The sequence below is a fragment of the Spirosoma litoris genome (assembly GCF_054776755.1).
In genome coordinates this window covers 471,329-528,999 of record NZ_BAAHBI010000020.1, presented here as the reverse complement: position 1 = coordinate 528,999, position 57,671 = coordinate 471,329, and the positions used below count along the sequence as shown (strand labels likewise).

44 protein-coding genes (1 of these 44 cut by a window edge) are annotated in these 57,671 nt (G+C 47.5%); 26 read left to right on the top strand and 18 right to left on the bottom strand.

The features are described from left to right. The 5 genes from porD to ACYVGR_RS14205 form a co-directional block, all read left to right on the top strand. Positions 1-845, top strand: the 3' portion of a protein-coding gene (gene porD / locus ACYVGR_RS14225; protein WP_460957698.1) for a type IX secretion system protein PorD. Its footprint begins 61 nt before the window's first position; the window shows 845 of its 906 coding nt (coding positions 62-906); the start codon falls outside the window, past its left edge; its stop codon occupies positions 843-845. A gap of 121 nt (positions 846-966) precedes the next feature. Further along, entirely contained in the window at positions 967-2,634 is a 1,668-nt protein-coding gene (gene recN / locus ACYVGR_RS14220; protein ID WP_460957696.1) for a DNA repair protein RecN, read from the top strand. A 92-nt stretch (positions 2,635-2,726) separates the two neighbouring features. After that, a complete protein-coding gene (locus tag ACYVGR_RS14215) occupies positions 2,727-3,185 on the top strand; it encodes a viral A-type inclusion protein (RefSeq protein ID WP_460957694.1) in 459 nt (152 codons plus the stop codon). Beyond that, positions 3,151-3,822, top strand: a complete 672-nt coding sequence (locus tag ACYVGR_RS14210) for an SCO family protein (protein WP_460957692.1) — start codon at positions 3,151-3,153, stop codon at positions 3,820-3,822. Before ACYVGR_RS14215 ends, ACYVGR_RS14210 begins: the two co-directional genes overlap by 35 nt. Continuing rightward, positions 3,819-4,235, top strand: a complete 417-nt coding sequence (locus ACYVGR_RS14205) for a c-type cytochrome (protein ID WP_460957690.1) — start codon at positions 3,819-3,821, stop codon at positions 4,233-4,235. The genes ACYVGR_RS14210 and ACYVGR_RS14205 overlap by 4 nt, the downstream gene beginning before the upstream one ends. Before the next feature lie 142 nt (positions 4,236-4,377). Here the strand turns inward: ACYVGR_RS14205 and lptC are convergent, their stop codons facing one another. Genes lptC through ACYVGR_RS14190 form a run of 3 tightly spaced genes read right to left on the bottom strand, consistent with a single transcriptional unit; the run spans position 4,378 to position 7,063 of the window. Continuing rightward, complete coding sequence (gene lptC, locus ACYVGR_RS14200) at positions 4,378-4,992, bottom strand: LPS export ABC transporter periplasmic protein LptC (protein ID WP_460957688.1); 615 nt, start codon at positions 4,990-4,992, stop codon at positions 4,378-4,380. Between the two features lie 12 nt (positions 4,993-5,004). Beyond that, positions 5,005-6,309: an OmpP1/FadL family transporter gene (locus tag ACYVGR_RS14195; protein ID WP_460957686.1), complete on the bottom strand. Its 1,305-nt coding sequence runs from the start codon at positions 6,307-6,309 to the stop codon at positions 5,005-5,007. After that, on the bottom strand, positions 6,266-7,063 hold the full coding sequence (locus ACYVGR_RS14190) for a type III pantothenate kinase (RefSeq protein ID WP_460957684.1): 798 nt from the start codon (positions 7,061-7,063) through the stop codon (positions 6,266-6,268). The genes ACYVGR_RS14195 and ACYVGR_RS14190 overlap by 44 nt, the downstream gene beginning before the upstream one ends. A gap of 660 nt (positions 7,064-7,723) precedes the next feature. Between ACYVGR_RS14190 and rho the strand changes: the two genes are divergently transcribed. The 8 genes from rho (at position 7,724) to ACYVGR_RS14150 (ending at position 22,046) form a co-directional block, all read left to right on the top strand. Next, entirely contained in the window at positions 7,724-9,943 is a 2,220-nt protein-coding gene (rho, locus tag ACYVGR_RS14185) for a transcription termination factor Rho (RefSeq protein ID WP_460957681.1), read from the top strand. Between the two features lie 136 nt (positions 9,944-10,079). Next, positions 10,080-10,961 carry a sterol desaturase family protein gene (locus ACYVGR_RS14180; RefSeq protein ID WP_460957679.1) on the top strand — a complete coding sequence of 294 codons (882 nt, stop codon included), beginning with the start codon at positions 10,080-10,082 and terminating at the stop codon, positions 10,959-10,961. 692 nt (positions 10,962-11,653) lie between these two features. Then, complete coding sequence (locus tag ACYVGR_RS14175) at positions 11,654-14,719, top strand: SusC/RagA family TonB-linked outer membrane protein (protein ID WP_460957677.1); 3,066 nt, start codon at positions 11,654-11,656, stop codon at positions 14,717-14,719. Between the two features lie 25 nt (positions 14,720-14,744). Further along, the gene (locus ACYVGR_RS14170) at positions 14,745-16,169 is read left to right on the top strand and encodes a RagB/SusD family nutrient uptake outer membrane protein (protein WP_460957674.1); all 1,425 of its coding nucleotides are present in this window, start codon (positions 14,745-14,747) and stop codon (positions 16,167-16,169) included. Between the two features lie 18 nt (positions 16,170-16,187). Continuing rightward, the gene (locus ACYVGR_RS14165; protein ID WP_460957672.1) at positions 16,188-17,612 is read left to right on the top strand and encodes an arylsulfatase B; all 1,425 of its coding nucleotides are present in this window, start codon (positions 16,188-16,190) and stop codon (positions 17,610-17,612) included. 34 nt (positions 17,613-17,646) lie between these two features. After that, the gene (locus ACYVGR_RS14160) at positions 17,647-19,020 is read left to right on the top strand and encodes a sulfatase-like hydrolase/transferase (protein WP_460957670.1); all 1,374 of its coding nucleotides are present in this window, start codon (positions 17,647-17,649) and stop codon (positions 19,018-19,020) included. Positions 19,021-19,104: 84 nt separating this feature from the next. Continuing rightward, the gene (locus tag ACYVGR_RS14155) at positions 19,105-20,571 is read left to right on the top strand and encodes a sulfatase (protein ID WP_460957668.1); all 1,467 of its coding nucleotides are present in this window, start codon (positions 19,105-19,107) and stop codon (positions 20,569-20,571) included. Between the two features lie 50 nt (positions 20,572-20,621). Beyond that, complete coding sequence (locus tag ACYVGR_RS14150) at positions 20,622-22,046, top strand: sulfatase family protein (RefSeq protein ID WP_460957666.1); 1,425 nt, start codon at positions 20,622-20,624, stop codon at positions 22,044-22,046. Positions 22,047-22,080: 34 nt separating this feature from the next. Here ACYVGR_RS14150 and ACYVGR_RS14145 read toward each other — a convergent pair whose 3' ends face one another. The 5 genes from ACYVGR_RS14145 to ACYVGR_RS14125 form a co-directional block, all read right to left on the bottom strand. Then, positions 22,081-25,386: a glycosyl hydrolase gene (locus ACYVGR_RS14145; protein WP_460957664.1), complete on the bottom strand. Its 3,306-nt coding sequence runs from the start codon at positions 25,384-25,386 to the stop codon at positions 22,081-22,083. Positions 25,387-25,698: 312 nt separating this feature from the next. Then, positions 25,699-26,457: a LytR/AlgR family response regulator transcription factor gene (locus ACYVGR_RS14140; RefSeq protein ID WP_460957662.1), complete on the bottom strand. Its 759-nt coding sequence runs from the start codon at positions 26,455-26,457 to the stop codon at positions 25,699-25,701. Beyond that, positions 26,454-27,563: a sensor histidine kinase gene (locus tag ACYVGR_RS14135; protein ID WP_460957660.1), complete on the bottom strand. Its 1,110-nt coding sequence runs from the start codon at positions 27,561-27,563 to the stop codon at positions 26,454-26,456. The genes ACYVGR_RS14140 and ACYVGR_RS14135 overlap by 4 nt, the downstream gene beginning before the upstream one ends. Before the next feature lie 332 nt (positions 27,564-27,895). Continuing rightward, on the bottom strand, positions 27,896-28,252 hold the full coding sequence (locus ACYVGR_RS14130) for a T9SS type A sorting domain-containing protein (protein ID WP_460957658.1): 357 nt from the start codon (positions 28,250-28,252) through the stop codon (positions 27,896-27,898). 159 nt (positions 28,253-28,411) lie between these two features. Next, a complete protein-coding gene (locus ACYVGR_RS14125; protein ID WP_460957656.1) occupies positions 28,412-29,410 on the bottom strand; it encodes a glycoside hydrolase family 43 protein in 999 nt (332 codons plus the stop codon). Positions 29,411-29,653: 243 nt separating this feature from the next. Between ACYVGR_RS14125 and ACYVGR_RS14120 the strand changes: the two genes are divergently transcribed. Then, on the top strand, positions 29,654-29,941 hold the full coding sequence (locus ACYVGR_RS14120) for a hypothetical protein (protein WP_460957654.1): 288 nt from the start codon (positions 29,654-29,656) through the stop codon (positions 29,939-29,941). Between the two features lie 186 nt (positions 29,942-30,127). On the opposite strand, the gene ACYVGR_RS14115 is transcribed toward ACYVGR_RS14120, so the two are convergent. From ACYVGR_RS14115 to ACYVGR_RS14105, 3 genes are all read right to left on the bottom strand, one after another. Further along, positions 30,128-33,274 carry an efflux RND transporter permease subunit gene (locus ACYVGR_RS14115; protein ID WP_460957652.1) on the bottom strand — a complete coding sequence of 1,049 codons (3,147 nt, stop codon included), beginning with the start codon at positions 33,272-33,274 and terminating at the stop codon, positions 30,128-30,130. A gap of 98 nt (positions 33,275-33,372) precedes the next feature. After that, positions 33,373-34,476 (bottom strand): efflux RND transporter periplasmic adaptor subunit, encoded by a 1,104-nt coding sequence (locus tag ACYVGR_RS14110; RefSeq protein WP_460957650.1) that lies wholly within the window; start codon positions 34,474-34,476, stop codon positions 33,373-33,375. A gap of 3 nt (positions 34,477-34,479) precedes the next feature. Beyond that, positions 34,480-35,820 (bottom strand): TolC family protein, encoded by a 1,341-nt coding sequence (locus tag ACYVGR_RS14105; protein WP_460957648.1) that lies wholly within the window; start codon positions 35,818-35,820, stop codon positions 34,480-34,482. A 234-nt stretch (positions 35,821-36,054) separates the two neighbouring features. Here ACYVGR_RS14105 and ACYVGR_RS14100 point away from each other — a divergent pair, with 234 nt between their 5' ends. The 4 genes from ACYVGR_RS14100 (at position 36,055) to ACYVGR_RS14085 (ending at position 39,883) form a co-directional block, all read left to right on the top strand. Further along, positions 36,055-36,735 (top strand): response regulator transcription factor, encoded by a 681-nt coding sequence (locus ACYVGR_RS14100; protein ID WP_460957646.1) that lies wholly within the window; start codon positions 36,055-36,057, stop codon positions 36,733-36,735. A gap of 110 nt (positions 36,736-36,845) precedes the next feature. Next, complete coding sequence (locus ACYVGR_RS14095; protein ID WP_460957644.1) at positions 36,846-38,252, top strand: carbohydrate porin; 1,407 nt, start codon at positions 36,846-36,848, stop codon at positions 38,250-38,252. Positions 38,253-38,438: 186 nt separating this feature from the next. Next, a complete protein-coding gene (locus tag ACYVGR_RS14090; protein WP_460957642.1) occupies positions 38,439-39,140 on the top strand; it encodes a hypothetical protein in 702 nt (233 codons plus the stop codon). Beyond that, the gene (locus tag ACYVGR_RS14085; protein ID WP_460957640.1) at positions 39,137-39,883 is read left to right on the top strand and encodes an ion transporter; all 747 of its coding nucleotides are present in this window, start codon (positions 39,137-39,139) and stop codon (positions 39,881-39,883) included. The genes ACYVGR_RS14090 and ACYVGR_RS14085 overlap by 4 nt, the downstream gene beginning before the upstream one ends. A gap of 84 nt (positions 39,884-39,967) precedes the next feature. On the opposite strand, the gene ACYVGR_RS14080 is transcribed toward ACYVGR_RS14085, so the two are convergent. Further along, positions 39,968-40,924 (bottom strand): polysaccharide deacetylase family protein, encoded by a 957-nt coding sequence (locus tag ACYVGR_RS14080; RefSeq protein ID WP_460957638.1) that lies wholly within the window; start codon positions 40,922-40,924, stop codon positions 39,968-39,970. Between the two features lie 8 nt (positions 40,925-40,932). Next, positions 40,933-41,232, bottom strand: a complete 300-nt coding sequence (locus ACYVGR_RS14075; protein ID WP_460957636.1) for a GNAT family N-acetyltransferase — start codon at positions 41,230-41,232, stop codon at positions 40,933-40,935. 237 nt (positions 41,233-41,469) lie between these two features. On the opposite strand from ACYVGR_RS14075, the gene ACYVGR_RS14070 reads away from it, so the two are divergent. Then, entirely contained in the window at positions 41,470-42,429 is a 960-nt protein-coding gene (locus ACYVGR_RS14070) for a helix-turn-helix transcriptional regulator (protein WP_460957634.1), read from the top strand. 70 nt (positions 42,430-42,499) lie between these two features. Then, entirely contained in the window at positions 42,500-42,931 is a 432-nt protein-coding gene (locus ACYVGR_RS14065) for an SRPBCC family protein (RefSeq protein ID WP_460957632.1), read from the top strand. 121 nt (positions 42,932-43,052) lie between these two features. Here ACYVGR_RS14065 and ACYVGR_RS14060 read toward each other — a convergent pair whose 3' ends face one another. Beyond that, the gene (locus tag ACYVGR_RS14060; RefSeq protein WP_460957630.1) at positions 43,053-44,261 is read right to left on the bottom strand and encodes an acyl-CoA dehydrogenase family protein; all 1,209 of its coding nucleotides are present in this window, start codon (positions 44,259-44,261) and stop codon (positions 43,053-43,055) included. 124 nt (positions 44,262-44,385) lie between these two features. Here ACYVGR_RS14060 and ACYVGR_RS14055 point away from each other — a divergent pair, with 124 nt between their 5' ends. Beyond that, complete coding sequence (locus tag ACYVGR_RS14055; RefSeq protein ID WP_460957628.1) at positions 44,386-44,931, top strand: P-loop NTPase family protein; 546 nt, start codon at positions 44,386-44,388, stop codon at positions 44,929-44,931. A 203-nt stretch (positions 44,932-45,134) separates the two neighbouring features. On the opposite strand, the gene ACYVGR_RS14050 is transcribed toward ACYVGR_RS14055, so the two are convergent. Beyond that, a complete protein-coding gene (locus ACYVGR_RS14050) occupies positions 45,135-47,087 on the bottom strand; it encodes a DUF4350 domain-containing protein (protein WP_460957626.1) in 1,953 nt (650 codons plus the stop codon). A 292-nt stretch (positions 47,088-47,379) separates the two neighbouring features. On the opposite strand from ACYVGR_RS14050, the gene ACYVGR_RS14045 reads away from it, so the two are divergent. The 3 genes from ACYVGR_RS14045 (at position 47,380) to ACYVGR_RS14035 (ending at position 50,834) form a co-directional block, all read left to right on the top strand. Beyond that, positions 47,380-48,969, top strand: coding sequence for an NAD(P)/FAD-dependent oxidoreductase (locus ACYVGR_RS14045; RefSeq protein ID WP_460957624.1), 1,590 nt, complete (start codon positions 47,380-47,382; stop codon positions 48,967-48,969). 1 nt (position 48,970) lies between these two features. Beyond that, positions 48,971-50,137, top strand: coding sequence for a hypothetical protein (locus ACYVGR_RS14040; RefSeq protein ID WP_460957622.1), 1,167 nt, complete (start codon positions 48,971-48,973; stop codon positions 50,135-50,137). A gap of 67 nt (positions 50,138-50,204) precedes the next feature. Further along, complete coding sequence (locus ACYVGR_RS14035; RefSeq protein WP_460957620.1) at positions 50,205-50,834, top strand: NUDIX hydrolase; 630 nt, start codon at positions 50,205-50,207, stop codon at positions 50,832-50,834. Here the strand turns inward: ACYVGR_RS14035 and ACYVGR_RS14030 are convergent. After that, a complete protein-coding gene (locus ACYVGR_RS14030) occupies positions 50,823-51,476 on the bottom strand; it encodes a PDDEXK family nuclease (protein ID WP_460957617.1) in 654 nt (217 codons plus the stop codon). The two genes, ACYVGR_RS14035 and ACYVGR_RS14030, sit on opposite strands and share 12 nt — an antisense overlap. 566 nt (positions 51,477-52,042) lie before the next feature. Here ACYVGR_RS14030 and ACYVGR_RS14025 point away from each other — a divergent pair. Further along, positions 52,043-53,188 carry an efflux RND transporter periplasmic adaptor subunit gene (locus ACYVGR_RS14025; RefSeq protein WP_460957615.1) on the top strand — a complete coding sequence of 382 codons (1,146 nt, stop codon included), beginning with the start codon at positions 52,043-52,045 and terminating at the stop codon, positions 53,186-53,188. 33 nt (positions 53,189-53,221) lie between these two features. Then, positions 53,222-56,332, top strand: coding sequence for an efflux RND transporter permease subunit (locus ACYVGR_RS14020; RefSeq protein ID WP_460957613.1), 3,111 nt, complete (start codon positions 53,222-53,224; stop codon positions 56,330-56,332). 85 nt (positions 56,333-56,417) lie between these two features. Here ACYVGR_RS14020 and ACYVGR_RS14015 read toward each other — a convergent pair whose 3' ends face one another. After that, entirely contained in the window at positions 56,418-57,098 is a 681-nt protein-coding gene (locus ACYVGR_RS14015) for an IS630 family transposase (protein ID WP_460957803.1), read from the bottom strand. A 1-nt stretch (position 57,099) separates the two neighbouring features. Further along, on the bottom strand, positions 57,100-57,579 hold the full coding sequence (locus ACYVGR_RS14010; RefSeq protein WP_460957611.1) for a helix-turn-helix domain-containing protein: 480 nt from the start codon (positions 57,577-57,579) through the stop codon (positions 57,100-57,102). Positions 57,580-57,671: the final 92 nt, after the last annotated feature.

Genomic DNA, 57,671 nt, shown 5'->3' with positions numbered 1-57,671 from the left:
AGTTGAATTGTCAGGTGACGATTAACTCTGATCAGTTGTTTGCCCAGCAGAAAACAGATTTTGCCTACGTAAGCCAGTTGAAGGGCATCATCACGGAGTTTATGAACAACCGGCGCTGGAGTAACGAACAGTTTGCCGTTAACGAGCGTATTAACTGCTCCATGAACATTAACCTGGTGAAATCATTATCACAGGGAGTATTCGAAGCCACGGCCCAAATTGTTGTCACCCGTCCGGTTTATGGTACCAACTACGAAACGACCATTTTCAGCTACGTAGACCGAGCCTTCAACTTTGTTTACCTGCCAACAACGCCGGTCTATTTTCGGGAAAATCAATTCTCAGACGACCTGACTTCGTTACTGGCTTACTATGCCAATGTCATTTTGGCCGTTGATTACGACACATTTAGCAAAGAAGGCGGGAGTCAGTTTATACAAAAAGCTTATAGCATTACGAATCTGGCCCAGCAGGGATCATCCAATGGGGCCTGGCAAGCTGGGGGTGACCGACGTAACCGGTATTGGCTCATCGAGAATCTTCAGAATCAGCAATTAATTCCTTTTCGCGATGGCATGTATACCTACCACCGCTTAGGATTAGATATGTTTGCAGGCAACCCCGTACAGGTACGAAAACAGATCCTCGATTTACTGGCAACGATTCGTACCATTGGCCTTCAAATGCCCAATTCGGTATTAATCAATTCGTTTTTTGATGCTAAGTCGCAGGAACTCTATAATATTCTATTCGAAGGAACACCTACCGAGCGTCAGAAAGCCTTCGATTTACTTTCGTATCTGGACCCGGCCAAGACAGAAAATTACCGAAAATTAATTCAGTGAGCGAACAACAACGACCACTATTCCTGTTACTTATGTATGGCTGCTTAGCCAATTTTGTAGCTTAATTCCAGTGCTTGCTCACTCAATAAGGATACCTGCTCACTGTTAACTGTTTCTGATTTTGTTATCGCATTTACTAATAAAAAACTATGCCCTGATTGACGAACTCGAACTCATGCCCGACCGTGAGCTGAATATAATCACGGGCGAAACAGGAGCCGGAAAATCAATCATGCTAGGCGCCATTGGGTTGCTGTTAGGTAACCGAGCCGACACCCGCGTTTTATATAATCCTGAACGGAAATGTGTTATTGAAGGTACATTTGGCGTAACTGGTTACGCCATTGAACGTATTTTTGATGAGGAAGAATTAGATTATTCCACTACCTGCATTGTTCGTCGGGAAATTAGTGTGAGTGGCAAATCAAGAGCATTCGTCAACGATACACCTGTCAACCTGGAAACCCTCCGTCGGGTAACAAGCCAGATGATGGACATTCACTCACAACACGATTCTGTTCTACTTGGGTCGAATGAGTATCAACTGGAAATTGTGGATACGTACGCCCAGAACGACAATTTATTACGCACCTATCGCACTGAATATCAAACTTATCGCACGAAGAAGGCTGCTTACGATCAGTTGCAATCGGAGGCCGCGTCTATGCGAAAAGAGTTTGATTACAATAATTTTCTGTACGAAGAATTAGCCAAAGCCCAACTACAACCCGATGAGCAGGAGTCGCTCGAACAAGAGTTGACGATCCTGGAGAATGCGGAGGAAATAAAGGAGCGACTACAACTCGCCTACGAATACCTCGATAATACCGAACAATCTGTCATTGATTTTTTAAAGGGTGCGGTTAGTAATCTGGCCTACATCAGTAAGCTATCGGATCAGTATGAACAATTGCAGCAACGGGCGCAAAGCAGTCTGATTGAGCTACGTGATTTAGCCGATGAAATTAGCACAGAGCAAGATCAGGTAGAAGTGGATGATGTTCGTGCGGAGACTATTCGTGAACGTCTGAATTTGTTGTATCAACTCCAGACCAAGCATCAGGTTAAAGATGTACAAGCCTTGATTGCTTTACGAAACGAATTAGCCCAGAAAGTGAGCAAAGTGCTGAACCTGGACGATGCCCTTGGCGAAGCCAAAGCACAAGCCTCAGCCGCATACGCTCAATTGCAAATCTCTGCCGAAGCCTTGTCGGCCTCCCGGCAAGCTGTCCTTGCTCCTATCGAGCAGGAAATTGGCACATTATTACAAGACTTGGGCATGCCAAACGCATCGTTAAAGATTCAGGCTGAAACAAGTAAACCAACCCTTACGGGTGTCGATACCATATCGTTCCTGTTCAGTGCCAACAAAGGCATGAAACCCCAGCAACTGAAAAACGTGGCTTCTGGTGGTGAATTTTCGCGATTGATGATGGCGATTAAATATATTCTGGCCAGTAAACGATCACTACCGACAATTATTTTCGATGAGATTGATACGGGTGTATCGGGCGAGATTGCCATTAAAATGGGCAATATGATGCACGATATGTCGCACAGTCACCAGATTATTGCCATTACTCATCTCCATCAGATAGCCGGCCAAGGCACTGCGCATTATTTCGTTTACAAAGACCACTCGTCCGATAAAACGGTTAGTCGAATTAAAAAACTAACGTTAGACGAACGCATCAACGAAATCGCCCAAATGATTGGTGGTAAAAACCCGTCGGCGAGTGTCCTCAAAAATGCTCGTGAAATCTTGAAAAAACGCGCAACAGTAAAGTAATGATGTATGGTATAGGATGTATGAGATAGATTCCCAAAATATATCCTATACCCTATGTCACACATTCTATATCAACACAATAATCCCCCCAAATGAACAAAACTACACAGACACTTGCCATCTTAATTGCCCTTAGCGGTTCTTTCTGGTCCTGTAATTCGGGCGAAGAGGCCGTTAAAAAGGCAGAAAACGAAGTATTTGCCATTCATGATGAGATTATGCCTAAAGTAATGGGCGATCTCGTCAAATTGAAAAAACAATTGAATCAGCGTGGCACATCGCTCGACAGCCTGAAGGCCAATGGCTCAGCCGCAGCCACCGTACGAGTCGATGAGGAGAAAGCACAAGTTGTTCGTCTGAACCAGGATTTGCTCGTTGCTGATAGCCTCATGAACAATTGGATGGCTCAATACAACGGCGATACACTCGCAAAACTCTCTTCCGACGAAGCGCTGAATTATCTGGCCGCACAAAAAGATCAAATTACGGATGTCAAGAAAAAAGTTAATACCAGCATTGAGCAAGCCAAACAGTTTTTGGGTAAAAAATAGGACCTGGATTGCCATAATTGGCTTTGTTGCTTTCCTATGGAGCTGTGGCAATTCGTCGACGGATAAACTGCCTATTCTAGGCCAGCGAGAAGCTGTTACCAAAATGGTGAATGGGAAAGAGCAGACCGACTCCGTTTATCAATCTATTCCAGATTTCAAGTTCGTTAGCCAATATGGCGACACGGTAACGGCCCGAACACTCGACAATAAAATTTATGTAGCCGATTTCTTTTTCACCAGTTGTCCAACCATTTGTCCCAAAATGAAGGTGCAACTAAAGCGGGTTTATGAGAAATTCAAGGGCAATCCAGATGTCATGTTGTTATCGCACACCATCGACCCAGCCCACGACTCGGTGGCTGTGCTGAAAGAGTTTGCGCAAAACTTAGGCGTAACAGGCCGTCAATGGCTGTTTGTAACTGGCGACCGCGACAAGATTTACGACCTCGGGCAAAGTAGTTATATGGTTACGGCGCAGGCAGATAGCACAGCCCCCGGAGGTGTCATTCATAGCGGTGCGTTTATTTTGGTCGACAAGGAAAAACACATACGAGGCATCTACGATGGCACAACCGAAGCCGGTGTCGATAAATTAATGACTGATATGACTCGACTTCTGGCCGAGTACAAACCATGATTCGACTCACCAGCCTTTTCGGCTTTATTGGTATTCTTATCGGCCTAGTATCGTGCCAAAGCGAAGAAGAAATAAAGCGGCAACGATATATTACGGAGGGGATTCTGATCTATAAAAACAATTGTGCCAATTGCCACCAGAGCAAAGGCGAAGGGCTTGCTTCGCTTTATCCGCCAATTGCTAAATCAGATTTTCTGAAAGACAAAAACAAGGTTATCTGTTTGATGCGCTACGGTCAGCAGGGACCTATAGTGGTGAATGGCAAGCCCTATAATCGTCCAATGCCTCCGCAACCACAATTAAGTGACCTGGAAATTGCCGAGTTAGCTACGTATATCTACAACGAGTGGGGAAACGAAACCAAATTGACAGATGTCAAATCGGTAAAGCCAATTCTGGAAGCTTGTAAATAATGTAGATCCCAGTTACCAAAACAGATTCTAGTGATGCTATGAGATTCTGTTGATTCTATTCCATGGATTCTTTTTTTTGATAACCACTGGAATAGAATCAACAGAATCTCACAGTATCTATAAAGATCTATTTAAAACGACTTTATATCCCGGTTTGTACGTTGAAAACACCGGTTACTTTCCGAATGGCGTATTTGGAGAAATCCTGATTTGCATCTAAGCCCATTCCATAGAGTTTTTCGCCCGTCAGTTGGCTCAGAATTGTCACCCGCTTATCCGTATATACCTTTTTCGAAGGAGGGCTCCAGGTCAGTTCAGGCGTAAGGAGTTTTTCCTGCTTTTGCTTGTTAATGACCACAACGTTACCCATCACCACATATATATCTTTCGCTTTATCGTAACGGCCAGAATCAGAGCGAATCGTTGTTATTTCATCGCCCATGGGGTTAAAAAACGAAATATTAACAGGATTGGGGTAACGTCGGTTTTCGTTAAGATAGCGGAGTTGTTTAGCCGTTGTCAGCTTCACTTTTAGTAAAGCGGCTTCACTATAAAGCAGCTTTACATCATTGATTTCTTCGATAGGACCACTATAGGGCTCTACTTTTTTAATCTGCTTACGTTCTCCGCAGGCCAGGAGTATTAATGAACAATGAATAATGAGTAATGAATAATAGAAAGATTTCCGAAGATACTGGCTTCTTATCACCAGCAAAATCATTTTCCTACTCGTCATTTTCCATTTTTCATTATTCATTATTCATTTCATTTAGTCAACAGCCCGCTTAATAAACCACCAGTCGTTCAACGAGAAGCCCAATGCAATCTGCACATAGCGCTCCCGAATTTGATTAGCCGTCAGCACACCTCGCTGACCCGCCACCAAGGCTAAGGTTATGTGGTTAACCAGGTTATACCCTAATGGTAGCGAAAGGCCGATACTCCCATTAATATCATTAATGGCCTGGCCCCCTATTTTATAGGGCATTTGGTTATACTGGAACCCTGCACGGTAGGTGATCAGATCACGATAACGGTTTGAAGTCGGTTTAGGCGTGTACTCAACCCCCGAGGCAAACGTCATTGCATCAACCAGACCGCCCGCTTTATTATCAGCGGTACGATACTCGCTCCACTTCTGAAGGCCAACATCAACGCCTACTAGTAATGACTGATTCGCCTTTTCCAGACTGATCCCAAAATGCATCTGCTGAGGCAAGGTTGCTTTACTGTTTGAGTTAAGTCGAATTGTATCGGGGGCAGTAATGGCAAGTCCAGACAAGGATGTTTGTTGATAAATATCTGTCTGCTGCGCTTTGATACGCGCTTTGGGGTCGTAGGTGGCTCCCAGATTAAGCGTCCATTTATCGTTTAGTTTAGGACGCCAGGCACCGCCTAATTTAAAGACAACATCGCTATAGTTGACCCGATTTAAGTGCGTCACCAACAAATCGGTCGTACTGGTAACTGCTCTCGAATCGGCAGAATTGGTAACGTTACCAAATAGGAATGACGCTTCTGCACCTAAATAGAAGTTATTCGTAATCCGATAGCCATTTGCAAACGTTGCTTTGTTCAAGCCACCACGCCCTGTGTAGTTATAGGCAGCCGCATATTGCGTACCTGGTACAGAGGTAATTTCCTGGGTATTGTAATTAACAAACGTATACGGCTTTAAACTTAAAGACATGTTCCAGCGGGAACTAGCCGGAAATGCTAATGCCAGATAGCCCAGATTTCCGGCCACATTATTTTGGCTCTGTTCTGTGTTGCTGATGTTCTGGCTAAGGCCCGCCGATTTTCCGATCAGACCTACTTCAAAAACGGTAAAGCGTCTTCGTTGAGCCAGTAATGCAGGATTTTGAAGATTCAGATAGAAACCGCTGGCATTACTTATCCCCACACCGCCCATGCCCATATTGGTCGCATTACCTGGACTGTACATTTCTCCGATACCCAGAGACGAATAGGGTGAATTACCCAACCCTTGCGCCAATACCATCGGCGATGTTGCGGCAACGGCCAGCAAACTATGCGTTAACGTCCGACGTATCCGCTTGTAAATTCTCAACATTATAGCGTAAAATTCGATTCAATCCAGTTAGCACCAATTCGGGCACTGCAAATATCGGCTGTTTAAGACGACTTTCAAAGGCAGGAGCATCGCCACCGCAAAGGATCACCCTAATATCGGGTCGTTCCTGACGATATACTTCGATGATTCCGTTCAGTTCAAAGGCCAGTCCGTTCATCACGCCACTTTGCATGGCCGCTCTTGTATTTTTAGCCGTCAAGTCAGGCCACTCCTCAGCGGAGTCAACTAATGGTAGACGGGCCGTTTGCTCATGCATGGCCCGAAAGCGCATATGTAAACCCGGCGAAATAAGCCCACCCTGAAATACAGCATCACGATCAATCAGGTCGGCAGTTAGGCAGGTTCCGAGATCCAGAATCAGACAGTCCTGATCCGGAAATAGTGTCATAGCACCTACGGCAGCTGCAACCCGGTCGGCTCCAAGGGTGTTGGGCGTGTCATATGCTTTGCGTATGGGTATGGGCGTTTGGCTGTCCAGTACCCAGAAATCAGTCTGTAATCCTACTAATCGAGTCCGAATTTCATCGGCAGGACGGCTAGTCGACGAAACCAAAACATGCTCACTGGTGCGGTTGGCAAGCGCAATAACCAGCTCGTCGGGTGAAGCATAACGACCTGTTTCAACCAGCATCGACCCAACAAACCAGCCGACTTTGAGGCTGGTATTCCCCCAGTCGATAACCAGGGTTGGAGAAATTTGCAGATTATGATAGGACGTATCTGTTCGATCCATAGTTGAAAATGCAACGCTCATGTAGCGAACAAAATTTATTCAGCCTTGAGGTTTTAAGTTTTTTTAACGACAGTAGCCACACTTTCCCCATTAGCAAGGGCTATCGTATATGACAACCGACGCTCACAAAAGAACTTTTGAACGTATGGTGTAGCTAGAACAAATCGGCATGATGATTGCCCGTTACAAAAGCATGAACTTTCGATTAAAATCTTTTTTTATTCAATATTCAGGAAACATTTCTGACAGAATAACGTTTCCTTGATAATACCGCAACAAAACATTACCTTTGTTACCATCAATCTAGTTGGCAGGTTTGGGTTCTTCAGAAATAGATACAACCCATAACTACAGCTGATAATCGCAACGGCGAACCGCCATTTTCCAAACGTTTTTAGTAAACACTACATCTGGCCCCACCAGACGGTGAAGTTTGGATCAGGCAATCACTCCAAGTTATATTTTTGGTTTATTTTTCAATACGTAATCACTTGAATTTGTTGAGGTTAGTTTGGTTTATTAATCAATAACCCCACAGCCAGACCAACCAGGTCTCTTAACGCGCCCATCAAAACAGCGGTTTCTTACTATCAACAATCCTCAACTTATATCCTTACCGCTCAGGCGGTCCTTTCAAGGTTTATCGCTAACCTGACCTCTATGTTTAAGAAAGAAGAATTAGACATGAAGCTTCTCTCCGAGCTTCACCCAATTGCCGAGCAATTTGGTATTCGTAATATCGCCAAATTCACAAAAGAAAAACTGGTTTACGAAATTATAAAACAACAGTCGGAACGTCCCGGTCCTGAAGAAACGGCTCAGCCTGAAGAAGCACCGAAGCGTAATCGACGTGTTAAAGCGCCCGCTGCGGTAGCTGATGCGGCTCCTGTTCAGGAAAGCCAACCTGTCGCCGTCGAGGTTACACCTGTGCCCAATAGCACACCGAGTGCCCAGCCACGCCAGCGTATTAAACGTGAACGTGTCGAAACCAAACCAAGCGTAGCACAGGAAGTAGCGCAGAGTGTTCCTACTCCGGTAGTAGAAACGGCTCCAACGCCTGCACCTGAAATTAGCACCCCGGCAACTCCTGAAAGTGTACCTGCGGAAACGCCCGTCGCAACAGAAGCAGCCGCTCCTATACAGACAACTACGCCTGTTCCGCAATCTCGCGTTAACCGTGAGCCCGGTCAGCGGAATGGTCAATTTACCCAACCCAATCGGAACCGGATCGAAAACCGACGCGATAGCGACGAAGGAAATTCATCTACCGATCGTTCATTCCGACAAGGCGCCCCTCGTAACGATAGAGATCGAAACGCCCGCCCTGATCAAAATCAGCAGCGGAACCTACGTCCAGATGGACAACGGGATAATCGGCAACGCAACGATGCGGGTCAAGGCTCAAACAATCAACGGGATTTACGAGACAATAACCAGCGTCGCGACCAACGTCCAAGAACCCAGCGGGTTGTTACGGACGAAACAGCCATAAATTACGGCGGTCAGGCTGACGATGAGTTCTTGACACCAACCGTTGTTTCGGAAGAGAATGCAGCCAATATGCAATCGACTGCAGAACCAACCGCAGTTGCTACCGATGCAACCGTTGAGCAAACAACGACTCCTACCGAAACGCAAGCGGATCAACCTGCCCAGGCAGAAGGTGGTCAGGCTCCCCAACCCCAATTGAACCAACCCGCTCGTGAAGCTCAGGAATATCAAAACCGTATTCGTCGGCAGTATAACCAGCACATTCGGGAGTTCGATGGTATTATCGACAACGAGGGTGTTTTGGAAATTATGCAGGACGGTGGCTACGGCTTCCTTCGTTCAGCAGATTATAACTACCTGGCTAGCCCCGATGATATTTATGTCTCGCCCTCGCAGATTAAATTATTTGGTCTGAAAACTGGTGATACGGTACGCGGTGCTATCCGTCCGCCCAAAGAAGGCGAAAAATATTTTGCTCTCCTGCGCGTATCGACCGTCAACGGGAAAACAACCGAAGAAATCCGCGACCGGATTCCATTCGAATACCTGACTCCCCTTTTCCCCGAAGAGCAACTTCATCTCAGCAACCGACCCGACAATTATTCGTCGCGGGTGCTGGATTTATTTGCGCCGATCGGAAAAGGTCAACGGGGCATGATTGTCGCTCAACCCAAAACAGGTAAGACTGTTCTGTTGAAAGAAATTGCCAATGCCATCACCCGGAATCACCCAGAAGTGTACTTAATTGTACTCCTGATCGATGAACGCCCTGAAGAGGTGACCGACATGGCCCGTAGCGTGAATGCCGAAGTGATTTCTTCCACCTTCGATGAGCAGGCCGACCGTCACGTAAAAGTATCGAGCATGGTGCTTGAAAAAGCCAAACGCATGGTTGAATGCGGCCATGATGTCGTGATTTTGCTCGACTCAATTACTCGTCTGGCACGGGCGTATAATACGGTCGTTCCTTCATCGGGCAAAATTCTGTCGGGTGGTGTCGATGCGAATGCACTTCACCGACCTAAGCGATTCTTTGGGGCAGCCCGTAATGTAGAAAATGGCGGCTCGCTGACCATTATTGCTACGGCGCTGATCGATACAGGTTCGAAAATGGATGAGGTTATCTTTGAAGAATTCAAAGGTACCGGCAACATGGAACTCCAATTAGACCGTAAACTGGCTAACAAGCGGGTTTACCCTGCTATTGATGTTATGGCATCGGGCACACGTCGGGAAGATTTGTTACTAGATAAAGAAACACTACAACGTGTCTGGATTCTTCGTAAGCACATGGCCGATATGAATCCGATGGAAAGCATGGACTTCCTGCTTGGCCACATGAAAGGCACCCGAAACAATGAAGAGTTTTTAACGTCGATGAACCGGTAAAAGGTTTAATTTTTTAAACACAGAGAGCACGGAGAATTGCACAGAGTTCACAGAAATATAAATCTGTGTGCTCCATGTAATTCTCCGTGCTCTCTGTGTTTAAAAGATAGTAACTTGCATAAAAGTCAGAAAAATTATGAGAGATCTGATTCAGTATGCTATTCCTGGTTTTGTGATTCTACTGGTTGCGGAGGTATTGGTTACAGCTAAACAGCAAAAAGATTATTACGACGCCAAAGACACGGCCAGCAGCTTGTCGATGGGAATTGGCAACGTAATTATTGGATTCGTTGGTAAAGCGATCGTATTTGGTGCTTATTCGCTGGTCTATCAATTCCGACTGTTCACAGTTGATATGACTCAATGGTGGGCCTGGGCAATCCTGTTTTTTGCCGATGATTTTAGCTATTACTGGTTCCACCGGATCAGCCACAGTAGCCGATATTTCTGGGCATCACACGTGGTGCATCACTCGTCCATGAAATACAATCTAGGTACGGCCCTGCGTCAAACCTGGACAGGTAATTTATCAGGCGCTTTCATTTTCTGGATATGGCTTCCCTTAGTTGGCTTCTCGCCCATAGCGATCATGACCATGCAGTCAATTAGTCTGCTGTACCAGTTCTGGATTCACACCGAACTCATTGACAAGTTTCCTAAACCGATTGAGTTTATATTCAACACACCCTCCCATCACCGGGTACACCATGGCTCCGACCTTGATTATCTGGACAAAAACCACGCGGGTATCCTCATTATCTGGGACCGTATGTTCGGTACGTTTGAACTAGAGCGGAATCGGCCAACCTACGGTCTGGTCACCAATGTCAATTCACATAATCCCGTCCGGATTGCTTTTCACGAATGGGTAGCGATTGGGCAGGACATTCGTCGGGCAAAATCACTTCGGGCTGCCTTGGGTTACATTTTCGGACCTCCCGGCTGGAGTCATGATGGTTCACGAAAAACGACGAAACAACTTCGGGAAAAGAAAGAAGAAGTTACTGAGCTTACTTAAGCCGCTCATTAGAGCTCTTCCCATTTCATGATTAGCCTCCTTTCTGGGTAAAAGCAAAGCCAGACTCAAATAAATTCTATTCTGTAGGAATAGTAGTCTATAACAGTATATCTCGATAGAGTATTAGGTAAATAGCTGTTTATCAGATTTTTGCAAAAATTCTTGGAAATAGAAAAATCGCTAGTCACCTTTGCCAATCAAACTACAAGAGTAGCGCCAACTGCTCTGTGGAATAAAGCATATATATGAAAACAGTCAATCTTTTCACTACCCGTATCCATTCCGGCTTTTATAAAAACAGAACCCTTTCTGTCTTTATAAGCTGTTGCTGCTAAGCCCTTACGTAGCCATAATTCCCTTTCTTGCCAGGTCTACGCAGTTACTTCATCGCTCTAGGCCCTTCATCAATTTACCTAGTACAGTCATTTAATTCAATCTAGTTTACTAATTTATATTCTATAAATCCCATAGGATATATGACCATTTTTCACTTAAACTGTTATGACTACCTGACAACCCAAAATACCAGCGGCAGTAATTGCCACCAGCTCGGCACATAAAAAATCCGGAACGGCGCCAACCGTCCCGGATAGTCACAACAAGACAGAAACTGCCGAAGCAATTCTCAGAGCCTTCAGATGCTACCAACATCAGCCGGCCTGTCTCATTTCTCACGTAACCAATGCAAAGTAATGATAAAAACTCTATCGGGCCGCGTCCGGCTTCTTTGGGGATTAAGTCTGTTAATTCCGGCTGTAGTATTGGCGCAGCCCATTCCGCCAACCATTAATACCACGCTCAGCGGCCGAATAACCGACCAGCGAACAGGTGAACCTCTTATTGGAGCTACCGTCTTAATCAAAGGAACAACCAATGGAGGAACGGCCGACACCAACGGCCAGTTTACGCTCAAAACGGGCCAAAAACTTCCATTTTCACTGATTATCAGCTTTATTGGCTATCAGTCAAAAGAGATTATTGCCGAAGGTAATCCAGTCAATATTGAACTGGCCGCCGATTCTAAACAACTCTCTGAAGTTGTTGTGATTGGCTACGGTACGGTGCGAAAAACAGATCTGACGGGTTCCGTATCGTCAATCAATACCGAACAGATTAACAAAACCATCAATTCATCGCTCGATCAGGCGCTGGCGGGCCGGGCAGCCGGTGTTCAGGTAACCCAAACCTCGGGCCAGCCAGGTAGCGCCATCAGCATTCGGATTAGGGGTGGCAATTCAATTACAGGTGGTAATGAGCCCTTGTATGTGATCGATGGTTTCCCGGTTTATAACAATAATACCGATGCAAACGCTGGCGTTGTCAGTGGCCCAAGCATCAACGCGCTGGCCAGTCTGAATCCCAGCGACATTGAGTCGATGGAGGTGTTGAAAGATGCCTCGGCCACAGCGATTTATGGCTCGCGAGGTGCCAATGGAGTTGTTTTGATTACTACCAAAAAAGGGAGAGCGGGCCAAAACAGCATCACCTATGAGACCTATTATGGCCAGCAGAGTGTTCTAAAAACCGTTGATGTACTCACGAGCGCCCGCGATTGGGCCCTTCTAAAAAACGATGCTCGGGCTAATTCAGGGAAAGCGCCTTATTATACCGATGCCCAACTTCAGGCATTAACTGGTGGTACTGATTGGCAAAAAGAGGCCTTTACATCGGCCCTGATTCAAAATCACCAACTGAGCATGTCGGGTGGCGACGATCGTACGCGTTATGCAATTTCGGGAAACTACTTTAAACAGGATGGTATTCTCCGCCATACGGACTTCGAGCGTTATTCTATTCGCATCAACCTCGACCGTGATTTCTCGGCAAAATTCAGAGTTGGGACAAACTTTACCGCTAGTAAGGTTTCTGCACGGATTGCCAATGCGGGCATCGTGAATGCGCTTTTGTCCATGCCACCTACGGTTCCTATCCGGACTGCTACGGGCGAGTACACCTACCAAAGTGAATTTGAGACACCGCTGGGGAATCCCATCGCCACGCTCGAAAAAGAGATCAATAAAACAACCACCTATCGTCTGTTAGGCAACGTATTTGGCGAATACACGCTGGCCGAAGGGTTGGTGGCTAAAATCTCGTTTGGCGCCGACATTATTAATAACAAACAGAATCGCTATGTACCGTCTACGATCTATCAGGGAGCTAATGCAAGTGCAACAGGCACGGCCTCTGTAGGTAGTAAGTTTGCGTCGAGTTGGCTGAATGAAAACACGTTAAGCTACAGCCGTAGCCTGGGTGGCCGGCATTCGATCAATGCGGTTGTTGGTTATACGCAACAGGCTTACCAGAACGAAAGCGTTATAGCTGGCTCGCAACAATTCGTTACCGATCAACTGACTTACAATGACTTAGGCAGTGGATCAGTCTACACGCAACCTTCTTCCAGCGCGACTCAATGGGCCTTAAATTCATTTCTAGGGCGACTAAACTATTCGTTCGATCAGAAATATATCCTGACTATCAGTGGGCGGGCAGACGGTTCTTCCCGTTTCGGGAAAGACAAGAAATGGGGTTATTTCCCATCGGCGGCATTTGCGTGGAACGTGAGTCGGGAATCATTTTTAGCCTCAGTACCTTCGGTTAGCAACCTGAAAGTTCGGCTGAGCGCTGGTATTACCGGAAATCAGGAAATCGGGCAGTATTTATCGTTGGCGACTTTAGCAACGAATACGTATTTCTTTGGTAATCAGACGGTAATTGGCTTTGCTCCGAGCCGAATTTCCAACCCTGATCTGGGTTGGGAAACAACCGCCCAATACGACGCGGGCATAGATTTGGGCTTATTTAAGAATCGCCTGAGTATCGTTTTTGACGCCTACTACAAACGAACTACGAATCTGCTCCTAAACGTGCCAATCCCTTACACAACTGGCCAATCGACTTCTTTGCAGAACTATGGAACGGTTGATAATAAGGGCATTGAACTGGGCATTAACTCGCAAAATTTACGCGGCAGATTTTCTTGGAATACCAATCTGGTGTTCTCGCTTAACCGCAACAAGGTCGTCAGTCTGGGCGATGAAGCCAGCTACATTATCTCGGGGGCCAATATTGCTAAAGTGGGCGAACCGCTCGGCTCGTTCTACGGCTACCAAACGAATGGTCTTTTCCAGACTACTGATAATATTGCTGAGCTGCCCACCATTGATCCCACGAAAACTAAACCCGGCGATCGGCGGTACGTCGATATCAATGGCGATGGGAAAATCACCCAAACCGACGACCGGACGATTATTGGCAATGCTCAGCCCAAGTTTATTGGCGGCCTGACGAACAATTTCTCGTACGCAAACTTCGATTTGAGCATTTTCTTTCAGGGTTCGTACGGCAACCAACTGTTCAACCAGAACAAACAGCAGCTTGAGCTTCTGACCGGTCAGCAGAATGCCTCTATAACGGCATTGGATCGGTGGACGCCCACCAACCCAAGCAATACAATCCAGCGTGCGTTTGAAGACCCCGCTCCCGTTAATACAAGCCGGTATGTGGAAGATGCGTCGTATTTGCGGCTTAAAAACCTATCGCTGGGGTATCATCTGCCTAAGAGTATTGCTTCGAAAATTCGTTCCAGCCAGGTTAGAGTATACGTGACGGCTCAGAATCTGTTCACCTTCACGAGCTATAGCGGATACGATCCAGAGGCGAGCCGCAATGAGCAAAGCACCCTCAATCTGGGTATTGACTACAGTGTATATCCCAGCAGCAAGGCGTATCTGGCTGGCTTAAGTATTTCATTCTAATCGACTTAACGTTTTTACCATACTCATGAAAAAGGCACTGATCCTGTCAATTGGGCTGTTGGCGCTGGCCTCCTGCACCGATTTAAATGAGAATCCCCAGGCCCTGCTCACTGCAGAGCAATTTTATAAAACCGAAAGTGATGCTATATCGGCCGTGAATAGTGTGTACAACGGCGCCCTAAACAATGGCGGCCTGACGATGTACAACCGTCTGTTTCATCTGGCTTTCGAAATCATGTCGGATGACGCCATTGCGGGTCTTCGGGTGACCAATGCCGACGTTCGCTCCATTGCCGTGCTAGCACATTCGACCACCAACGACCGCGTCGATGAACTGTGGAAGGAAAGCTATACCGCCATTAATCGCGCCAATATTGCTATTGCGCGCATTCCGGCGATTTCAATGAACGAAACCCTACGAACCAGGCTGGTTAACGAAGCTAAATTTCTGCGGGCATTGACTTACTTCACGCTGGTGCGTTTGTGGGGCGATGTTCCGCTCGTTCTACAGGAAACCGGTTCATTAGAAAAAGACGCGATTCAAGTAAGCCGCACGCCAGTCGAGCAGGTTTACCAGCAGATTATCAGCGATTTGACCGATGCCGAAGCGTTACCTAATTCGTACAGCGGTACCGATGCAGGCAGGGCAACGGGTGGTGCTGCTAAAGCCATTCTAGCCAAAGTTTACCTAACCCGGCAGGAATGGAGCAAGGCCGCTGCCAAAAGTCTTGAGGTTATCAACGGCCCTTATGGGTACGATCTGTTCGAAAACTTCGCCGATGTCTTTAATGTGGCCACCAAGAACGGGAAGGAGCATATTTTTTCTGTTCAGTGTAAATCGAATGTCAATGGTCAGGGAAATCGGTTGGCGTCGTCGGCTACGCCGGTGGGCATTGCAGGTGTTGCATCGGCTGGTACCGACGAACCCCAACCGGATGTCTATAAACTGTACTCGGCAACCGACAAACGACGGGATGTTACCTTCTTCACCTCGCTGGTTAGCCCAACGACAGGAAAGGCTGTTACGTTTGATCCCCGATTTTTCAAATATTTCGATCCAGCACAGACAGCCAACCCAACCGAATCGGCTAAGAATATTCCCGTCATCCGGTTTGCCGAAATCCTGCTGATTTACGCCGAAGCGTTGAACGAAGTGGGTTCACCCACCACAGAAGCGTATACGGCCATTAACCGAGTACGAAAACGGGCGGGCCTTCCCGCATTAGAAAATCTGACTCAGTCGCAGTTCCGCGAAGCGGTCTATACAGAGCGTCGGCTAGAGTTGATGTTTGAATTTCAGCGCTGGTTCGACCTCATCCGTACCAAACGCATGATTACGGCCCTGCATGTAGCGGGCAAGCCAAATGCGGCAGAAAAGCACTACCTCCATCCCGTTCCACAACGGGAAATTGACCTTAACCCCAAACTGACCCAAAATCCGGGCTGGTGATAAACCCCAATTCTTCCTATGAATCGTCTGCTAGTAAAACATATCTCGCTCCGCTGGGCTATAGGGCTTACGTTCTTTGCCCAACCCCTACTCGCCCAACGGCCAAATACGCCAAACATCGTTATCGTTGTGGCCGATGATTTGGGGTGGAATGATGTCGGATTTCATAACCCGAAAATCATTTCGCCGAACCTGAATGCGTTGGCGAAGAAAGGGCGGGAACTCTCCCGATTCTATGTAGCCGCTATTTGCAGTCCCACCCGATCGGGTTTACTCACGGGCAAATACCCCGATCGGTTTGGTATTCGGAATGAGGTTATCCGGCCCAATACCATTGGTGGCTTACCGCCCGAAGAGCAAACGTTGGCCAATGTACTGGCGAAGGCAGGTTACGACCGTCGGGGTGCATTTGGGAAATGGCACCTGGGTCATTCCGATGCAAAATACCATCCATTGAACCGGGGGTTTACGTCGTTCTACGGCCACTACAACGGTGCCATTGATTATTACTCCCATTTCAGAAATGGTGCGCTCGACTGGCACCGAAACTTCGAAACCAGCGCCGATACAGGTTATTCTGTCGATCTGGTGGCGCGGGAAGCTGTCAAGTTTATCAAGGAATCGCCAGGTTCGAAACCCTTTTTAGCGTACGTGGCTTTCAACGGGGTTCATGCTCCGCTTCAGGCTAAGGCAAGTGATTTGTTGAAAAATGGCTACGACCCATCGAAACCACAGGAAGGGTTCACAAGTGGTGGCGGTCAACCCGGTGAATTCAACACCCCTGATTACGGCAAAAAAGGGAGGGGTAATAATCTTCGGCAAACCTATACCGCTATGGTTACCGGTATGGACAATGCACTGGGCCAGATTCTGAAAGCCATTGATGAAAAAGGCATTGCCGATAACACGATCATCTGGTTTCTGAGTGACAATGGCGGAATACCCACCTTTGGCGGCAACAACGATCCGTTACGAGGTACCAAACATACGGAGTGGGAAGGCGGAGTTCGCTCTTCTTCTGTTGTTTATTGGAAAGGCAAAATTGAGGGAGGCCAAAAGATCAATGAGGTGATTGGCTTCATTGATGTACTTCCTACGCTAACTCGGCTGGCGAAGGCACCCAATATTCCTAAAACGGATGGTATCGACGTAATCCGCGCACTCCAGGGCGAAACATTGCCCGACCGGACCCTATTCCTGGGTCATGAGGCTGTTGTGACAAAACGATGGAAATTGAATGAAGGACAACTGTTCGATCTTAGTCAGGATAACTCCGAAACAACGAACGTAGCGGCTTCACACCCAGCCGAGTTTACTCAGTTAACGAATGCGCTCGCAGACTTCAAAAAATTTGTTATTCCGTTCCCTTTTCCTTCTCAACCCAAAGGCTGGCTTCCTCCCGAAAATTGGACTGTACCGGGTGCACCAACGGCAACTCGGTAAGTCGGCTCGCTCAGGGGTAAAATCAAATTAGATTATGAAAAATTGCTTATTTCTATTGGGGCTTCTGGTACTTACGCTATCAGTCAGCGCCCAATCAACAAAACCGGCTCCGGCCAAAAAAGAATCGCCTAATATCATTCTGATACTGGCCGATGATATGGGAAAAGAGTGCATTGGCACCTATGGCAGCACTTATCAAACGCCCATTATCGACCAGCTCGCTCAGGACGGTCTGAAGTTCAATTACGGGTTTTCTCAGCCGCTTTGTACGCCCTCTCGGGTTCAGCTCATGACGGGCAAATACAATTACAAAAACTACACGCAGTTTGGGTTTCTGAATCAGAATGAGAAAACCTTCGCGCACCTGGCTCGGGATGCGGGTTACACAACAGCTATCGCGGGTAAATGGCAATTGGGGCCAAATCAGGGACTTCCGAATCATTTTGGCTTCGATAATTACTGTTTATGGCAGCTAACCCAGCCTCGTAAAAAAGGCGAACGCTACGCTAAACCACTGATTGAGCAGGATGGCAAACTCCTCACCAGCACCGACGACGATTACGGCCCGGATATTTTTGTAGACTACCTGCTCAATTTTATCGAAACGAATAAAGACCGGAAGTTTTTTGCCTATTACCCAATGGCGCTGGTGCACGAACCGTTTCTACCCACTCCCGACAGTAAGAGTTGGAAAACTAATCCTGCCGGGCGACAAACCAAAGACACGCTTAACTTCCGGGACATGGTTGCCTACACAGATAAGAACGTGGGCAAAATTATTCAGAAGTTGAAAAAGCTGAATCTGTACGAGAACACCATCATTATTTTTACGGGCGACAATGGTACTGGCCATGAGGTCATTACGACGCTTAAAGATGGCACCCGAATTCCCGGAGGCAAAGGGCTTACCCTTGATCGGGGCCATCACGTTCCGCTGATTGTCAATTGGGGAAGTAATCGGTACAAACAGCACGAAACCAACGATCTGGTTGACTTTACGGACTTCCTGCCCACATTTGCCGATATCATGAATGTGTCTGTCCCTAAAGCCTGGAATACAGACGGTACTAGTATTTACCCCCAGATCAAAGGCGAAAAAGGGAAGCCCCGCCAATGGATTTTCTCCCATTACAGTCCTATCCATTCGCCAGCGGTCGACAAGCATTCGGCTCGATTTTTCCGGGATCATCGCTATAAACTGTATCAGGACGGGCGTTTCTACGATTTAAGTCAGGATCTGGAGGAAACCAGTCCCATTGCTCTTGGTAAAGGTTCGCCCGAAGCGGAGAAAATCCGGCAAGTTTTTGCAACTGAGTTCCGTAAACTCCCCCCCTGGAAACCCGGCGATCCAGGGCAACCCAAGTCCATTCTGCCCGGTCTGGAACCGCTAAAAAGCTTCACCGAATAAGCATCCAGCAACTATTAGATCAAATCATTTATCCCTTGTGTGACCCCGATGGGGTCACACAAAGCAACTCTCTCTTTAATCGCTATGAAAAAAAGTTTTGTAGTTCATCGACTGACTAAACTTGGTTACAATACTCTTTGTGTCGTCGGGCTGTTAGGACTGACAACGTTAACTGGTTTTAAACCAGACGAACCACCTACTAAGGCTAAGAAAAAGTACAACGTACTCTTCATTGCTGTCGACGATCTAAACAATGATCTGGGTTGTTATGGAAACACATTCGTACAATCGCCGAATATTGATCGATTAGCTAAACGGGGCGTCAAGTTTGATCGGGCTTATACCCAATACCCGCTTTGCAGTCCCAGCCGCTCGTCCTTATTGACGGGTTACCGTCCCGACAAAACCGGGATTTACGAACTACAGACGCACTTCCGAAAGAATCTGCCTGATGTAGTAACCCTGCCGCAGTTGTTCAAAAATAACGCCTACTTCAGCGCGCGCATTGGCAAGATTTTCCACTATGGTGTACCCGCGCAGATTGGCACCGATGGCCTCGATGATCCTATTTCCTGGGATAAGGTCATTAATCCCAAAGGGCGCGATAAGGTCGAAGAATCGAAGATTAAGAATCTGACTCCAGGTCGGCCACTGGGTAGCGCCCTATGTTATTATGAAGCAGAAGGAACAGACGATGAGCAAACCGATGGCCTGATTGCCAACGAAGCAGTTCGGTTATTGGAGCAAAAAAAAGACGAACCGTTCTTTCTGGCCGTAGGTTTTTTCCGTCCTCACACACCCTACGTTGCGCCTAAGAAATATTTCGACCAATATCCGCTGGACAAAATCCCGCTTCCTAAAGAGCAGGCCAATGATCTGGATGATATTCCGGAAGCAGCTCTGTTCACAAAACCTCCTCACTGGGGACTTGGTGAAGCCGAACGACGGGAAGCACAACGGGCTTACTACGCCACTATTTCCTTCATGGACGCTCAGGTTGGCAAGTTGTTGGATGCGCTGGATCGTTTGAAACTGTCAGACAACACCATCATTGTACTCTGGAGCGATCACGGCTATAACGTTGGTCAGCATGGCCAATGGATGAAACAAAGTCTCTTCGAAAACTCGGCCCGTGTACCCCTATTAATTTCTGTGCCCGGTGGAGTGAGCGGGAAAGCCTCCGGCCGAACGGTAGAATTAGTGGACCTCTACCCTACCCTGGCCGACTTATGTAGCTTACCAGCACCAGCTGATCTGGCAGGCAAAAGCTTAACGCCCTTACTCAAAAATCCGAATGCATCCTGGGCAAAACCAGCCTACTCGCAGGTATTACGGAATAAAATTTTTGGGCGTAGTGTCCGCACCGAACGCTGGCGCTATACCGAATGGGACGAAGGAAGAGCTGGCGTTGAACTCTATGACCACCTGACCGACCCTGATGAATTCACGAATTTGTCTGGCAAACCTGAACACAGCGCCACGGTAAAAGAACTGGCGGCTTTGCTACAGAAAGGGGCTGTTCACACGGCAGAAAAAGTCAAATCAGAGTAATCATTTAGAAAGACTTACTTAGCTTGCTACCAGACCGTGATCTGACCGTAATGAAACGACTAGTCAATCCTTGTTTTGCTGCTTTTTTGATGGTAGGTATTCTCTGGCTCAACAACTGTTTCAGGCCACTATTTGCTCAGAAAATACCTACCCAGAAACGCCCCAACATCATCTTTCTGCTGACGGACGATCACCGCTGGGATGCGCTCGGGGCGATGGGAAACTCGATCATTAAAACGCCGAATCTGGATGCGCTGGCTAGTAAAGGAATCCTCTTTCAGAACGCCTACGTTACAACGGCAATCTGCTGCGTTAGTCGAGCCAGCATTTTACGTGGGCAGTACGAATCCCGGCACGGTATCAATGATTTTACGACGCCTTTTACCCCTGAAGCATTGGCAAAAACCTACCCTTTGCTGTTGAAAAAGGCTGGCTATACCATTGGATTCATTGGCAAATATGGCGTTGGCGAAGGAAAAGACCACCCAAGCCAGTTCTATGATTACTGGTCGTGTGGGAAAGAAGGGCAGCCGCCTTATGAGTTTATTAACACATCGGGTCAGCTCGTCCATCATACGGATAGTGTGCAACATGATATCCAGAAATTTCTGGAAACCTATGGGTCAAAAAATCCATCCCGGTCGGGGCCATTTTGTCTATCGGTTAGTTTCAAAGCACCTCACGAGTTAGACGGTAATCCACCAACTTACCCCGTACAGGCCCGCTACAAAAATCTGTACAGCGATGTCACAATTCCTGAACCTGTAACAGCTTCCCCGATCTACTGGGAACGGTTCCCGGCTTTTTTCAAGATGGATCAGAACATAGCCAGAGATCGGTGGAAGCCTCTTTTCTCTACGTCCGAACGTCGGCAGGAAACTGTCAGGAACTACTATCGGCTCATTACGGGTGTGGACGAGGTGGTTGGGAAGCTTGTGGCCCAACTTAAAAGCCTGAATCTGGACAAAAACACGATCATTGTCTTCATGGGCGATAATGGTTTTTACCTAGGCGAACATGGACTGGAAGGAAAATGGTTTGGTCACGAAGAATCCATTCGGGTGCCACTCCTGGTCTATGGTCCCTCATTACCTGCAACGCTGAAAGGCTCCCGGCCCACGCAAATGGCGCTCAACATCGACATTGCTCCTACTATTCTGGCACTGGCTGGAGTTGCTACTCCGCCTGATATGCAGGGTGTCGATCTAATCAAGCTGGCACAAAAGAAAGTGACGGCTCGACCAGACTTTTTCTATGAGCACACCTTTATGGGGAGCCCCCGCCTTCCGAAAATTGAGGGAGTTGTAACCCCTACCTTCAAATACATGAACTTTATCGAGCATGGCTATGAAGAGTTGTACGATACGGCTCACGATCCACATGAAACCACAAATCTGGCCGACAATCCAGCTTATGCTACGAAGAAAGCAGCGTTAAAAAAGCGCTATACCGCTCTCAAACAAGCTGTTCGATAAGTTCAGGTATAAGGGAATGACAAAAATCAGGCAGCTATTTAATGGGCGTAACGGCCAACACGCGCACTGGTCCCAGCAAGCCCGACGACAACACTGGCGAATCGGCCCGGTAAAACGGCAGCGTGGTATAGGTAATTTTGTTGGTTACGCCCGGTTGCGCATCACCAATCAGGCGGTTTACCCACAAGTTGGTCACCTTAACCTGTACCGAATTACGACCCGGTTTTAAAGCCTTGCTGATATCGACCCGAAACGGTTTCTTCCAGACAGTCCCCACCGACTTGCCATTGACAATCACCTCGGCAATGTTTTTCACATCGCCCAAATCAAGCAGATAAGATGCGTTTTTGCCTCTCGCGGGCAAATCGAACGAATTGTCGTAAGTAGCCGTACCGGAGAAATATTTAATACCCGGCTCTGCACTCTCTGTCAACGACGCTAATGAAGTCATAGTGGTTTGTTGTGGAGCACCCCGGCCTTCCTGGAAATGAACGTTCCAGGCTCCTGTTATACTGGCAACCGGCGATTCGGTAACAGCAGGGGTAGTATATGAAGCTACTGTCGATTTATCGTGGAAGACGACGAAGTAAGCCCCCCACGACTCAAACGTAAGTGGTATAATTGTCCGGCCGTCCCTTTGTTGATACGATACTTTCTCCAATTTACCCGTTTGTGGATTCCACAATTGAGGAACTTTTCCAGTCACCCGAAAGCTGATTTGAGCTTCGCTTGGATTCTCACTCCGGTTATCCAGCCAATAAATGTCGCTGTCGTTAGTTTGGCGATGCACATATAGGATTTTGGAGTTCGCCTGAATTATATCCATATCTTTTTGCACGCCCATCTCGCCTAATACCGTCCCTATTGGTTTGGTCGACACATTTGGGTTACTCCAGATTTGGTTTACCAACGTCGTAAACTCCGTCGAGTTATCGCTTAAACTAGGGGAGCGCTCCGGTTTTTCGCCTATTACGTTCAGTCCAGACTTCACCAGTTCGCCTAGCTTTTTCAATACGGGCAACGTCATCAGTTTAGCTGACCCATCCAGCACCAGTAGTCGATACTGTTGACCACTTTGCGCAACAATCTTTCCACCTTCAATCCGCAATGCATTTTTCAGCGCGGTAGCGTTAACAAAGTCGAATGCGTAACCAGCAGGAATATCCGGGAGCTTTTCTGCACAAATCTGCGTGATGTTGTTGTTCTCGCCATAATAGTACAGCACATCCACAACAGGTCTTCCCTGTTGTAGCAGGAAACAACTTCGACTCAGATAATCCGTCCAGGCTTTTGCCTGCTCGGCCCAGGTTTCCTGCCGGGTAAAATACTGCCCGAAAGGTCCGAGCGAGAAACCGGGTTTCTTGTCATCGAGCGGTTGGTGTACAGATGTATGGATCACAAAGCGATTGAGCCCCGAAGCCATTTCCAGATCGGCTGTACGTTTCAGTTTTTCGGGGTGCCAGCTAAATCCATTTCCAACCGACGTCATCGACTCGGCCGCAACGAATGGTTGACCATATATGTGCGCTACCGAAGCAGCTTCCCGAATATCGGCCTCACTCCGAACTTCCTCATTACTACCTCCGGCAAGACTACCCGGCGTCCACATCGCCGACATAGGAATCTCGGCCAGGCGCTTTACGTCCATTCCGTCGGCAAGGTAAATCCGTCCGTTTTCGTGCGATTCGGTATACCGTTTCATACCTCTGGCGTGTAGTGCATCGCCAATTACTTCGTAGTGATTTTCGACAATCAGTTCGCCGATAGTCTTGCGAAAATCCCATAAAAACTTCTCGCTGGCTTCGGCACTCTGGATCACTCGGCCCGTCAGGACAGGTAGCCAGGGCGTGAGACTATATCCCCGCCGTTTCTGAAACTCAGCGGGCATGTCCTTCGTCCAGGTCATGTGGCCAGCCTCATAACTATCCAGCACCATATATTGTAACCCTTGAGCACCCATTTGGCCACCGGTAGCATCCTTATACATGTCCAGGTAGGTATCGATGTATTTCCGGACAGCCACTTTATCCAGCTTATCAACTTCCAGGCCAGTGGCTTCGGGCGATGCTGGGTGATTTTCCCGGCCTGTGAGTGAGTAGCCCAGGCGCATAACTACCCATTTACCCGCTGGCGGTGTCCAGTTCAAGGTACCATCGGCGTTCATTTTCGTGCTTAAATCCACCACATCTGTAGCGGGAATAGCGTCAGCATCAGTCTTCACGAGCGAGTGCGTACTTTCCTTCCAGGCAGCAAAACCGGCTTTCTGTTCAAAAAGATCAATCCGGTCGGTGTTGTGCAGAACTAGCTCAGCAACCGGAACACCCTGTGGCTTACCGGGTGCCGAACTCCCCCCGAACATAGCCGCAAACGGACTACCTTCCGGTTTCTCGGTTTTGAACGTAAAGCGGAAAATTCTGGCGGTTGTGGGTAAAATCGCCATTGTACTCTGGGGCACAGTACTACCTCGAATAATCACGACATCTCGGAAGTTTACACCATCGTCACTTACTTTCAACCCCCGGTTGTCGGGCATTCCCCGAAATTCGGCTAGTTCTCCCGCTGCGGGTGCACCCACAATCGTAAACGCTTTGAACGTCTGCGGCTGGTCGAACTCAAACTGAATCCACATATCTTGCCCCACTTCCATCGGGGGCAGCATCGTCGTTTTGGCCAGATCGCCATCGGTTAGATCAGCCAGTGCGAACGTGCCTCCGCTCGACGAAATCTTTGGATTCAGGGCCGACAATGGCTTTTCGGCAGCCGGTAATCGATAGGCAATCACCGCAGCATCGGCATAATAACGTGGTATTTCTTTCGGTGGCCCGCCCAGTACATTCGCTGAAGTCAGGGGTACGTTCTGGAATTTACCCGCAGCCGATGAGGGTTGCGGCAGTTTTCCTGAAAAAGGTTTATTTCCCTCAACTACGGTTTCGGTCCAGACGTATTTTTTCATCCCATCTTTAGGTTCCACCCACGGGCCTCCAGTCACGCTCCAGCCCGGCGAACCGGCAATGGCCATTTCGAGACCAAGCGTTTTAGCCAGATTGGTCGTATGCTTAAAGGCGTCTTTCCATTCGGGGGTCATGAACACCAGCTTCTTTGGGGTTACGTTGGGCGTAAACAGACTGGCGTCGAAGTTCTGAAAACCACCGATACCAACACGCTTCATCCACTCAAGGTCCTTGGTAATGCCGTCTTTAGTGATGTTGCCATTCATCCAATGCCACCAAACACGCGGTTGAGCTGCATTCGGCGGGGTCTGAAAGCCCTGTTGGAGCGGAGAGGGTTGCCCTGCAGCAAGCACGGGTAGCAGGCAGGCCAGGAGTACTTTTTTGTTCATGTCAATCAACTGAATCGGTTAAAGGAAGTAATAGTTAGGTCTACAGAATCAGTAGCAATTGGGGCAAGTCTAATTACCAATATGTATAGTTTACGCATTAAAGGTAAAAGAGATCTTTATTGTAGCTGACCCACACTTACCCATTTTCCACTATTTATTCATGGAAAAATTACAAGAACTCAACTAGATGCTGATCTGCTGTTTACGACAACAAAGGTGAAGCATACTCAAGAAGTGCGAAAAAATAACTAGGTCAAGCGCGAAACCTACCGGATAGGCGTTGGTTTTCGAAAGATGAATGAAGAGTAACTATTAACGACCCAGCCAGTCTTTAAACTCTGACATGCGACTCATACTGACAAATACCTCCAGGCGGGCGGGAGGTAGTAAATCCAGCTTTAGCTTGCCCGCCGAAAAAGCATGAATGGTTTGAATCGCCGATCGGGCGACGAGAAATTGTCTGTTGACGCGGAAGAACTGATTGGGGTCTAGCATGCCTGCCAGTTGATCAAGACTATATTCGAGGGGAAGAAAATGACCGTCTTTATTGACGAGAAAAGTAGCCTTTTCTTCCGAAAAAAAGTAGGCCGTATTCGTCACCTCTACGCTATGAATTTTCGTGCCGATGCTAATCATAAACCGCTCTCGGAAGCGATTTTCCTGCGGCTTTTGCATCATCTGAAAAAGCGCGCTCAAGTCTGGAAGCTCTGGTTTCGACCGGATCGTTTTAAACTTCTCCAAAGCCGCCACTAATTCGTCGTAATCAACTGGTTTGAGCAGGTAGTCGATGCTGTTTACCTTGAAGGCCTTGATCATGTACTCCTCGTAGGCCGTCGTAAAAATAATCGGCAACGTTAAGGTCAGTTGCTCGAAAAGGCGGAAAACGAGTCCGTCTTCGAGATGAATGTCCATGAACGCCAAATCGGGTGCCGGGTGCGTGCTGAACCATTCAACCGCATCTTTTACCGATGGCAATTGTATCAGAATATGGATGTTGGGATCATATTTTTTCAGCATGCGCTCCAATTGGCGGGCATTGCGATCTTCATCTTCAATAATGACGACGTTCATGATAAAAGGGGAATTTCAACAACAAACGATTGATCTTGCCGACCATGCGATACCGGTCTGGGCGTTAGCAGCGCATAGCGGTTGATGATATTTTTCAAGCCAACACCGGTCGAAAAATCAGGCTGGTTACGCGGTAACCAGGGGTTTTCGACAACCAGCACATCGCCTTTGCAATAGATACGCACTTGCAACGGCTCGGTTACCGACATCCGATTATGCTTCACTGCATTTTCGACCAACAACTGAAGCGATAAGGGGGCAATTTTATACTGTTCCTCTTCCTCGGGCGTAATCTCAATCAATACGTCGAACTTGTTTTCGAAACGAATCTGAAGCAGAAACGTATAGGCTCGGATGAACTCTATTTCTGTTTTCAGGGCAACCAATTCCTGATCCCGCTGCTCAAGAATGTAGCGATACACTTTGGACAATTGCTTGATAAATTTTTCGGACAGATCGGCATCCTCATGCACCATCGACGAAAGAATACTCAGGCTATTGAACAGGAAATGCGGGCTCAATTGATGTTTCAGTGCTTCGACCTGGCTCAGGGCAGCTTCTTTCTCCGACCGTTCGGCCCGGAGCTGCACATCTTTTAACTGCTGATACGAGCGGGAAATAAGTGTTAGATAAAAGGCCGATAGCATGATGACCAGGTTAAACACATTGTTTACCCGATGCAGATACGCAAGCACTTCGGGCGTAAACGGCTGCGATTTCTCCGAGTGTTGGGGAATCAGCCCAACGTAAAAAATTAGCTTAAATAACCCAGTTATGATCAGTTGAAAAACCTGCGCGTACAACACAGCCAATCCTAGCGAAATAAGCATGGTCAATATCAGCGCCCGCCAGTTGAAATCGAGCAAAAACTCCTCGCCGAATCGTTGAAATAGTTGATTTTGAATCCAGTCCGTAGCCGAAATCCAGATGAAGTATAAACCCAGTGCAATGAGAACGATGGTCGCTATGAAAGGCAAAATCTCGACCAGCTTTGCCGGATTACGAACCGATTCGGGCAGGTTGATATAGAGCGTGAGGGGCGAATACAGAAATAGTAATCGTATGGCTAATTGCCATCTTTGCCGGTACGTTAGCTTTGCGACCATATTTGATTCGTAAAAAAGGACATAGGCCAACTGGCCACTTCTTCGCCACGTTTCTCTTCCTAGTGCTTTGGCAAAATAGATTCTACCTGTTTCTATAGATTCCCGGGGCCGCCCGCGCGGTCGATTCTAGTGTACTGATAATCAGAGGTAGTAGAATCAACCGCGCGGGCGGCCCCGAGAATCTATAGAATCTAAATTGAACGAGCACTAGTTACAATAAACACAAATTAGCCCAGGGCAGACATCGGTGGATGTGTGTTTCTGCCCAGGGCTGTCTTATATGAACTCATTCAATACCCTATACATCGATTTTGATCGACGCATGGCAATGATTAGTCCTGAACAACAAAGCTCTCATTCGGATTGGGTTGCACAACAAACGTCTTCGTCTGCGTTTGCGAACCCGTTGCCAGAGACAATCGATACGTGCCGTAACTTAAATTAGAAAGGTCAAATTGTTGACTCAACCCTTTTTGCAACGCAACATAAGAACTATATACAGGTTGACCGTTGGCATCCAGAATAGTAACCTGACCTTTTGTTTGCAAAGGCTGAACATACAGTCTGATTTTATGCTCAGGAGTCATTATCACATGCGTCTGAGGAGCTGAAGGCTGGGTAGCAGGCTGATTAGCGAACGATGCTGAACTGGCTACCAGTCCTGCAATCAGAAGAAGAATCTTTTTCATGATTTGTCTATTGTTTACGTGTTTCTGTTTGACGAATCAAAAGTAGATTCAACCCTGAAGTCTTGGAAATCAAAGCTTCCGAACATCAGCATTCGCCGGATGAGTGAAGGTTTTAGAGCGATGAATGAAAATGGACCCTCGTTTAATTTCCCGAACCAGTCAAGGTATATAGGGCTTACCGACAACCAGCTTATTACCGGAAAAATCTACCTCTATCAGGTGAGGAACCCGTATTGTACGACCATTGCTCTTTCTATGACTGTGAAGAGACATTAACCACTTGCCATCCAGTGTTTGAAACAACATGCCATGCCCATAATTCGGCGGGGTTATTGGCTTAGCCTCCTGCACCCAGGGCCCATCCAGTGTGCCACTTTTCGAATAAGCAACGCCTTGGGTATACACATCGTAGATCCAACTGGTCCAGATCATGCCCAGCCTGCCAGAGCCTGTCTTGAATAAATAAGGTCCATCTGTTACTTTATTCGGGCCAATCTTATCATTCACTTTCTCACGACTCCACGGGCTGTCGCTAGCCCGAAAAAGTAGCTTCCCGTCACCAATTGACCCGCTTAAATCGGGTTTCAGCTCTATCTTTTCAATGGTTCCATTCAGGTTTTGCAGCCACTCGTAACAATAAACCATGTACGGTTTCCCATCTTTATCCACCCAGAACGTACCGTCTAACGTAGGCTTATCGGCGGGCAGATAGGTCGCATCCTGCATAGGGACATAAGGCCCTTCGGCTTTATCGCTGACTAAAACGTGGCTCGCCCGGCGTTCGATGATATTCTCACCGACTGTATCAATTTTTACGTCCCGGTTCGTGAAGGTGGCAAAATAGTAGTACTTGCCTTTGTACTGATGCAGTTCGGCGGCCCAGATCATAGGGCTCTTCCCCATCCAGGAGTTCGGATCGGTCTTGGCAATGACGACCGGACCTGCCCATTTTTTCAGGTCTTTACTTTTCCACAAAAGTCCACCCGTTCCGGTCATGTAGTAGGTTGAGGTGGCCTTGTCGGCCAAAATAAACGGATCGCTTAGGCGAATAGAATCCAGAGGTACATCTTCCCTGAAGGCTGGCACTCGGTTTTGCGAAAAAGTCGAGGTCAGGGTAATTACCATCAATACTACCAAAAGGAAGGCTTTAGTACGCATTGTATATCGATCTGCTGTTCTTAGTAAACTACTGTAAGGGGCGATCGTTATGATACTACTTTGGTCACATGAAATTTAAATTCTTAACAGATTTACTTTCCATTAAACCTACAGCCCAATTCTAACTCTAAGCGATATTATACAGTTACATAGTAGTGAGTTTCCAGTTTAAATGTAGCGGACTAGACCAATACGCTTAAACTGGAAACGTTTCAACAAGTGGCACCTTAATTCTAAATCGTTATGAAAACCATCCTTAAAAGTCTGCTTTTCTCCGGTTTACTTCTGTTTTCAGTTGCCTATGCAGATGCGCAGGTTTATGTACGTCGGCCTATGCCGCCTAGAACTCGTGTCGTTATCGCGCGCCCACCTATGCAATATCATCGTCAGGCCTGGGTTGCTCGGCCTTACCGTCCAAATTACCGCTATCGGGCTGGCTACTGGGCACCTCGACACCGTGCCGTGTGGGTACCTGGCTATTGGGTACACCGACGTCGGGGTAATGTCTGGGTTAATGGCTATTGGCGATAAGAAACCATTCCTCAATTAACGTTGGATTCTCGAAGCCAACCACGCGGTTGATTCTGACAGATTCTATTGATTCTCTCGTATTGATATCCAGAATCAATAGAATCTAAAAAATCAATAGAATCTAATTTGAAAGAGCCTAAAACAAAAAGAGGGATCAGGTTTGAGAACCTGATCCCTCTTTTTGTTTTAGGGATGATTCGGCAAATCAACCGTTTTCGATTCATGACGGGCTAACTCTTTTCGAGCGCGTCGACTGTGAATAAGCTCGTAGGTGACGGGCAGAATCAGCAGCGACAGCACCGTACAGGTCATCAGCCCACCAATCATAACCGTAGCCAATGGTTTCTGGGTTTCGGAGCCAATCCCGGTCGATAACGCTGCGGGTAAAAGTCCTAACGACGCCATCAAGGCTGTCATAACGACTGGTCGAACCCGCGTGAGCGCACCCTCCCGAATGGCTTCGCTGATAGGCAGTTTATTGTGTAGGTTTTCTTTAAACCGGTTGATCAGAATAACCCCGTCCTGCACCGATACGCCAAACAGACAGATGAACCCTACCCCCGCCGAGATACTAAAGTTAATACCTGTGATCCAGAGGGCCAGCATTCCACCGATCAGTGCAAAGGGTACGTTCAGGATGATCAATGTGGCATCGAGCGCACTGCCGAATGTGAACAGCAGAATCAGGAAGATGATGGTAATACTAATGGGGACAACAATCGCTAATTGTCGTTCGGCACGGGTCTGGTTTTCGAACTCACCCGCCCAACGCATCTGGAAACCCTGAGGTAGTTTGATCTGCTGCGCCACCTGTTTTTGGGCATCAGCAATCGTACTGCCTAAATCGCGATCACGAACAGAGAATTTGATAGCAATAAACCGGGCGTTGTTTTCCCGATACACAAAGGCTGGTCCCGAACGCGTACCAATATCGGCCAGCTCTTTGAGCGGAATTTTACTACCCGAACGCGTAGGAACCATCAGGTTTTCAATCAATTCGGGCGAGTACCGAAACTTCTCATCGTACCGAACCTTAATATCGAAATGGCGCTCGCCTTCGTAGAATTGCGTCACGGCTTTACCACCAATCGCCGTTTCAATAACCGACTGCGCAACATCGGTCGGAACGTTGTATAAGGCCAGTTTCTGCGGATCGAGCTGAATCCGAAACTCCGGCTGGCCCAGATTTCGAAACACGCCCAGATCGCTTACGCCAGGCACTTTTTTCATGACGTTAAAGACTTTGGTGGCTTCTTTGTCCAACACGTCCAGATCCTGACCAACAATTTTAATAGCCATCGAGCCTTTTACCCCCGATACAGCTTCTTCTACGTTATCGGAAATCGGCTGCGAAAAGTTGAAGGAAATCCCCTTAAATCGAGCCAGTTTTTTCTGCATCTGCTCAACGAGTTCATCCTTTGTGATGTCGCGCTTCCATTCTTCTTTTGGGTAGAGGTCAACGAAAAATTCGTTGTTAAAAAAGCCCGTTGGGTCGGTGCCATCGTTTGGGCGGCCCGTTTGCGAAATTACGCCCCGCACCTCAGGAAACTCTTCAAAAATTGCCCGAAACTTGCGGGTGTAGGCATAGCTTTCGTCCAACGCGACTGAGTAAGGCAAACTAGCCCGCACGTAAATAGAGCCTTCGTTCAGTTGCGGCAGAAACTCAGAGCCAATGTGAAACAGGAACAGATAAACCGATAAACCAAGCGCACCAAGCGCAATACCCATGATGGAAGCGGGCTTACGAATGGCCCAGTTTAAAGCGGGTACATAGGCCCGCTCCAGACCACTCACCACCGGATTGTGCCGCTCCCGAACCTGCTTGTTCAATAACAAACTACACAGCAACGGGATCAGCGTAAGGCTCACAATCAGCGAACCCGTCAACGCAAAACCAATGGTCCAGGCTAGTGGACTGAACAGCTTTCCTTCAACCTTTTGGAAGGTAAAAATGGGAAGTAAAGCGGTGATAATGATGATCTTCGAGGTGAAGATAGACTTGCCTAACTCCGTAGCATTCTGAGCAATCCAACTCAATTTTGAGCGACGGTTGAACTTCATCATACCCATTTGTTCCGCTCGATGGGCCAGCATCACAAACAACCCCTCAACCATCACCACAGCACCGTCGATGATAATCCCAAAGTCCAATGCCCCGATGCTGAGCAGGTTAGCCGTCATGCCTTTTAGGCGCAGGCAGATAAAGGCAAACAGTAACGCCAGAGGAATCACAATAGCGACCGTGAGCGTAGTACGCCAGTCGGCCAGGAAAATGAGCAGGATAAGCGTGACCAGGAAAATGCCCGTCAATACGTTTTCGCCGACCGTGTGCAGGGTGTAATTATTGAGCGTTGTCCGGTCATAGAACGTCTTGATTTTGACGTCTTTGGGCAGAATACTATTGTTTAGCTCATCAATCTTTGCCTTCAGCGCCGGAATCACATCGTTCGGGTTTTCGCCCTTCCGCATCACCACGATACATTCTACCACATCGTCCTGTTTATCGCGACCAACGATACCCAATCGAGGTTGGAATCCTTCTTTTACAGTAGCCACATCCCGTACTTTAATGGGCACGCCTTTCACGTTATCAATGATGATACTGGCCACATCTTCGGGATTAGTCAGCAAACCAATACCCCGCACCACCAGTGATTGGTTGCCTTGCTTAATGACATCGCCCCCTACGTTGATATTGCTTGACTGAATCGCCTGGTCGACATCGATAGCCGTGAAGCCATAGTTCGCCAGCAGAATTGGGTTCAGATCGACCTCAATCGTTTTTACTTTCCCCCCAAAGCTTACCACATCGGCAATGCCCGGCACGCTCTTGATTTGCCGCTCAATTACCCAGTCCTGAAGCGTTTTGAGTTCAGTAATATCTTTGGTTTTACTCTCCAGTGTAAAGCGGTAAATCTCTCCTGTCGGGCCATAAGGGGGTTCTACTTCCGCACTTACACCATCCGGCAAATCAACTCCGGCAAGCCGGTTCGCCACATTAGTCTGGGCGGTAAAATTGTCGACCCCATCTTCGAAAATCATGGTTACTACCGACAGACCAAACAACGACACCGAGCGCAACGTACTCTTGCGGGGCACTGAGTTTAATTCGGTTTCGAGGGGCAACGTAACGAAGCGTTCCACCTCTTCCGCTGATCGACCGGGCCATTGTGTAATCACAATAACGTTAGTATTCGTAACGTCGGGGAAGGTTTCGACGGGCGTATTCAGGAAGGCAACCACGCCCCCAACGATGATGATCGCAATGCCAAAAAATACGGCAAACCGATTCGTCAGCGCGAAGGTGATTATACTGCGAATGAATTTATTCATGAGTGAAAGAGCGAATGAGTGAAAGAGCGAATAGCGGCTGTGAGAGTCTGGCTTTTATCAACCATTCACTCTTTCACTCATTCGCTCTTTCGCCTGCTTTAGTCCGTTAAATCATTGTATAACAACAAACTACCTTCGGTTACGACGATATCGCCGGGTTTGAGGTTTCCCCCTTCTACGAACGCATAACGGGTTGTATTTTTCAGCACCTTCACTTCCCGAACTTCGTATTTATCCTTGCCCGTCTGCACAATTACGTAATAGTGATCGCGGTCGAAAACCACGGCTTTCTGCGAAACGGCCAGCGATTTGGCCCCCTCGGCGGCACTCATATTGGGCAAGTGTACGTGAATGGTGGCAAACATATCCGGCTTCAGAAGGCCATCCTGATTCGGGAGTACAATACGGACTTTCAAGACGCGAGCCTGCTCGTCGAGAACACTGCTGATGTTGCTAATGATACCTTTGAATATCTTATCTGGGTAGGCCAAAACCTGAATATCAACGGGTTGCCCCTGCTTTATTTCAGGAATATCCTGTTCGTAGACGTTCGCCAGCACCCAGATTTGCTGAAGGCTCGAAATCGTGTAGAGCGGGTCCTGGTTGTCGGACCGCAGGTCCTGGCCGGTATTGACGTTTTTCTCAACGATATAGCCTGCGATAGGCGCTTTCACCGAAAAGTAAGGTTGCCCTGTACCAGACGTACTGCCGCCATAAACCCGAAGAATATTCGATGATTTGCTCAATTCATCTTCTGCTTTCTTGACGTTGTTTTTAGCCGTCAGGAAATCCGTTTCCGAAGCAAATCCCGATTTATACTGTGCCGATACGTTTTTCAGTTGCTGCTGAGCAACTTCCAAATCAGATTTATCAGCTTGGTAATCATTTGTATAGGTAGAAATATCACCTGACCGAATCAGGGCCAAATCCTGCCCTTTCTGTACATAAGCACCCAGCGAAGCAGTCGTTTTTTCGACGTTTCCACTCACCAACGGAAACACACGTACGACATTATCCTGATCGAAGGTAACCGTGCCGTTTAGCGTCAATTCGTCTTCGGGGTTCATCCGCCGAACCGAATCTGTGAGGTAACTACTACTCGAATCGGCACTTGATGTGGGGGCTTTTTCAGTCTCCGTATTTTTATGACCGCACGCAGCCACAGCTAGCCCAAGGGCTACGGTATACAGCACCTTTTTCATAAACTAAAAGAATCGTGTGTTGGTGGTATAATTCAATAACTGCTGCGTGTTATACAGGTTGTTCAGCAGGTTAAGATTGTTCAATTGTGCCTGTTGGTAAGTCCGGATTTTGTCCAGATAATCCAGCAAACCAATGGAACGGGAGTTATAGGCTTTGGTTGCTTCGACCGAGATATTCTGAATCCGATCCAGATAACCGGCTGGCCGGGCCGCTAGCTGGGCGTAGTACGTATTGAGCTTATCGAAGGCGTTCAATACATCACTTTGTACCACAACCTGCTGGTTTTCCAGCCCACTGGTTACGCTTTTCAGCGTGGTTTCTGCCGATCGGATAGCACCCTGATTCCGGTTTCGAACGGGCAAATCCATCGATAATTGAAAGCCCGTAAAGTTGTTATACGCATTCCCGTATCGCTCAAAAAGCACACCCGTTGTTAAATCGGGCGTTCGTCGGGCTTTTTCCAGCGCTAAGCTACGCTCGGCATTGTTGATCTGTTCCTGCGATAAGCCAATGTCGGGTCGATTAGTCTGAGCCGAATCGAGTGCTGTTGCCAACGCCGGAAGTGTCGTTCTTAAGGGCGGTAACTCGGTAGGTAGTATGAACGATTTAGCCGATTGCCGTAATAATATGCGCAGGGTTGCCTGATCGTCAGCAATTTGCGTCTGATAATTGGCGCTATTGGCTTGTAAGTCTCGAATCGCTACCTCCAGCCGGGTTACCTCATAGGGCGCTACGCCCCCCGATTGAAGCGCTATTCGGTATGATTCCAGCAATCGCTGCTGCCGACCCAGCTCATCCTCGAATAATTTCAGCCCCTGCAAGTCGTAGTATAAATTAGTATAGGTCGTATAAAGCTGATAATGAAGCGTTCGCATGATATCGCGAAAGGCCAGTCGGGCCAATGATTTGTTACTTTCGGCCAAGGCTACCAACTTGCTCCGTTTGCCTGCCAGCAAGATTACCTGCTGCAACTGAACAGCAAAATAGCCACTATTGTAGATGCCAGCGTCCTGATCGGCCTGAGAAGGGGTCTTAAAGGGCAAAATCTTGTGCGTATTCGGGTTATATAAGTTGCCCTGAAACCAAAGGTTTGGGTTTGGACGTAAGCCAGCCTGCGTAATAGCCGCATCGGCAATATCGATCTGATAACGTTGCGCAAGCAATTGAAAATTACGTTCTACAAACAGTTGTTCGAGTTGTGGCAGGCTTTGCCGAATTGTGTCGGCAACTGGCGACGCACTGGGGGAAGTGGCCGTTGACTGGGCCACGACAGGCGAAATTATACCTAACCAACCCAAAAAAATACTGATGCGAAGAAAAGTGGGAAATCGAAAATGAGCCATAAGATAAACGCGGAATACTAAATAAATCCGGCTGATTGGTCGGCAAATAGCCACTCTACCGTTAAGGCGTTGTTAAAGCGTTATTAATTCTTGCTTAAAAATAAGCGCAATCAGTTCGGTATTAATACTTAATACGTTAGGTCAAATTTAAACAAGTTTTAATATGCCTTTAAAACCGATTTAAAGTTGGACTAACACTTTTGGGGCCAAATAAACCCGATGGGTTATTGGCCTATGAAAATTCTACTGATTCAACAGGATTATGCGTCTCTCGACTTCCTCAATCGGATTTTAGTGGAGCGAGAGTATATCATAAAAATTGCAACCGATGGGCTTACAGGTCTTACCATGGCTCTTCATGGGCGATTTGATTTAATTCTACTGGATACGCAACTTCCTCATCTGGATGGGTTCGACCTCATTCGGCGGCTGCGTCAGGAGAACGATTCGACCCCGATTTTACTGTTCTCAACTCAAAATGCGCCGGCCGATAAAGCCAGAGGTTTATATGCAGGCGCCGACGATTACCTGGTGAGCCCCTGCGATCCAACTGAATTACTCGCCCGTATTTATGCGTTGCATCGCCGACGAATCGGAGGGTTCAACTCGCCCATTATCCTCAGTGTCGATAATCTCCAACTGAATGTAGCAGAGAAAGCCGCCTATCGTGCCAGCAAACGCATTAGCCTGACCGCACGGGAGTTCCAACTACTATCTTTTCTGGTCGAAAATGCCGGGCGCGTTGTTACCAAAGCCCAAATTCTGGAGAAAGTGTGGGACAGTACTATGTCGTCAAACACGAACAAGGTAGAGGTATACATCAACTTTCTACGCAAAAAAATTGACCACGGATTCGACCACAAACTCATTCACACCACTATGGGTTTAGGCTATCTTCTTAAATCAGGGGTATAAGTGAATAGGTAATGAATAATGTAAAATGAATAATAAGTTAGTGGCTAGAAGTTCATTATCCATTATTCGTCACCTCAAACACAAGCTCCCTGATTCTGATTATGCCCTTCATGCAACACAACTCAAAAACACACCATTGGTTTTGCCTGTTTTTTCTCTTAGTAACAGGAACTGTTCAGGCGCAACAGGATAACAACAACAACTACCTCGACTCGCTCCAGAACTGGAGTTTGCATTTTCAGTTTACGACTATTGCTCAGGGACATACGGGGTTCAAAGGTGCCGGCTATGATGGCCGTAATACACTCAGTGCACAACCCGACACGGCTTTATCAGTTACCACAACCCTTTTTCTGGGCCGTCGCTTATGGAAGGGGGCTGCCGTTTATCTCAATCCCGAACTCGCCGGGGGGCGCGGTGTAGGTCATCGCAATAGTCAGTCTCCCTACGATGAAAGCTTATATGCGCCTGCGGTTGGCATAGCGGGCTTTCCAAATGGGGAAACGTTTCGAATCGGGAGTGCCCGCCCGGCTCTCTACATCGCCCGTTTTTATATTGAACAGATTATTCGGCTCGGTAAAAGCCCAACCAAAGAAGCCGAGTCTGATGCGAATCAGGTGGAAGAACCTATCCCAGCATCCAGATTGGTTATCACGGCCGGGAAATTCTCGATTGCTGATATCTTCGATAACAACGCCTACGCCCACGACCCCAGAAGTCAGTTTTTCAACTGGGCCCTCATGAATATGGGAGCCTGGGATTATCCAGCCAATACACGCGGGTATACCTGGAGTCTGGCTACGGAGTATATTCGGCCAATGTATGCGGTTCGGGTAGCGGCTTCGTTGATGCCTATTGTGGCCAATGGCAACGTGCTGGACTGGAATGTTGGTAAATCCAATGCGCTCACGCTTGAAGTTGAACACAAATTCCGGCTGTTACATCGGGCCGGAACGGTTCGACTATTGGGGTTTCGTAACGTCACAAAAGCGCCTACCTATGCTTCAGCCACGCAATTGTTACAGGCAGGTACCTACCCCACCAATCCTGCCTACATTCTTACCGGCACAAACTATGGTGGAGTCAAATATGGTTTCGGTCTGAATTTCGAGCAACCGCTTGGTGACGTTGGTGGTGTGTTTGGTCGGGCCAGCTGGAACAATGGGCAAACCGCTACCTGGGCCTTTACCGAAATCGATCGCAGTTTTTCATTGGGCGCTTATATTGGTGGAACGCGCTGGCATCGGCAAAACGATGTGGTAGGCATAGCTTTAGCTCAAAATGGCATCTCGGCCGAACACATTGCGTTCTTAAATGCAGGCGGCTCAGGCTTTATGCTGGGCGACGGAAGTTTGCCCAATTATAAGCCCGAACATAGCCTCGAAATGTTCTACAAAGCTCGCCTTGCACACACACTTTATCTGACATTGGATTACCAACTAGTCCAGAATCCGGGCTACAATGGCGATCGGGGGCCAGTCAATTTGTTCGCGTTACGAACGCATGTTGAGTTTTGATAAATAATAGCACGCTGATTAGGATGATCTCTATGATTTATACTAATTTCAAAACCGCCAGCAAAGCCTAATTCACTGAAAATCAAGCATCAGCATTAGAAAAAGGTATCTAATCTTTATTATCATAAAAATCAGCGTTCTATTATCAGGTAACTCAAAAGCCATTTTTCGAGTTTGTAAAGCATCATGCTCGCTGCTTGCTTACTCGCTTTTTCGTCATTAGTTACCTCGCCCGATTCATTACCCCCAACTGATTCGGTCCGGCCAAAGCCGCCTGCTATAAAACCTGCTTTTAACCTCGACTTTCGGGATTCCTTCCTCGAACGTCAGCATATTAATGTATGGGGCGTTAATGCGGGATTTACCTATGGTCGAAAACGGCATCAATTAACAATTGGCTATTACTGGTTAAATTACGCTACCTACCTCCGCCTGATCGACTGGCGCCGAAATGCGGCCCAACGCATCAACCTCAACTACTACACTCGCACTGATATGTGGTTTATCAGTTCGATGTATTGGTGGAACATGGTCAATAATAAACGTTGGCTGGTTAGTTTACCGGTAGAGTTGGGTGGTGGAGTTGCCTATGCACTACCGCTCAATTTGAGTCAGAACGTGCCGGTTGACCGATCTCGCCGAGATTTTTTTGTACCACTCCAGGTTGGTGCTTACGGTCAATGGCGGGCAACCCGATGGGTCGGTTTGAGTGCTCAGATCGGCTACCGGGTATCGATCTTCCAAACTGCCATCGATCAGAATTTCAATGGTAGTTATTATAGTATTGGCGTTTCACTATATCCAGCTTTCCTGACAGACGTTTGGCGGTGGATACGCAAAAAAGACCGAATTTCGCCCCTGCATCCGCCCGTACCCCGAAAACCATGAGTACCCGCAAAAAGCAGGCTTCGCCCAAGCTCACGCTGCATGAAGTAATCATGCTTGTGTTATCGGTCTATATTGTAGTTGCCTTGCTCGTTCGGGAGTTAGTGCCTATGCATCAGCAAACCAGGCAGTTGCTGGATCAGATCGATACAGGCATCTGTCTTTATTTTCTTTACGATTTCTTTCTTCGACTTTACCAGGCTCCGAACAAATGGGCGTTTCTGCAATGGGGCTGGATTGATTTATTAGCCAGTATTCCAGCCCTCGACTGGTTTCGACTAGGCCAGCTCGTGCGCGTGTTCCGGATTCTTCGGATGATTCGGTCGTTTCGGTCGATACGCAGTTTTTTGAGTTACCTCTTCCGCGACAAAGCCAATGGTACATTAGCGGTTGTGCTGCTCAGTTCTTTTCTACTGATGATTTTTGGCGCAGTCGCCATTCTTTACGCCGAACGCGTACCCGAAGCCAACATCAAAAACCCTTCCGACGCACTCTGGTGGGCATTCGTTACCATTACCACCGTTGGCTATGGCGATAAATTCCCTGTCACCACCTTCGGGCGACTCATTGCCGCCGTTTTGATGATTGCCGGTGTTGGCCTATTTGGTACGTTTACGGGTTACGTTGCTAACTTTTTTGTCGAAGAGGATCAGGAACACACCGACAGCGACATAAAAATCCTCATCAGTGAAGTGCGGCAACTTCGAAAGAAAATCGAAGAGTTGGAAAAGCGAAGAGATACATGATGTAGGATATATAATGCAGTATGTATGCTATAAACCAAGGTAGTTACAAATATATATCATACCCCCTACATTATATATCCTAACTCACTTCTCCTTAGCCACACTAGCTGGCAGATCGTACAATAGCCAGGTTTTGTTTTCAATAACAGCTGATTTCTGGCGGATCAGATTAATAAAATCGGTGATGCCCAATGGCTCGTTTCCATTAGCGTGAATGAGAACCAAACTACCCTGTTTGGGTTGCTGATTTTTAGCTAACCAGGCATCGCTACCAATGGGTAATAAGCCAAAAGCTAATATCCGATCGAATACAGCTTTGTCGGAAACGAGGCCCGGAAACCGAAAGAAGATAGACGGTGTCAGCCCATTTTTGAGCATGGCCTGCTCGTTCAGGAGTACCTCATCATTCAGGTTTGTGGCTGCTTCGAGCAGAAAATTCATTGGTAACGGCAACCGTGGATTGTACCGGTGATGGTACGAGTGATTGACCCAGGTAATGTCCAGATCACCCCGGCTAACCAGACTTTTCAGATAAGCCAAGTCCGCCTGATGGCTTTCCATCCAAAGTCCGGTAATTGTAATGGTAATAGGAATTGGTTTCTCCTCCGGTTCAAACGCCCGAATCAGTTGCTCAAATACAGTCCGAGTCAGCGGTTTTGTAGATGGACACAAGTCAATGGTCAGACTGAAGCCGCGTTCAGTTGTATCGGCCCGCTCAATACCAGCATCCTGTAAATTATAGTCCCGCGTTTGCTCAAGTCGAAGCGCTTGGGCATAAGGTGTTTGACTGATTTGCTCTAACAGACCCGCCCAGGGCAACTCCCGAACACTGGCCGAAGGCAGGTTGACTACAGCCGTTTCGAGCGTGTGCGGATTCAGTACCAAATAACGAATTTGCTGCCCCTGCTTCCATTGGCGTAAGACAACCTGACGAGGTTGCTGATTCGTAAGCCCGAAAAACACACGATAATTCGTTAGCTGTCCGAAAGTAGTTAGGCTACTTAAAACGGACAGACTTAACGCAAACACAAAACGCTTCATGGTTATAGTTAGAAACCAGTCGTTGTATACGAAGTCGAGACAACTCGATTCCAGTCGGGATGGCGCTTCAGGTAGGCCGATACAAAGGGGCAGAGGGGCACAATCGTCAGATTATGCTCTTCGACATAGGACAAAACGCCTTCTACCAGTTTTGAGCCAACACCGTGTCCTTCCAAACTAGGATCAACCTCGGTATGAACCAGGGCAAGGGTTTCATCATTTACCGGCTGATATTCTACAAAAGACAATTTTCCGTCAGTTTCCAGTTCGAAGCGGTGTTGGTGGGTATTGTTATGAATAGTACTCATTTATATACGTATTGGGTTTTGTTATATAACTCTACGCAAAAAAAGGCAAGTTGTTCAAATTTTAATAGCCTGTAGATTTTTATACTTGTCAGGAGCGATTATGATTCTCTGTGTTTATTGGCAAAAGCAAGATCACGGAGCCGTTTTGTTCTGGATACAAAATCATAACTAAATCAGATTGGTCATAAAAATCAGCGGTCTATTGTAATTTGCACATGTCTTTTTTACAGCATCATAATGAACCGTCTTGACCGCCTGACTGCCATCCTGATTCATCTGCAAACCAAGCGCGTTGTTCGTGCTCAAGAGTTAGCGCAACGATTCGGTATCAGCCTACGAACCGTATATCGGGACGTTCGATCACTGGAAGAAGCGGGTGTTCCTATCGGAGCCGAAGCGGGTGTGGGCTATTTCCTGACCGACTATCACCTGCCCCCCGTCATGTTCACCAGTGCCGAAGCCAGCGCGCTTTTGATGGGCGGCAAGTTAATTGAAAAATGGGCAGATGAGTCAGTTCGGACCGAATTTGAATCGGCCCTGTTCAAAATAAAATCAGTGCTCAAACGCACCGATCAAGAGCGTCTGGATGACTTAGATGCGCACATTTCTGTAGCAAAACCACGCAATCGCCAGCCTTATTCCGATGGCTTATTGACGCATATTCAGCATGCAATCGCCCAAAATCAGGTGTTATTGCTTCAGTACCATTCGCAATATAACGATGCCGAAACCGAACGGGAAGTTGAGCCGGTTGGCCTTCATCATTACCGCATGTGCTGGCACTTGATCGCCTTTTGTCGCGTCCGGCAAGATTACCGCGATTTTCGGGTGGACCGCATTCGAGAACTGATCAACACTGGCCAACGCTTTTCTCGTCCCGAACGCCTATCCTTACAGGAATACCTCAACCGAATAGGGCAGGATTGGCCCGTAAATAACGCGACTGTTTTATTTCCTAAATCGGCAGCCCGTTATATGCAGGAGCAGAAATACGCCTATGGTTTTGAGAGCGAGGAAGATCTCGGCGAACACGTTCGGGTACATTTCCAAACGCCTTACATAGAAGGTCTGGCCCGTTGGCTGCTCATGTACGGCAGTTCTGTGACGATTGAACAGCCTGAATCATTACGAACCATGATGCAGCAACTAGCCGATGAAATACAGGCCCATTACGCAGCACAACCTATAGCTGGCTAAAACGTTACTGACACACTGTTGTCAGTGAGTTTACGAATCTTTGCCATCAATTTTCATTCAGTCAACGACCATGCGCAACGACCTAATTGTATCCCAATCTATCGACATCAACGCCAGCCCAGCCAGAGTGTGGGACGTATTAACAACCCCTGACCTTATCAAAGAATATCTATTCGGCACTGAAACCGTAACCGATTGGAAAATTGGGAGTGCGATTATCTTTCAGGGCGAATATGGCGAACAGACGTATCGGGATAAAGGGGTTATCCTGGAAAACGTGCCTAACAAACTCCTCAGTTATAGCTACTGGAGTGGCTTTTCTGGCCTGGAAGATAAACCAGAAAATTACTCGACTGTAACTTATACGTTAAGAGCCGAAAACGACAATCAAACCGAGTTCACCTGGACACAACAGGGATATGCCACCGAAGAAGGCTATAATCACTCTGTGAACGGCATGAGCGATTTCCTGAAACAGATCAAGGAAATTGCGGAGCGGTAGTTTCTGTGCCAGAGGTGGACGTTCTGGCGCGGGCATTTGCCCGTGCCTATTCATGAGCGCGAGTATATACTCGCTTATATTGGCAAGCACGAGCAAACGCTCGCGCCAGAACGCTCCAAGGTTATTTAAACGCTGGAATCCCCGTAATTTCGGCACCCAGAATGAGCAGTTGAATATCGTGTGTACCTTCGTACGTACTCACCGATTCAAGATTCATCAGGTGGCGCATGATGGGGTACTCGCCCGAGATACCCATAGCGCCCAGAATCTGACGCGCTTCGCGGGCAGTCTTCAGCGCAATTTCAACGTTGTTCCGCTTGGCCAGCGAAATCTGCGCGACCGTCGCTCTATCTTCATTTTTGAGCGTACCTAGTCGCCAGCAGAGTAATTGCGCCTGCGTAATATCAGTCAGCATTTCAGCCAGTTTCTTCTGCACCAATTGAAAGCTCGCAATGGGTTTATTGAACTGAATGCGTTCGAGGGCATAGCGTCGGGCCACTTCGTAGCATTCCATAGCAGCTCCTAAGGCACCCCAGCAAATGCCATAACGGGCCTGCTCCAGACATTTCAGGGCGCTTTTCAAACCATAAGCTTCAGGAAGTATATTTCCCTTCGGAACCTGCACATCCCGAAAAACCAGTTCGCCCGTGCTACTGGCCCGCAACGACCATTTATTGCTGATTTCGGCGGTTGTAAATCCTTCCATGCCTCGCTCTAGAATCAGGCCACGCACTTTCCCCTGCTCGTTTCTGGCCCAGACGATGGCGATATCGGCAATATTGGCGTTGGTAATCCAGAGTTTCGAACCATTAAGCAAATAATAGTCACTGCGTTCGATGAAGTTACTTTCCATACCTCCCGGATCAGAACCATGATTCGGTTCGGTCAATCCGAAGCAACCCAGCAGTTCTCCTTTCGCCAGTCTAGGCAGGTATTTTTTCTTCTGTTGCTCAGAACCAAATGTAAAAATCGGGTACATCACCAGTGAATTCTGCACTGATACACAGGATCGCATACCCGAATCACCCCGTTCTATTTCCTGGGTCATCAGACCGTAGGAAATCTGGTCCAGTCCTCCCCCACCATATTCAACCGGAATGGTGGCACCAAAAGCACCAATCTGGCCAAATTTCTTAACCAGATGGTCAGGAAATTCACCTCGCTGGGCACACTCTTCGACAATGGGCGTAATCTCACGTTTCACAAACGTTCGTACGGCCGACCGAACTAATTTGTGTTCGGCCGTGAGCAGGTCATCAATGCAATAGAAATCCGGCGATTCAAATGAATCGACCTTATTTCGGGGCGGAGTTAGGGAGGGGGCTTGCATAGGGAGTTAACCCAGAAAAGGGCATCTTGTTGTAGGAATGGCTATTTTTGTCAAGCTTCAAAAAAAACAGTAGGTTGGCTCAGCTCGCTATTTTCTTACCGAATGACGGCATAAATTAGCAAGTATGAAAGTCCATATTTTCGGAGCGTCAGGTTCGGGGGTAACCACGCTGGGAAACGCCCTGGCTAACCAAACCGGCCTGCCTTATTTTGATACGGATTATTTTTTCTGGGAGCCTTCCGACCCGCCGTTTACCGTCAAACGAGATCCCACCGAACGGAACAATCAGTTACGTAGTGAACTAGAAAAACGCTCTGATTTCATTGTAGGCGGTTCGTTAGTAAGCTGGGGCGATGAATGGCTCACCGCTTTTGATTTAGCCGTTTTCCTCTGGATTCCACCTGCCCTACGACTCGACCGATTACGAAAACGGGAGTTTGCCCGCTACGGCAGCGTGATCTATGAAGACGAGCATCGCAATCGACTCTTTGAAGAATTCATTGACTGGGCTTCGGGCTACGACGATCCCTTATCAACCCGACGCTCATTAGTCGTACACGAAAACTGGATGAAGAAACTTACCTGCCCAATTCTGGAACTACGTGGAGATTATACCGTTCAGGAACGCCTGGAGGCCGTTATTAAGCAAATGGCAGAACGCACAGTATAGTTAAAAAGCTGAGCTTTTACACTTTTCAATTGTACATACGGGCTTATTGATTTGAGGTTGCTGGGTGCCTTCCCAAACCAGGATACACTATTATCACTGCCCTATAACAATGCTGTCCACAGAGAGACAGAGAACACAAAGTTTATGAGCTGAAAAATAATTATTATCGACTCTGTGTGTCCTGTCTCTCTGTGGACAAAAAACTAGCGCTTGCTTGTTGCAGAGTCCTGGCTTAACAACCAGGTTGCCAGATCTTTGGCCGCCTGGAAATTCTGGTAGATAGCCGGAATTTTACGACCGTCAACATACTCATTATAAAGCCAGGGATCACCCACGGCGAAAACGGTTCCTTTACCCACTCTAGCAACGCCCATAATAACATCGCCCGAATCAGTTACAGCCGCTTTAGCTGGAGCCTTTACGGCAAGCGGAGACAATTCTTTAATGTAAACCGTCCGGGTATTAGGAAATATCGGGTTTCCGGCCGGAATACTGATTTTGCCTTGCTCAAACTGATCTCCTTTCACCATGTTCCGGTTTTTGGGCAGAAACTGCATACCAAACCGGGCCGCTAGCTGGTTGAAATGGGTATGCTCACAATTTGATGTATCGTTGGCCATCAGGACCAACGTGCCACCAGCCTGAACCCAATTGGCAATGGCATTGATAGCAGCCTCAGAAACGTAATTCGGTTTAGGCGTTTCTTTCGGTGTATCGGGATCAACGATGATGTATACGTCGACGCCTTTCAACGAAGCCGCCGTGGGAGCGCCCGTTATCGTGGTTGTTTTCGCACCCAGATCGTTAAAGATGTTCTTCCACCAGAAGAATCCCGAATGCTGGCGATCCTCCCAGGTATAGTGGAACGGCTCCTGCTCCACCGATCCATCCGTATGCACATAGCCTTTCCGGGATTCGTGATTAAAGTAGTTATCAACGGCAACTGTTTTCCCTTTTCCAAGACCGTCTTCGGCCGAGATTTCCATTTCAACACTGGCCATAATAAACGGCCCTACACCTTTCAAATCATCCTGACGAATAGGTTCGCTCAGATAATATTCGTAACTACCATCCCGATAGGGCGTACCACCCAATCCTCCAACAACAACGGTTTTCTCTAAGTGAATCAGTCCTTTGACATCGGTCGAAATGAAGGTTTTCAGCATACCATCATAGCCTTTACGAGCGGCTGCCATCATCGAAGCGGGCAGATAGCCCATCCGCACACCCTTCGCCAGGGCATATACAAACATGCCCGTACCCGATGCTTCGAGATAATTTCCTTTATCGCCCAGGCGGTCGGTTACCTGATACCAGCAACCTGATTTGGGGTCCTGATACTTCACGAGAGCAGGCATCAGGCGCTGCAAAATCGCAACCAGCTCTCCCCGACGTGGATTCGACTGGGGAATATAATCCAGTACATCGACCAGCGCCATTGCATACCAACCCATCGCCCGGCTCCAGAAGTTAGGTGAGTTTCCGGTTTTGGGATTTGCCCACTTCTGCTCCCGACTTTCGTCCCAACCGTGATAGATCAAACCCGTTTTCGCATCACGAGCGTGTTTTTCCATCCACACAAACTCATTGATAATATCGTCGTAGTGTTTGTTGTCGCCGTATAACGAGTTGTATTCGACCGCAAATGGCTCCGCCATGTACAAACCATCGAGCCACATCTGGTAGGGATACCGCTTTTTATGCCAGTAGCCTCCTTCTTTGGTACGAGGCTGTTCGGTTAGTTGTTTATGCAGCAGATCGGCAGCTTTCCGGTACTTATCTCTTCCAGGTATCGTTTGTTGAGCCAACAGCAACAGCGACCGGCCCGGCGTGATAAAATCCAGGTTATAGTCTTCCAACTTATAGGTTCGAATGTTGCCGTCGTCCGTTACGTATCGATCCATGTTTTTCTGTATGTAGTTGAAATAACGATCGTCGGCGGTGCGATACCAAACCTGCTTAACACCTTCCAACAGAACGCCCGTTTCGTATTCCCAGTGGGCCACGCCCTTCGTCCCGTCTTCTCGCTTGTACGAAATGGAATCCGGATTGTTGGCCATGATCGATGCAACCATCCGCTGCGACCAGGGCGTTTGAGCCAACAAGACCTGACTGAATAGCAGCAGTGTACTGAAAAGACTTACTTTTTTTTTCATTATTTCTTACTTGATACCAGAATTGGTCGATTTAGGATTGATTTCTATGGTAATAGCCCAAAGCCGGAAGCAGTATTGCAACCCTGCTCACTGAGAACGTGGCCACTACGCTTAACAAAGGAAATAGTTGCCCAATGTAAGACCATACTCTTTTCCCGATGAAAATAGTTCGGAATAAGGGGAAAGAACCCAAATCAGCTCATCCCTGTTAACAATTGAGTAACTTTAAGTAGTTTCGCTTACTGATCTGCCGACTGACCGTACACCCGGAACAACCCGGCCACTTTCATCTATGATTCATCAACTTTCGCTTGCCTTACCCCCTGAGCTAGCCCTGGATGACCTGGCTTTTCGGGAGCAGGTGTTGACCAGGCTTGGCTTACCCAATACAGAAGATATTGTCGTACGGAAACGTCGTCAATCGATTGATGCCCGAAATCGCCAGGTGCGCGTACAGGTCGAGGCCGACGTGTTTGCTGGCGAAACGCCACCCCAGCTAATCAACTACCGCAAACCACAAACAGATGTAAGTAAGGCACCACAAGCAATTGTTGTAGGCTCTGGTCCAGCCGGACTATTTGCGGCTCTTCGACTGATTGAGTTAGGCATAAAACCGATCGTTCTCGAACGAGGCAGCGATGTTCGAACCCGCCGACGTGATCTCGCGGCTATCAACAAAGACCACATCGTTAACCCTGAGTCGAATTATTGTTTTGGTGAAGGGGGAGCGGGCACCTATTCCGATGGTAAGCTCTATACGCGTTCGACCAAACGGGGCGATGTCCGACGGATTCTCGAAATCTTTGTCGCCCACGGCGCTACTGAGCAGATTCTGGTGGATGCCCACCCGCATATTGGCACCAATAAACTTCCCAACGTAGTTGCCGATCTCCGCGAAAGCATCCTTCATGCGGGTGGCGAAGTTCGTTTTGACACCAAGGTAATCGACCTGATTCTATCCGAAAATGAGCTAAAAGGCGTTGTTTTAGCGAATGGCGAAACCGTACTGGGAATTGGTGTCATTTTAGCTACAGGACACTCGGCACGGGATATTTTTTACCTGTTGCATACCCATCAGATTCGTATCGAAGCGAAGCCCTTTGCGATGGGTGTTCGCATTGAGCATCAGCAATCGTTGATCGATCAGTTTCAGTACCATCGTCCTGATCGTGGTGATTATTTGCCAGCAGCCTCATATAGTTTAGTGACACAAACCCGTTTCAAAGGGGTAGAACGGGGCGTCTTTTCGTTTTGTATGTGTCCGGGGGGCTTTATCGTTCCGGCAGCAACGGCTCCTGGCGAGTTAGTTGTCAATGGAATGTCGCCTTCCCGTCGGGATTCACAGTATGCCAATTCGGGGCTGGTCGTTGCTATTTCAGACAATGATTTACAGCCCTACGCCGACGAGGGGCCACTGGCAGGGCTGGCATTGCAACAGGATCTTGAGCGGTGGGCCTGTAAGATGGGGAACCTGTCGGCAGTGGATCACTCTCAAACGGCACCAGCTCAACGCATTGCTGATTTTGTCGATGGGCGCGTCTCGAAAGATCTCCTGCCAACCTCTTATCAGCCCGGACTGGCATCGGTCGATATGAGCGACGTATTGCCCGACCACATTGCCCAGCCCTTGCAACAGGGGCTTCGCGATTTCGGGCGAAAGATGCGTGGTTATTTAAGCAATGATGGGCAGATTATTGGTGTCGAAAGCCGCACCTCATCGCCCGTTCGTATCCCGCGAGATCGGGAGACGTGTGAACATGTGGACGTAAAACGGTTATTCCCCTGTGGCGAAGGGGCTGGCTATGCAGGTGGTATTGTATCGGCAGCCATGGATGGTGAACGTTGCGCAGAGGAATTAGTAAAGTTGTATAAGTCACGGTAGTATGAGTCGTTTAGCCCGAATAATTCTGATAATCGTTTGCATATATCCTTCTTTGTCAAGATCGCAGGCGACTATCCGTGCCTTTTCGGATTGGTATGGTATGGTCCCACAGAAGCATAACCTGAAAGGCAAGGTTAAACTGATTACTCAGGTACAATCGCCGATAGCCAATAAAAAAGGAGACTGGCTCGACGGTCCTTCAGGTCAGAATTATACGGAAGAGTATAGCAAAGAGGGGTTCCTTCTAAAACGTATTGCTCGCAATGATTATAACCAACCAACTTTAGCTGTTCATTACGAGTATAATTCCCAAAGTCAGGTCGGTGCTTTCTGGGAGGAAACGTTAGAGTCAAAACCTATTTGGGGCGCTATGGGCGGACGTATTGCCTACGAATTTGATCCCATAAAGAACGTTTATATAAAACGAGACAATCGAATCATCATGGGACAACCTTACCATAGGCGAACTGAATCGTCGATTGATTCTTTGAATCGGATTGCTATACAACGTGAATATAAACAGGACACTTTACTCGTTAAAGAACAAAACTACAGATGGGATAGTAATGGATCCATAACACACCATGCCTATCGTACTCGTAAGCAACCAGAGGAGCGTATCAATCCTACTAATAAGGATCTTGATCGTTTTTTACAGAATGAGTTCAATGTTAAGTTTTCTGAGGCTGAGAAGAAGTTGCTTCAAAAATCATTAGACAGCTTGACTCACCGAAATGATAGTTTATATGCTATTCAGCCCGAATGGAGTGGTGATACGATTAACTACAAGAATGCCTATGATAGTCGGAGAAGGCTTGTTCGGCAGGAATCTTTTAGAGCTAATCAAATGACCGAAATTGTCAATTTTAGCTATGATACAACGGCTACTCAAATAGTACGACAGACATATGATAAAGCAGGAAATCTAATTTCAGAAACCACTAGTCGTCAACACCCAATTCATAAATATATTTTATCAGATATCAGCCGACATAAGAATGGTGATAAATGGGAAGAACAGATATATAATTATTCGGCCAGTTACACTCAACCGATTTATCAACACAAGTTCGACGATCATGGCAATTGGATCGAGCAAAAGCAAGTTGATTCTACTGGTAAACAGATTGGCTTAGCTTTAGTACGTACAATTGAGTATTATCCGTAAAGTGGTAGGTACACCAAGTTTGTTCATTTCTCAAACACCTTAAATCGAGTTGACCCGAACCCATCGCATGTTGCAAACATCCTTCCATACTTTTGCTGAAGATCTTCACCAGCGACTGCAAAAGCCGCTTCCGGGCGAAGCAGCGCACCGAAAAATGGCGTCAGCAAATCGGTATCGGCAGGGTTTCAAGCCCAATGAACGAACGCGTCGGTCAGCAGTGTTGATCTGTTTTTATCCGTACCAAAACTCGATTTACCTACCGCTTATTTTGCGACCTCAATACGACGGCGTTCATGCCGGCCAAATGGCTTTTCCGGGTGGTCGTATGGAGCGTATCGATGAAAATTTGACACGTACAGCCCTTCGCGAAGCCCAGGAAGAAGTAGGCATTCGCGTATCAGACGTAAAAGTGCTGGGGCTGCTAACAGAGTTGTTTATTCCGCCAAGTAATTTTTATGTTCAACCCGTCGTAGGTGTTCTCCCCTATCGTCCAGACTTTTACCCCGACCCCCGCGAAGTCGAAGCCGTTGTCGAGGTCGATTTAGAAACCCTTGTAGACGAAACGATCGTTGGCGATAGTCAGATTGAAGTCCGTGGCATGCTCATCGATGCGCCATTCTATCAAGTTCAGGGCTATCGCGTTTGGGGAGCTACCGCTATGATGATCAGCGAGTTGCTGGTTGTTCTAAACTCCTGATTCGCCTTTTTGGGCATTGGCATATAGTGTAGCCAGATTAAATGTCATTCCTTCGGTGATCGTTACATCATGATTCCATCCGTCCCGAATGATAATCGCATCGGCAGCGTCTGACTCCCAGATGGCAGGGATGTTTTCCGTAAAAATCCAGATTACTTTCTTGACTCCAAACCCATGCAACTCCCGCGTTTTTTTGATGAAGTAATCATGCTGATACTGGTACTTCGTTAAATCCGCTTTGGTATCAATTTCAATGACGTAATCAGGAGCAATAGGCATGTACTTATTCTCGACAGGAATGTCCTTTAAACGAGTTTTGTCATAAAGAGCAATATCACAGGAGCGCCATTTTTTCCGCCCAATCTGAACGCCCACTTCACTTGCCAGAATTCGAAATCGGCTACGCAATGGATGTGCAAACAGAAACTCTTGTATAATTTCAATCAAATAACTCTGTAGATAACTCGACCCCATAATTTCTTCTGACTCTTTAAAGCCATCCAATACGTCCCGATAACCTGCATAGTACACAGGCTTTTCATCTTCCATTTCGTAGACGAGCTGACTCAACAAAAGTTGCCGTTGCCGACGCTGTTCGGGTGTCAGTTTTCCATGCTTACTCTTCTCCTCAACCGGTACCATAGGGCTACTTGTTTGACGCAATATACAGATAAACACAAGAACTGTTCAGTACCTTCTAACAACGACGGCCATTAGAATGAACTTGGTGATATCATACAATAAACATAATTGCCATAGTAAAGAACGAGGTTTATACCTACTACCCCATACCTGCCTGCAAAATGCTTTTTCGCACTTGCGTTTCATACTAGAGCTGATCTGTAAAGGAGTTTACAAGTGTCTACACTTTTTTTTCTAAACTATCTAAAACAAGTAAACTAAGTACTTCCTGAATACAGGCAGGGGCCATTTTGAGCAACTTCATAATGAGCTGAAACTTCATCTCGCTCATTATGAAAGCATAACGTACTTTTGACACAAAGAACAAAGCCAAATATCGCCTGCTCAACTAAGGATTTTTACGATTAAACCGATCAAATACAGGCATCCACGCTTTCAATAAAACCACTCATTTTCAAGTAGCTACGATTGATAAAGTCGTCAACATTAATAGCTTTGCATGTTTAAGAACACGCACGGACTTTTAATCGTTAAAAATCAAGTTTCCTCTTGCAAATTATTACCCTGTGAAAAGATGGATTGCTCTCGCTCTCGTCGCTGCTGTAATCGGCGGGATTATTTACTACAACAAAGTATTACACCCAGCTCCTGGGGCTGCGGGGGGTAGCCCTGGTGGGGGCGGAAAAGGCGGAGGTGACGGAAAAGGTGGACCGGGAGGCAAAGGCGGACCCGGCGGTGGCGCTCCTGCCAGCGTTAATGGTTTTGTAGTCGTATCACAACAACTTCGAGAAGATATCGTATCTGGAGGCTCATTACTAGCCGCCGAACAGGTCGATATTTACCCCGAAATATCAGCCCGTATTACTCAGCTTAACATTCAGGAAGGCCATTCGGTAGCCAAAGGGGCTTTGCTGGTGAAGCTCTTTGATGCTGATCTGAGAGCACAATTGTTAAAGCTTCAGGCGCAGGCTGAAAATGCGAAACGCACCGAAGAACGGAACAAGCAATTGCTTGAACGTGGCGGTATCAGCCAGCAGGAATATGACATTGTAACGACCAACCTTCGTTCGTCTTTGGCCGACATTGAGCTGGTAAAAGCCAATCTGCAACGAACAGAAATTCATGCCCCCTTTTCGGGCGTTATTGGTTTGCGGAATGTAAGTAATGGCGCTGTTGTATCACCTAGTACACTTATTGCCCGGTTGCAGCAAATTTCGTCGCTCAAGCTCGATTTCTCGATTCCAGAAAAATATGGGCAGGCTGTACACAATGGAAGTCAGATTTCGTTTACAGTAGATGGCGTTTCGGAACCAAGCCAGGGTGTGGTATATGCAATTGAACCAGGCGTGGAAGAGCAAACCCGTAACCTGAAGATTCGGGCACGGGTTAATAATGCATCGGCCAAATTCCGGCCTGGCGCGTTTGCTCGGGTCACGTTAACGGTTCAGAATAACAACAGCCTGGTAGTGCCAACGCAGGCCGTTATTCCACAAACACGTACCAATCAGGTGATTGTCGTAAAAAATGGCAAAGCGCAGTTTAAAGATGTGAAAACAGGACTTCGTACAGAAGGGGTTATTCAAATCCTGTCGGGCCTGAGTGTTGGCGATACGGTAGCAACAACGGGTTTGCTGTTTTTAAAACCCGATGCGCCAGTTAAAATCGGTAAAGTCATCACCGTATCCGGGGCACCTAAAGTGGCTATCAAATAAATTACGTTCACTGTTTCAAGCTCAACAAAGAAAATGAGTCTACCCGAATTAAGCTTAAACAGGCCCGTTTTCGCGATGGTGATGTCCATCGTGATCGTGCTGTTCGGCGTTATCGGATTCACGTTTCTCGGTGTACGTGAATACCCGGCTATTGACCCTCCGGTCATTTCCGTCCGAACGAACTATACGGGTGCAAACCCCGAAATTATTGAGTCGCAGATTACGGAGCCTATTGAGAAATCGCTGAACAGCATCGAAGGGATTCGAACGATTTCGTCGATCAGTGCTTTAGGAGCCAGCACGATTACCGTTGAGTTTAACCTCGATGCGAACCTGGAACAAGCTGCCAACGATGTGCGCGACAAGGTATCGCAAGCTCAGCGACAGCTTCCTCAGGACATTGATGCGCCACCGGTTGTTACCAAAGCGGATGCCAACTCGGAACCGATCATTTTCATGAACGTTCAGAGTACAACCCGTAGTGCAACGCAATTGTCGGATTATGCCGAAAACGTACTTCAGGAGCGCCTACAAACTATTCCAGGTGTTAGCCAGGCCAATATCTACGGGCTCAAGCGTCAGGCGATGCGTCTGTGGATCGATCCAATCAAACTATCGGCTTACCGTCTGACCTCACAGGACATCCAGAATGCGCTGACCTCTCAAAACGTTGAATTACCCGGCGGTAAGGTATATGGCAATACAACCGAATTAACGGTAAAAGCGGTTGGCCGATTAACAACCGAGGATGATTTCAACAACCTGATTCTTCGGCAGACAAGCAACCAGATCATCCGTTTCAAAGATGTTGGCTATGCGGTGTTAGGGGCCGAAAATGAGGAAACAAACTCCAAGCAGAACGGAGCCGTGGGGGTTATTCTAGCACTGATTCCTCAGCCGGGAGCCAACTACGTAAGCATCGCCGATGAGTTCTACAAACGGTTTGATCAGCTAAAGAAAGATCTTCCACCAGATATCATTGTCTTTGTTGGTACCGACCGAAGTATCTTCATCCGACGGGCCATTGAAGAAGTGGGCGAAACGCTGCTTATTTCGTTTGTACTGGTTGTGCTGGTTATTTATTTCTTCTTCCGCGACTGGCTAATTGCGTTCCGCCCGCTGATTGATATTCCTGTATCGCTGATCGGTGCTTTCTTTATCATGTACCTGGCCGACTTCAGTATCAACGTTTTAACACTGTTGGGAATAGTACTGGCAACGGGGCTTGTGGTTGATGATGGTATCGTAGTCACGGAAAATATCTTCAAGAAAATTGAGGAGGGTATGGACACCGAAGAAGCGGCTAAAGAAGGCTCGAACGAAATTTTCTTTGCGGTTATCTCGACGTCCATTACGCTGGCCATTGTATTCCTGCCGATTATCTTCCTGCAAGGTTTCGTTGGGCGTCTGTTCCGTGAATTTGGTATCGTGGTGGCTGGAGCCGTATTAATTTCGGCTTTTGTATCGCTTACGCTGACCCCGGTATTAAGTGTTAAGCTAACCAGTAAAACGCACGGACAGTCCTGGTTTTATCGAAAAACTGAACCGTTTTTCACGTGGCTGGACGACTCCTATCGCGCTTCGCTTATGGGCTTCATGCGCAAGCGGGGTTGGGCCTTTGCCATGATTATAGCCTGTTTAGCGCTGATTTTCGGGCTGGGTTCGATGCTTAAATCGGAGTTAGCCCCACTCGAAGACCGAGGTCGAACCCGTATCTCGATTACATCACCAGAAGGTACCAGCTTTGAAGCCCAATCTGCGCTAACCGACCGTGTTCTACAGTTTGTGCTTGACTCTATTCCAGAAAACAAACTGGCTTTTAGCGTTGTAGCACCTGGTTTTTCGGGAGCAGGAGCGGTTAACTCATCCTTTGTGATGTTGAACATGGTCGACGCTGCCGATCGGAAACGATCACAGCAGGATATTGTGGATTACCTAACGAAGAACCTTAAAAAGTTTAGTGAAGCCCGCATGTTCGCCACACAGGATCAGACGATTCAGGTTGGCCGTGGAGGTGGCTTGCCTGTTCAGTTCGTTATTCAGAACCTGAATTTCGAAAAGCTTCGGGAGAAGTTACCTGCTTTTCTGGATGAGGTACAGAAAGACCCGACGTTCTTAAACTCCGATGTTGATCTAAAATTCAATAAGCCGGAATTGAACATTACCATTGAGCGTGAGAAAGCGACCAATCTGGGGGTTTCGGTACAGGATGTGGCCCAAACGCTACAGCTGGCACTCAGTAACCGGCGTCTGGCATACTTCCTGATGAACGGAAAGCAATATCAGGTAATAGGCCAGGTAGACCGGGCCGATCGCGACGCCCCCGTTGACTTAGCTTCGTTCTACGTTCGATCCAACAACGGTCAATTGATTCAGTTAGATAACCTGGTGAAATTCCAGGAGGTAAGTAGTCCGCCACAGGTGTATCACTTCAATCGATTCAAATCAGCGACCGTTTCAGCAGGGCTAGCACCTGGTAAAACTGTTGGCGATGGTGTTGATGCCATGCGTGCGATTGCGGCACGAACACTTGACCAAACGTTCCAGACGGCTCTCTCAGGCCCCTCACGTGACTATGCAGAAAGTTCGTCGAATACGCTGTTTGCCTTCGGTCTGGCTCTGATTCTGGTTTACTTAGTCCTGGCCGCCCAGTTCGATTCGTTTATCGATCCGCTTATTATTATGATTACGGTGCCGTTGGCGCTGGCCGGAGCAGTTTTCTCTCTTTGGATGTTTAATCAGACGCTGAATATTTTCAGTCAGATTGGTATCATCATGCTGGTGGGGCTGGTTACTAAAAACGGTATTCTGATTGTCGAATTCGCAAATGAACAACGGTTGACAGGTAAGAATAAATTTGAGGCAGCCGCCGAATCGGCAGCAATGCGTTTGCGTCCTATTCTGATGACGACTCTTGTAGCCGCGTTTGGTGCGTTGCCATTGGCTATGGCCTTGGGTTCGGCCTCAAAAAGCCGCGTACCATTAGGCATTGTTATCGTGGGTGGGCTTATCTTCTCACTCGTTTTGACACTCTACGTTGTGCCGGTTATTTACACCTATATGAGTCGCCGGAAGGATGTAAAACCTGAAGAACCTCAACAGGACAACACGCCAAAACCGAAACCAGCAGTCGTACATATTTAGATTTTGTTGGTACATGAATCAGGGGTGGATCTGTAAATCAGGTTCACCCCTGATTCGTTTAGAAGCTAGCTAGTAGACTGTTACGTTAATTATTAGAATCAATAATTGTACTATTCTCCGCATTGAGTTTTACGTAGTGGCGTTTGAGCTTTTTCCGCGCTTGAGGAGTATCAAATAACCAGCTGATTTTAACCCTTGCTTGATTGCGTGCTTGGGCCCAAGCCAATACTTCTTTTTCTAAGGTCGCTAAGTCCCCAATCCGCCGGTCTAAGCATTGCTTGGAGAGAGCGGCAAACTCGAGCTCGGCCATGTTTAACCACGACGCGTGGGTGGGCGTATAATGGAGTACCAACCGATGACTCAACTGGTGAGCGGTTAGCGCGTCGAAGCGTTCATAAAAACTGCCCGCCTGATGGGTGTTCAAATTATCCTGCAGTACATGAACACACTCCGCATGGGGGTAATGAGCAACCAGTAGCGTCTGCATAAATTCGGCATAATCGCGCTTCGTGCGTTGTTTTCGGACTTCGACATAGCGCTGTCCGGTGTCCAGATTATAGGCTAACAGCACCACGGCTGTACCTTTGCGTTCATATTCGTAGTCTATTTTGGCTGCTTTTTCGGGCTTAACTGGCCATGGAGCGACCACATCATCTAATAACTGACAAGGCCGCTCGTCAAAACAGAAGCGAGGCTTGACCGGGTCAGCCGGTTGAGCATAGAAATCCAGTACGGCTTCCAATTTAGCCAAATACTGCCCCTCTATCTTAGCAATGCACCACTGCTGTTTGAGCCAGGGCCGGGCGACGCTTCGCTTGAGCTGATTTTTTTAGTTGTTCCCCCACTGTTTTATGGGAAATGGAGTCGACCAAACCAAGGTCGACCAACCGATCGGCTAATAAACGTAAAGTCCATCGGCTCCGGCCTTCTGGCGCTTCACTACAGGCCAAAGCTGTCAGGTGAGCTTGAGCGGCTTTGTCAAATTTACTGGGCTGGCCCGGTCTGGGTTTTTCACTTAAGGCACTAGCCAACCCTTCTGCCAGGTAGCGTTTTCGTAGATTATAGACGGTGGCTTCACTAATAGGAACCAAGTTTGCTACTTGAGTGGGCGTCTTGCCCAGATGCAATTGAAGCAGCACTTGTGCCCGATAGAGGCTACGTACTGGGTACTTTCCTCTGGCAAGCATTTGCTCTACTTGAGCCACCTCAGTATCGGGTAAGGTAAAGACGAAGCTGGAACGAGCCATAATCTGAAAAGGTTAAAATGGTAGTATAGTATGAAGATAACTATAACAATTAACGTAACAGTCTACTAGTACTCGTCCAATTTAGCTTCTAT

Bases quoted from the DNA above. Each gene is read 5' to 3' on its own strand.
- ACYVGR_RS14215 (WP_460957694.1), top strand. From the start codon at position 2,727: ATGAACAAAACTACACAGACACTTGCCATCTTAATTGCCCTTAGCGGT.
- ACYVGR_RS14205 (WP_460957690.1), top strand. From the start codon at position 3,819: ATGATTCGACTCACCAGCCTTTTCGGCTTTATTGGTATTCTTATCGGC.
- lptC (WP_460957688.1), bottom strand. From the start codon at position 4,992: ATGAATAATGAAAAATGGAAAATGACGAGTAGGAAAATGATTTTGCTG.
- ACYVGR_RS14195 (WP_460957686.1), bottom strand. From the start codon at position 6,309: ATGTTGAGAATTTACAAGCGGATACGTCGGACGTTAACGCATAGTTTG.
- ACYVGR_RS14190 (WP_460957684.1), bottom strand. From the start codon at position 7,063: ATGGATCGAACAGATACGTCCTATCATAATCTGCAAATTTCTCCAACC.
- rho (WP_460957681.1), top strand. From the start codon at position 7,724: ATGTTTAAGAAAGAAGAATTAGACATGAAGCTTCTCTCCGAGCTTCAC.
- ACYVGR_RS14180 (WP_460957679.1), top strand. From the start codon at position 10,080: ATGAGAGATCTGATTCAGTATGCTATTCCTGGTTTTGTGATTCTACTG.
- ACYVGR_RS14175 (WP_460957677.1), top strand. From the start codon at position 11,654: ATGATAAAAACTCTATCGGGCCGCGTCCGGCTTCTTTGGGGATTAAGT.
- ACYVGR_RS14170 (WP_460957674.1), top strand. From the start codon at position 14,745: ATGAAAAAGGCACTGATCCTGTCAATTGGGCTGTTGGCGCTGGCCTCC.
- ACYVGR_RS14165 (WP_460957672.1), top strand. From the start codon at position 16,188: ATGAATCGTCTGCTAGTAAAACATATCTCGCTCCGCTGGGCTATAGGG.
- ACYVGR_RS14160 (WP_460957670.1), top strand. From the start codon at position 17,647: ATGAAAAATTGCTTATTTCTATTGGGGCTTCTGGTACTTACGCTATCA.
- ACYVGR_RS14155 (WP_460957668.1), top strand. From the start codon at position 19,105: ATGAAAAAAAGTTTTGTAGTTCATCGACTGACTAAACTTGGTTACAAT.
- ACYVGR_RS14150 (WP_460957666.1), top strand. From the start codon at position 20,622: ATGAAACGACTAGTCAATCCTTGTTTTGCTGCTTTTTTGATGGTAGGT.
- ACYVGR_RS14145 (WP_460957664.1), bottom strand. From the start codon at position 25,386: ATGAACAAAAAAGTACTCCTGGCCTGCCTGCTACCCGTGCTTGCTGCA.
- ACYVGR_RS14140 (WP_460957662.1), bottom strand. From the start codon at position 26,457: ATGAACGTCGTCATTATTGAAGATGAAGATCGCAATGCCCGCCAATTG.
- ACYVGR_RS14135 (WP_460957660.1), bottom strand. From the start codon at position 27,563: ATGGTCGCAAAGCTAACGTACCGGCAAAGATGGCAATTAGCCATACGA.
- ACYVGR_RS14130 (WP_460957658.1), bottom strand. From the start codon at position 28,252: ATGAAAAAGATTCTTCTTCTGATTGCAGGACTGGTAGCCAGTTCAGCA.
- ACYVGR_RS14125 (WP_460957656.1), bottom strand. From the start codon at position 29,410: ATGCGTACTAAAGCCTTCCTTTTGGTAGTATTGATGGTAATTACCCTG.
- ACYVGR_RS14120 (WP_460957654.1), top strand. From the start codon at position 29,654: ATGAAAACCATCCTTAAAAGTCTGCTTTTCTCCGGTTTACTTCTGTTT.
- ACYVGR_RS14115 (WP_460957652.1), bottom strand. From the start codon at position 33,274: ATGAATAAATTCATTCGCAGTATAATCACCTTCGCGCTGACGAATCGG.
- ACYVGR_RS14110 (WP_460957650.1), bottom strand. From the start codon at position 34,476: ATGAAAAAGGTGCTGTATACCGTAGCCCTTGGGCTAGCTGTGGCTGCG.
- ACYVGR_RS14105 (WP_460957648.1), bottom strand. From the start codon at position 35,820: ATGGCTCATTTTCGATTTCCCACTTTTCTTCGCATCAGTATTTTTTTG.
- ACYVGR_RS14100 (WP_460957646.1), top strand. From the start codon at position 36,055: ATGAAAATTCTACTGATTCAACAGGATTATGCGTCTCTCGACTTCCTC.
- ACYVGR_RS14095 (WP_460957644.1), top strand. From the start codon at position 36,846: ATGCAACACAACTCAAAAACACACCATTGGTTTTGCCTGTTTTTTCTC.
- ACYVGR_RS14090 (WP_460957642.1), top strand. From the start codon at position 38,439: ATGCTCGCTGCTTGCTTACTCGCTTTTTCGTCATTAGTTACCTCGCCC.
- ACYVGR_RS14085 (WP_460957640.1), top strand. From the start codon at position 39,137: ATGAGTACCCGCAAAAAGCAGGCTTCGCCCAAGCTCACGCTGCATGAA.
- ACYVGR_RS14080 (WP_460957638.1), bottom strand. From the start codon at position 40,924: ATGAAGCGTTTTGTGTTTGCGTTAAGTCTGTCCGTTTTAAGTAGCCTA.
- ACYVGR_RS14075 (WP_460957636.1), bottom strand. From the start codon at position 41,232: ATGAGTACTATTCATAACAATACCCACCAACACCGCTTCGAACTGGAA.
- ACYVGR_RS14070 (WP_460957634.1), top strand. From the start codon at position 41,470: ATGAACCGTCTTGACCGCCTGACTGCCATCCTGATTCATCTGCAAACC.
- ACYVGR_RS14065 (WP_460957632.1), top strand. From the start codon at position 42,500: ATGCGCAACGACCTAATTGTATCCCAATCTATCGACATCAACGCCAGC.
- ACYVGR_RS14060 (WP_460957630.1), bottom strand. From the start codon at position 44,261: ATGCAAGCCCCCTCCCTAACTCCGCCCCGAAATAAGGTCGATTCATTT.
- ACYVGR_RS14055 (WP_460957628.1), top strand. From the start codon at position 44,386: ATGAAAGTCCATATTTTCGGAGCGTCAGGTTCGGGGGTAACCACGCTG.
- ACYVGR_RS14050 (WP_460957626.1), bottom strand. From the start codon at position 47,087: ATGAAAAAAAAAGTAAGTCTTTTCAGTACACTGCTGCTATTCAGTCAG.
- ACYVGR_RS14045 (WP_460957624.1), top strand. From the start codon at position 47,380: ATGATTCATCAACTTTCGCTTGCCTTACCCCCTGAGCTAGCCCTGGAT.
- ACYVGR_RS14040 (WP_460957622.1), top strand. From the start codon at position 48,971: ATGAGTCGTTTAGCCCGAATAATTCTGATAATCGTTTGCATATATCCT.
- ACYVGR_RS14035 (WP_460957620.1), top strand. From the start codon at position 50,205: ATGTTGCAAACATCCTTCCATACTTTTGCTGAAGATCTTCACCAGCGA.
- ACYVGR_RS14030 (WP_460957617.1), bottom strand. From the start codon at position 51,476: ATGGTACCGGTTGAGGAGAAGAGTAAGCATGGAAAACTGACACCCGAA.
- ACYVGR_RS14020 (WP_460957613.1), top strand. From the start codon at position 53,222: ATGAGTCTACCCGAATTAAGCTTAAACAGGCCCGTTTTCGCGATGGTG.
- ACYVGR_RS14010 (WP_460957611.1), bottom strand. From the start codon at position 57,579: ATGGCTCGTTCCAGCTTCGTCTTTACCTTACCCGATACTGAGGTGGCT.